Source organism: Streptomyces sp. NPDC005202, from assembly GCF_040608235.1.
GTDB lineage: Bacteria > Actinomycetota > Actinomycetes > Streptomycetales > Streptomycetaceae > Streptomyces.
In genome coordinates, this window is the sequence record NZ_JBEXHW010000004.1 from 318621 (window position 1) to 373656 (window position 55036).

General features: G+C 71.3%; 51 protein-coding genes and 11 pseudogenes (1 of these 62 running past the window's edge). 32 read left to right on the plus strand and 30 right to left on the minus strand.

All coding sequences use genetic code 11. The annotated features are described in order from the left end of the window. A pseudogene (locus tag ABZV31_RS10540) lies at positions 1-658 on the plus strand (hypothetical protein); the annotation flags it as partial. A 52-nt stretch (positions 659-710) separates the two neighbouring features. On the opposite strand, the gene ABZV31_RS10545 reads toward ABZV31_RS10540, so the two are convergent. Further along, positions 711-1499, minus strand: coding sequence for a hypothetical protein (locus ABZV31_RS10545; protein WP_355890864.1), 789 nt, complete (start codon positions 1497-1499; stop codon positions 711-713). Positions 1500-1790: 291 nt separating this feature from the next. Between ABZV31_RS10545 and purN the strand changes: the two genes are divergently transcribed. Together purN and purH are read left to right on the plus strand one after the other, a co-directional pair. After that, positions 1791-2420, plus strand: a complete 630-nt coding sequence (gene purN, locus ABZV31_RS10550; RefSeq protein WP_355890867.1) for a phosphoribosylglycinamide formyltransferase — start codon at positions 1791-1793, stop codon at positions 2418-2420. Continuing rightward, complete coding sequence (purH, locus tag ABZV31_RS10555) at positions 2417-4003, plus strand: bifunctional phosphoribosylaminoimidazolecarboxamide formyltransferase/IMP cyclohydrolase (protein WP_355890870.1); 1587 nt, start codon at positions 2417-2419, stop codon at positions 4001-4003. Before purN ends, purH begins: the two co-directional genes overlap by 4 nt. Before the next feature lie 79 nt (positions 4004-4082). Here the strand turns inward: purH and ABZV31_RS10560 are convergent, their stop codons facing one another. The 4 genes and pseudogenes from ABZV31_RS10560 to ABZV31_RS10575 form a co-directional block, all read right to left on the minus strand. Next, the gene (locus tag ABZV31_RS10560) at positions 4083-4592 is read right to left on the minus strand and encodes a hypothetical protein (protein ID WP_355890873.1); all 510 of its coding nucleotides are present in this window, start codon (positions 4590-4592) and stop codon (positions 4083-4085) included. Positions 4593-4704: 112 nt separating this feature from the next. Beyond that, positions 4705-5312: pseudogene (locus ABZV31_RS10565) on the minus strand (protein kinase); the annotation flags it as partial. Positions 5313-5365: 53 nt separating this feature from the next. Beyond that, positions 5366-5470 (minus strand): annotated as a pseudogene (locus tag ABZV31_RS10570) (FHA domain-containing protein); the annotation flags it as partial. Positions 5471-5584: 114 nt separating this feature from the next. Then, the gene (locus ABZV31_RS10575) at positions 5585-6148 is read right to left on the minus strand and encodes a proline-rich domain-containing protein (RefSeq protein ID WP_355890876.1); all 564 of its coding nucleotides are present in this window, start codon (positions 6146-6148) and stop codon (positions 5585-5587) included. Between the two features lie 264 nt (positions 6149-6412). Between ABZV31_RS10575 and ABZV31_RS10580 the strand changes: the two genes are divergently transcribed. From ABZV31_RS10580 to ABZV31_RS10605, 6 genes and pseudogenes are all read left to right on the plus strand, one after another. Further along, positions 6413-7267 (plus strand): bifunctional methylenetetrahydrofolate dehydrogenase/methenyltetrahydrofolate cyclohydrolase, encoded by an 855-nt coding sequence (locus tag ABZV31_RS10580; protein ID WP_355890878.1) that lies wholly within the window; start codon positions 6413-6415, stop codon positions 7265-7267. Further along, complete coding sequence (locus tag ABZV31_RS10585) at positions 7257-7751, plus strand: DUF3017 domain-containing protein (RefSeq protein WP_355890880.1); 495 nt, start codon at positions 7257-7259, stop codon at positions 7749-7751. Before ABZV31_RS10580 ends, ABZV31_RS10585 begins: the two co-directional genes overlap by 11 nt. Positions 7752-7763: 12 nt before the next feature. After that, positions 7764-8123, plus strand: a pseudogene (locus ABZV31_RS10590) (helix-turn-helix domain-containing protein); the annotation flags it as partial. A 369-nt stretch (positions 8124-8492) separates the two neighbouring features. Continuing rightward, complete coding sequence (locus tag ABZV31_RS10595) at positions 8493-9785, plus strand: DUF2690 domain-containing protein (RefSeq protein ID WP_355890883.1); 1293 nt, start codon at positions 8493-8495, stop codon at positions 9783-9785. Between the two features lie 404 nt (positions 9786-10189). Next, positions 10190-11179 (plus strand): malate dehydrogenase, encoded by a 990-nt coding sequence (locus tag ABZV31_RS10600; protein WP_355890886.1) that lies wholly within the window; start codon positions 10190-10192, stop codon positions 11177-11179. Between the two features lie 69 nt (positions 11180-11248). Then, entirely contained in the window at positions 11249-11614 is a 366-nt protein-coding gene (locus tag ABZV31_RS10605; protein WP_355890888.1) for a hypothetical protein, read from the plus strand. Between the two features lie 79 nt (positions 11615-11693). Here ABZV31_RS10605 and ABZV31_RS10610 read toward each other — a convergent pair whose 3' ends face one another. Continuing rightward, complete coding sequence (locus ABZV31_RS10610; protein ID WP_355890891.1) at positions 11694-12605, minus strand: GNAT family N-acetyltransferase; 912 nt, start codon at positions 12603-12605, stop codon at positions 11694-11696. Positions 12606-12868: 263 nt separating this feature from the next. Here ABZV31_RS10610 and ABZV31_RS10615 point away from each other — a divergent pair, with 263 nt between their 5' ends. The 3 genes from ABZV31_RS10615 to ABZV31_RS10625 are packed head-to-tail and all read left to right on the plus strand — an operon-like array spanning position 12869 to position 15870. Beyond that, positions 12869-14584, plus strand: a complete 1716-nt coding sequence (locus ABZV31_RS10615) for a hypothetical protein (protein ID WP_355890894.1) — start codon at positions 12869-12871, stop codon at positions 14582-14584. Further along, complete coding sequence (locus ABZV31_RS10620; protein ID WP_355890897.1) at positions 14568-14924, plus strand: hypothetical protein; 357 nt, start codon at positions 14568-14570, stop codon at positions 14922-14924. Before ABZV31_RS10615 ends, ABZV31_RS10620 begins: the two co-directional genes overlap by 17 nt. Positions 14925-14937: 13 nt before the next feature. Then, a complete protein-coding gene (locus ABZV31_RS10625) occupies positions 14938-15870 on the plus strand; it encodes a hypothetical protein (protein ID WP_355890900.1) in 933 nt (310 codons plus the stop codon). Between the two features lies 1 nt (position 15871). Here ABZV31_RS10625 and ABZV31_RS10630 read toward each other — a convergent pair whose 3' ends face one another. Further along, positions 15872-16621, minus strand: a complete 750-nt coding sequence (locus ABZV31_RS10630; RefSeq protein WP_355890902.1) for a hypothetical protein — start codon at positions 16619-16621, stop codon at positions 15872-15874. A gap of 195 nt (positions 16622-16816) precedes the next feature. On the opposite strand from ABZV31_RS10630, the gene ABZV31_RS10635 reads away from it, so the two are divergent. The 5 genes from ABZV31_RS10635 to ABZV31_RS10655 all read left to right on the plus strand — a co-directional run bounded on the left by ABZV31_RS10635 (position 16817) and on the right by ABZV31_RS10655 (position 24048). Continuing rightward, the gene (locus ABZV31_RS10635; RefSeq protein WP_355890905.1) at positions 16817-18343 is read left to right on the plus strand and encodes an aldehyde dehydrogenase family protein; all 1527 of its coding nucleotides are present in this window, start codon (positions 16817-16819) and stop codon (positions 18341-18343) included. A gap of 150 nt (positions 18344-18493) precedes the next feature. Then, on the plus strand, positions 18494-20023 hold the full coding sequence (locus ABZV31_RS10640) for a GMC oxidoreductase (protein WP_355890908.1): 1530 nt from the start codon (positions 18494-18496) through the stop codon (positions 20021-20023). Next, a complete protein-coding gene (locus ABZV31_RS10645) occupies positions 20023-21111 on the plus strand; it encodes a glycine betaine/L-proline ABC transporter ATP-binding protein (RefSeq protein ID WP_355890911.1) in 1089 nt (362 codons plus the stop codon). The genes ABZV31_RS10640 and ABZV31_RS10645 overlap by 1 nt, the downstream gene beginning before the upstream one ends. Beyond that, complete coding sequence (locus tag ABZV31_RS10650) at positions 21111-23093, plus strand: ABC transporter permease subunit (RefSeq protein ID WP_355890914.1); 1983 nt, start codon at positions 21111-21113, stop codon at positions 23091-23093. Before ABZV31_RS10645 ends, ABZV31_RS10650 begins: the two co-directional genes overlap by 1 nt. 1 nt (position 23094) lies before the next feature. Then, a complete protein-coding gene (locus ABZV31_RS10655; protein WP_355890917.1) occupies positions 23095-24048 on the plus strand; it encodes an ABC transporter substrate-binding protein in 954 nt (317 codons plus the stop codon). A gap of 3 nt (positions 24049-24051) precedes the next feature. On the opposite strand, the pseudogene ABZV31_RS10660 reads toward ABZV31_RS10655, so the two are convergent. Then, positions 24052-24417 (minus strand): annotated as a pseudogene (locus ABZV31_RS10660) (isocitrate lyase/phosphoenolpyruvate mutase family protein); the annotation flags it as partial. 23 nt (positions 24418-24440) lie between these two features. Here ABZV31_RS10660 and ABZV31_RS10665 point away from each other — a divergent pair. Continuing rightward, positions 24441-24689 (plus strand): annotated as a pseudogene (locus tag ABZV31_RS10665) (PLP-dependent aminotransferase family protein); the annotation flags it as partial. 9 nt (positions 24690-24698) lie between these two features. Here the strand turns inward: ABZV31_RS10665 and ABZV31_RS10670 are convergent. The 4 genes from ABZV31_RS10670 to ABZV31_RS10685 form a co-directional block, all read right to left on the minus strand. Further along, positions 24699-25043 carry a hypothetical protein gene (locus tag ABZV31_RS10670; RefSeq protein WP_355890920.1) on the minus strand — a complete coding sequence of 115 codons (345 nt, stop codon included), beginning with the start codon at positions 25041-25043 and terminating at the stop codon, positions 24699-24701. Positions 25044-25429: 386 nt separating this feature from the next. Further along, positions 25430-25798, minus strand: a complete 369-nt coding sequence (locus tag ABZV31_RS10675) for a hypothetical protein (protein WP_355890923.1) — start codon at positions 25796-25798, stop codon at positions 25430-25432. Next, positions 25795-26103, minus strand: coding sequence for a hypothetical protein (locus ABZV31_RS10680; protein ID WP_355890926.1), 309 nt, complete (start codon positions 26101-26103; stop codon positions 25795-25797). The genes ABZV31_RS10675 and ABZV31_RS10680 overlap by 4 nt, the downstream gene beginning before the upstream one ends. 138 nt (positions 26104-26241) lie before the next feature. Continuing rightward, on the minus strand, positions 26242-27438 hold the full coding sequence (locus ABZV31_RS10685; protein ID WP_355890929.1) for a helix-turn-helix transcriptional regulator: 1197 nt from the start codon (positions 27436-27438) through the stop codon (positions 26242-26244). A gap of 106 nt (positions 27439-27544) precedes the next feature. On the opposite strand from ABZV31_RS10685, the pseudogene ABZV31_RS10690 reads away from it, so the two are divergent. After that, positions 27545-27754, plus strand: a pseudogene (locus tag ABZV31_RS10690) (hypothetical protein); the annotation flags it as partial. A 129-nt stretch (positions 27755-27883) separates the two neighbouring features. Here the strand turns inward: ABZV31_RS10690 and ABZV31_RS10695 are convergent. Together ABZV31_RS10695 and ABZV31_RS10700 are read right to left on the minus strand one after the other, a co-directional pair. Continuing rightward, the gene (locus tag ABZV31_RS10695) at positions 27884-28024 is read right to left on the minus strand and encodes a hypothetical protein (protein ID WP_355890932.1); all 141 of its coding nucleotides are present in this window, start codon (positions 28022-28024) and stop codon (positions 27884-27886) included. Positions 28025-28135: 111 nt separating this feature from the next. Then, positions 28136-28960 carry a hypothetical protein gene (locus ABZV31_RS10700; RefSeq protein WP_355891218.1) on the minus strand — a complete coding sequence of 275 codons (825 nt, stop codon included), beginning with the start codon at positions 28958-28960 and terminating at the stop codon, positions 28136-28138. A gap of 132 nt (positions 28961-29092) precedes the next feature. Here ABZV31_RS10700 and ABZV31_RS10705 point away from each other — a divergent pair. Both ABZV31_RS10705 and ABZV31_RS10710 read left to right on the plus strand, forming a co-directional pair. Then, positions 29093-29460: pseudogene (locus ABZV31_RS10705) on the plus strand (hypothetical protein). Positions 29461-29475: 15 nt separating this feature from the next. Beyond that, the gene (locus ABZV31_RS10710; RefSeq protein WP_355890935.1) at positions 29476-30660 is read left to right on the plus strand and encodes a glutathionylspermidine synthase family protein; all 1185 of its coding nucleotides are present in this window, start codon (positions 29476-29478) and stop codon (positions 30658-30660) included. 38 nt (positions 30661-30698) lie between these two features. Here the strand turns inward: ABZV31_RS10710 and rocD are convergent, their stop codons facing one another. Beyond that, complete coding sequence (rocD, locus tag ABZV31_RS10715) at positions 30699-31904, minus strand: ornithine--oxo-acid transaminase (RefSeq protein ID WP_355890938.1); 1206 nt, start codon at positions 31902-31904, stop codon at positions 30699-30701. A 211-nt stretch (positions 31905-32115) separates the two neighbouring features. On the opposite strand from rocD, the gene ABZV31_RS10720 reads away from it, so the two are divergent. Beyond that, positions 32116-33570 carry a glycine hydroxymethyltransferase gene (locus ABZV31_RS10720; protein ID WP_355890941.1) on the plus strand — a complete coding sequence of 485 codons (1455 nt, stop codon included), beginning with the start codon at positions 32116-32118 and terminating at the stop codon, positions 33568-33570. 18 nt (positions 33571-33588) lie between these two features. Here the strand turns inward: ABZV31_RS10720 and ABZV31_RS10725 are convergent, their stop codons facing one another. From ABZV31_RS10725 to ABZV31_RS10740, 4 genes and pseudogenes are all read right to left on the minus strand, one after another. Then, positions 33589-34275: a hypothetical protein gene (locus ABZV31_RS10725; protein WP_355890944.1), complete on the minus strand. Its 687-nt coding sequence runs from the start codon at positions 34273-34275 to the stop codon at positions 33589-33591. A 19-nt stretch (positions 34276-34294) separates the two neighbouring features. After that, positions 34295-34990: a hypothetical protein gene (locus ABZV31_RS10730; RefSeq protein WP_355890947.1), complete on the minus strand. Its 696-nt coding sequence runs from the start codon at positions 34988-34990 to the stop codon at positions 34295-34297. Positions 34991-35147: 157 nt separating this feature from the next. Then, positions 35148-35978 (minus strand): hypothetical protein, encoded by an 831-nt coding sequence (locus tag ABZV31_RS10735; RefSeq protein WP_355891220.1) that lies wholly within the window; start codon positions 35976-35978, stop codon positions 35148-35150. A gap of 139 nt (positions 35979-36117) precedes the next feature. Beyond that, a pseudogene (locus ABZV31_RS10740) lies at positions 36118-36722 on the minus strand (RNA polymerase sigma factor). A gap of 89 nt (positions 36723-36811) precedes the next feature. On the opposite strand from ABZV31_RS10740, the gene trpS reads away from it, so the two are divergent. Both trpS and ABZV31_RS10750 read left to right on the plus strand, forming a co-directional pair. Continuing rightward, positions 36812-37825 carry a tryptophan--tRNA ligase gene (gene trpS / locus ABZV31_RS10745; RefSeq protein WP_355890950.1) on the plus strand — a complete coding sequence of 338 codons (1014 nt, stop codon included), beginning with the start codon at positions 36812-36814 and terminating at the stop codon, positions 37823-37825. Positions 37826-37977: 152 nt separating this feature from the next. Continuing rightward, positions 37978-38559, plus strand: a complete 582-nt coding sequence (locus tag ABZV31_RS10750) for a 2'-5' RNA ligase family protein (RefSeq protein ID WP_355890953.1) — start codon at positions 37978-37980, stop codon at positions 38557-38559. Between the two features lie 3 nt (positions 38560-38562). Here the strand turns inward: ABZV31_RS10750 and ABZV31_RS10755 are convergent, their stop codons facing one another. Beyond that, the gene (locus ABZV31_RS10755; protein WP_355890956.1) at positions 38563-39318 is read right to left on the minus strand and encodes a decaprenylphospho-beta-D-erythro-pentofuranosid-2-ulose 2-reductase; all 756 of its coding nucleotides are present in this window, start codon (positions 39316-39318) and stop codon (positions 38563-38565) included. Between the two features lie 84 nt (positions 39319-39402). Here ABZV31_RS10755 and ABZV31_RS10760 point away from each other — a divergent pair, with 84 nt between their 5' ends. Further along, a complete protein-coding gene (locus tag ABZV31_RS10760; protein WP_355890959.1) occupies positions 39403-40320 on the plus strand; it encodes a YihY/virulence factor BrkB family protein in 918 nt (305 codons plus the stop codon). On the opposite strand, the gene ABZV31_RS10765 is transcribed toward ABZV31_RS10760, so the two are convergent. Next, positions 40268-41551: a D-alanyl-D-alanine carboxypeptidase gene (locus tag ABZV31_RS10765; RefSeq protein WP_355890962.1), complete on the minus strand. Its 1284-nt coding sequence runs from the start codon at positions 41549-41551 to the stop codon at positions 40268-40270. The genes ABZV31_RS10760 and ABZV31_RS10765 overlap by 53 nt on opposite strands. A gap of 91 nt (positions 41552-41642) precedes the next feature. Between ABZV31_RS10765 and ABZV31_RS10770 the strand changes: the two genes are divergently transcribed. The 4 genes and pseudogenes from ABZV31_RS10770 to ABZV31_RS10785 form a co-directional block, all read left to right on the plus strand. After that, positions 41643-41882 carry a hypothetical protein gene (locus ABZV31_RS10770; RefSeq protein WP_355890965.1) on the plus strand — a complete coding sequence of 80 codons (240 nt, stop codon included), beginning with the start codon at positions 41643-41645 and terminating at the stop codon, positions 41880-41882. A gap of 45 nt (positions 41883-41927) precedes the next feature. Continuing rightward, positions 41928-43391 (plus strand): metallophosphoesterase, encoded by a 1464-nt coding sequence (locus tag ABZV31_RS10775; RefSeq protein WP_355890968.1) that lies wholly within the window; start codon positions 41928-41930, stop codon positions 43389-43391. Between the two features lie 286 nt (positions 43392-43677). After that, positions 43678-45219, plus strand: a complete 1542-nt coding sequence (locus ABZV31_RS10780) for an ABC transporter substrate-binding protein (protein WP_355890971.1) — start codon at positions 43678-43680, stop codon at positions 45217-45219. A gap of 52 nt (positions 45220-45271) precedes the next feature. After that, positions 45272-45445 (plus strand): annotated as a pseudogene (locus ABZV31_RS10785) (MMPL family transporter); the annotation flags it as partial. Here ABZV31_RS10785 and ABZV31_RS10790 read toward each other — a convergent pair. From ABZV31_RS10790 to ABZV31_RS10805, 4 genes and pseudogenes are all read right to left on the minus strand, one after another. After that, positions 45440-45734: pseudogene (locus ABZV31_RS10790) on the minus strand (DCC1-like thiol-disulfide oxidoreductase family protein); the annotation flags it as partial. The pseudogenes ABZV31_RS10785 and ABZV31_RS10790 overlap by 6 nt on opposite strands. A 41-nt stretch (positions 45735-45775) precedes the next feature. After that, positions 45776-46189, minus strand: coding sequence for a VOC family protein (locus tag ABZV31_RS10795; RefSeq protein ID WP_355890974.1), 414 nt, complete (start codon positions 46187-46189; stop codon positions 45776-45778). 86 nt (positions 46190-46275) lie between these two features. Further along, positions 46276-46485: a hypothetical protein gene (locus ABZV31_RS10800; RefSeq protein WP_355890977.1), complete on the minus strand. Its 210-nt coding sequence runs from the start codon at positions 46483-46485 to the stop codon at positions 46276-46278. After that, complete coding sequence (locus ABZV31_RS10805) at positions 46461-46658, minus strand: hypothetical protein (RefSeq protein ID WP_355890980.1); 198 nt, start codon at positions 46656-46658, stop codon at positions 46461-46463. Before ABZV31_RS10805 ends, ABZV31_RS10800 begins: the two co-directional genes overlap by 25 nt. Before the next feature lie 123 nt (positions 46659-46781). Between ABZV31_RS10805 and ABZV31_RS10810 the strand changes: the two genes are divergently transcribed. Both ABZV31_RS10810 and ABZV31_RS10815 read left to right on the plus strand, forming a co-directional pair. Beyond that, positions 46782-47174, plus strand: coding sequence for a hypothetical protein (locus ABZV31_RS10810; RefSeq protein ID WP_355890983.1), 393 nt, complete (start codon positions 46782-46784; stop codon positions 47172-47174). After that, positions 47171-49636 carry a DUF4132 domain-containing protein gene (locus ABZV31_RS10815; protein WP_355890986.1) on the plus strand — a complete coding sequence of 822 codons (2466 nt, stop codon included), beginning with the start codon at positions 47171-47173 and terminating at the stop codon, positions 49634-49636. Before ABZV31_RS10810 ends, ABZV31_RS10815 begins: the two co-directional genes overlap by 4 nt. Before the next feature lie 68 nt (positions 49637-49704). Here ABZV31_RS10815 and ABZV31_RS10820 read toward each other — a convergent pair whose 3' ends face one another. The 5 genes from ABZV31_RS10820 to ABZV31_RS10840 form a co-directional block, all read right to left on the minus strand. Then, complete coding sequence (locus ABZV31_RS10820) at positions 49705-50466, minus strand: succinate dehydrogenase iron-sulfur subunit (RefSeq protein ID WP_355890989.1); 762 nt, start codon at positions 50464-50466, stop codon at positions 49705-49707. Continuing rightward, positions 50466-52220 carry a succinate dehydrogenase flavoprotein subunit gene (sdhA, locus tag ABZV31_RS10825; protein ID WP_355890992.1) on the minus strand — a complete coding sequence of 585 codons (1755 nt, stop codon included), beginning with the start codon at positions 52218-52220 and terminating at the stop codon, positions 50466-50468. Before sdhA ends, ABZV31_RS10820 begins: the two co-directional genes overlap by 1 nt. Positions 52221-52243: 23 nt before the next feature. Continuing rightward, positions 52244-52726, minus strand: coding sequence for a succinate dehydrogenase hydrophobic membrane anchor subunit (locus tag ABZV31_RS10830; RefSeq protein ID WP_355890995.1), 483 nt, complete (start codon positions 52724-52726; stop codon positions 52244-52246). 5 nt (positions 52727-52731) lie between these two features. Beyond that, positions 52732-53112: a succinate dehydrogenase, cytochrome b556 subunit gene (gene sdhC, locus ABZV31_RS10835; protein WP_355890996.1), complete on the minus strand. Its 381-nt coding sequence runs from the start codon at positions 53110-53112 to the stop codon at positions 52732-52734. Positions 53113-53260: 148 nt separating this feature from the next. Further along, positions 53261-53833 carry a 2-oxo-4-hydroxy-4-carboxy-5-ureidoimidazoline decarboxylase gene (locus tag ABZV31_RS10840; protein WP_355891223.1) on the minus strand — a complete coding sequence of 191 codons (573 nt, stop codon included), beginning with the start codon at positions 53831-53833 and terminating at the stop codon, positions 53261-53263. Positions 53834-54084: 251 nt separating this feature from the next. Here ABZV31_RS10840 and ABZV31_RS10845 point away from each other — a divergent pair, with 251 nt between their 5' ends. Next, positions 54085-55036, plus strand: partial view of a glycoside hydrolase family 20 protein gene (locus ABZV31_RS10845; protein WP_355891226.1) — the 5' portion only. It continues 653 nt past the right edge of the window; 952 of the gene's 1605 nt are visible here — the first part of the coding sequence; the start codon lies at positions 54085-54087; its stop codon lies beyond the right edge, outside the window.

Below are 55036 nucleotides of genomic sequence, written 5' to 3' on the forward strand. Positions count from 1 at the left end.
CCGGAAACCGGAGCGGCGGTTCGGGAAGCCGGGGGAGGTCTCGGGGGCGCAGCCGCGGGTCGGGAAGTTGGGGGAGGGCGGGAAACCGGAGCGGCGGTTCGGGAAGCCGGGGGAGGTCTCGGGGGCGCAGCCGCGGGTCGGCGAGGGCCGGAAACCGGAGCGGCGGGTCGGGAAGCCGGGGAAGGGCCCGGGGGCGCAGCCGCGGATCGGACAACCGCGGGAAGGCGGGGCGGAGGCGGCCGAGCGGCCGGACGCCGACGGGCGTGGACGCCGGCTCCCGGTGCGGTCGGTGCGGGGCTGGTTCACCCGGACGAAGGCACCGGCCCCGCAGCCCTCGGAGACCGATGCCGTATACGTCCCCTACGACCCTGACCCCGCCCTCGAGCCGTACGACCTCCTGCCCGCCGATTCCCCGCCGGCCCCCGAACCATCCCTCTGGAACGGTGACGCCGCACGCGAGGCCCGCTGGGCGGCGCTGATGGCGGTGGCGGTGGATCCCGCGGAGCCGACGGGTTCCGCGGAGTCGAGGGAACTCGAGAAGCCGAGGGAACTCGAGAAGCCGCCGAATTCCACGGAGCCGACGGAACCGAAGGGGCCGACGGAACCCCCTGAAACGCCGGACACCCCGGAGCGCTCTGACCCCCCGGACACCCCCTGACGGACCCCCGGCACATCGGCTGGGACCGGGAGGAGGACCGGGAAGCCGCCCCTCAGCCGTTGACCCCCAGCACCCCCCGCAGCTCCTTCGGCAGATGCTGGTCGCAGGCCTGCTTCGCCTCGTTGGTGAGGGCGTCGTTGGTGCAGGAGTAGTAGTCGCTGTAGACCAGCTGCGCGGTGAAGGTCGCGGCGACCAGGGCGAGGGCCAGGCTCGCGGTGACGAGGCCGCTGACCGCCGCCGTCGTCTGGGGCCGGCTGTCGGGGGCCGGGGTGTTGGGGTCGGGGGTGCGCGGCTTGGTGCGCAGGGAGCTGATGCCCCAGTACAGGGACAGCGCGCCCAGCAGCAGTGCCACGTACGGCCAGCTGAACAGCGCGAAGAAGAAGGCCCACATGCCGCACAGCAGGGCGTACCGCGCGCGGCGCTGGGCGGGGTCCGTGGGGTCCCAGCGCGGGCCCGCTCCGGGACCGCCGCCGCCCGGCCCCTCGGGGCCGCCGCCGGGCACCTGGGGCCGCTCGCCGAAGCCGCCGGGGGAGCGGCCGGGCTGACGGTCGCTCCACTGGCTGCCCCAGGGGGAGCGGCCGCCGCCGTCATCGGGCGTGTCGTCGGAGGAGTCCCCGCCGGACGGGTGCCGCGGCCGCCACGGGCTGTCGGGCGTGCCCTCCGGCGGCGGCGCGAAGGGGTTGTCGTCCGGGGCCGCGCCACCCTGCTTGTCGCCGTTCTTCCCGCCCGAGGGAGCGTCGGGCGGCGAGGCGGGGCGCTCCCGCAGCAGCACGACGCCGCGCTCCCCTCCCTGGGACGACTGCGGGGGGAGTGTGAGGAGTCGCAGGCTGCGGTCCGGCATCAAGTGAGCGTCTTCCCCTTGGTGAGTCACGACTGATCTGGAGCGTCCCGAAAGCGCTCGAAGGCCCAGGGACTCGGGTCCGCCATCCCGTGAACGCACGGTGCACGGAGCGCGTTCCCGTACCAGCTCCCCTCAGACGCTACCTTCCGGCCACGCCCCCGTCCCATGGGGGCCGTCCGGAGTGCCGGTATCGTTGCTGACGGTCGACCGCTTCGTAGGCTTCCCCGTATCCGCGGGCGCGAAGCATTCGTACGACCGCACAAACAGCTTCCCCCGAGAAAGGGCCCCACCGTGGCCGCCAAGCCCGTGGCCAAGCGCCTCGTCGTGCTGGTCTCCGGATCCGGCACCAATCTGCAGGCGCTCCTCGACGCGATCGCCGAGCACGGCCCCGAGGTCTACGGCGCCGAGATCGTCGCCGTAGGCGCCGACCGCGACGGCATCGAGGGGCTCGCGCGCGCGGAGCGCGCCGGGGTGCCGACCTTCGTGCGGAAGGTCAAGGACTACGGGACACGACAGGAGTGGGACGCGGCGCTCGCCGAGGCCGTCGCCGCCCGTGAGCCCGACCTCGTCGTGTCCGCCGGATTCATGAAGATCGTGGGGAAGGAGTTCCTCGCGCGGTTCGGCGGGCGGTTCATCAACACCCACCCCGCCCTGTTGCCCAGTTTTCCGGGAGCCCACGGCGTACGTGACGCGCTTGCGTACGGCGCCAAGGTCACCGGCTGCACCGTCCACTTCGTCGACGACGGCGTCGACACCGGGCCGATCATCGCTCAGGGCGTGGTGGAGGTCCGGGACGAGGACGACGAGAGCGCGCTGCACGAGCGCATCAAGGAAGTCGAGCGAAGGCTGCTCGTCGAGGTCGTGGGGCGGCTCGCCCGCAACGGCTATCGCATCGAGGGACGAAAGGTAGTTATCCAGTGACCGCCGAGAGCAACAAGCGGCCCATCCGGCGCGCGCTCGTCAGCGTCTACGACAAGACCGGGCTGGAGGAGCTCGCGCGCGGGCTGCACGAGGCCGGCGTCGAACTCGTCTCCACCGGCTCCACCGCCGCGCGGATCGCCGCGGCCGGCGTGCCCGTCACCAAGGTCGAGGACCTCACCGGTTTCCCCGAGTGCCTGGACGGCCGCGTCAAGACCCTGCACCCGAAGGTCCACGCCGGCATCCTCGCCGACCTGCGCCTGGAGGACCACCAGCGGCAGCTGCAGGAGCTGGGCGTCGAGCCGTTCGACCTCGTCGTCGTCAACCTCTACCCGTTCCGTGAGACCGTCGCCTCCGGCGCCACGCCCGACGAGTGCGTCGAGCAGATCGACATCGGCGGTCCCTCGATGGTCCGCGCCGCCGCCAAGAACCACCCCTCCGTGGCGGTCGTCACCAGCCCCGCCCGCTACGCCGACGTCCTGGCCGCGGTGAAGGACGGCGGCTTCGACCTCGCCACCCGCAAGCGGCTCGCCGCCGAGGCCTTCCAGCACACGGCCGCCTACGACGTCGCCGTCGCCTCCTGGTTCGCCTCGTCCTACGCGCCGGTCGACGACTCGCAGTTCCCCGACTTCCTCGGCGCCACCTGGGAGCGCGCGCACACCCTGCGCTACGGCGAGAACCCGCACCAGCCCGCCGCCCTCTACACCTCGACAGCATCCATCAGCGGCTCCGCCGCGGGCGGCGGCCTGGCGGAGGCCGAGCAGCTGCACGGCAAGGAGATGTCGTACAACAACTACACGGACACGGACGCCGCCCGCCGTGCCGCGTACGACCACGACGAGCCGTGCGTCGCGATCATCAAGCACGCCAACCCGTGCGGCATCGCGATCGGCGCCGACGTCGCCGAGGCGCACCGCAAGGCACACGCCTGCGACCCGCTGTCCGCGTTCGGCGGTGTGATCGCCGTGAACCGGCCGGTCAGCAAGGAGATGGCCGAGCAGGTCGCGGAGATCTTCACCGAGGTCATCGTCGCGCCCGACTACGAGGAGGGGGCCCTGGAGGCCCTCACCAAGAAGAAGAACATCCGGGTGCTGCGCTGCCCCGCGGGCCCGTCCAACCCGGTCGAGGTCAAGGCCATCGACGGCGGCGCGCTGCTCCAGGTCACCGACCGGCTGCAGGCCGACGGCGACGACCCCGCCAACTGGACCCTCGCGGCGGGCGAGGCGCTCGGCCCGGAGGACCTCCAGCAGCTCGCCTTCGCCTGGAAGGCCTGCCGCGCCGTGAAGTCCAACGCGATCCTGCTCGCCAAGGACGGCGCCTCCGTCGGTGTCGGCATGGGGCAGGTCAACCGGGTGGACTCCTGCAAGCTCGCCGTGGAACGGGCGGGCGAGGAGCGGGCGCGCGGTTCGTACGCCGCCTCGGACGCCTTCTTCCCCTTCCCCGACGGCCCGGAGATTCTGATCGCCGCGGGCGTGAAGGCCATCGTCCAGCCGGGCGGTTCGATCCGTGACGAGCTGGTCGTCGAGGCCGCGAAGAAGGCGGGCGTCACGATGTACTTCACCGGGACCCGCCACTTCTTCCACTGACGCCGAGCCGGTACGCGTGACGGCGGTGGTCCCCGGCCCTCCCCCGAGAGGGGCCGGGGACCACCGCCGGTGCGTCACGTCAGCACGGACGGACGTAATAGACGGACGTAATAGATCGGGTCCCACGTGGCGCGGCGTAGGCCGTGGACGTCCAGCGCACGCGGCCGTCCTTGTTGTAGAAGCGGGCGACCGTGCCGGGCATCTGGTTGTTGACGAAGTCGCCGTCGCCGTACCAGTTCGAGACGGACCAGAGCTGGCACTTGTAGTACTTGAAGACGGTGCCGCGGACGTTCATGCACAGCCAGCCGTAGTCGCAGGCGAGCGCGGCGGCCTTGGCCTGGTTCGCCTTGCTCGCGGGGTACACGGTGACGTCGAGGCCGTCGTAGTGGACCTTGTTGGCGGAGACCTGCCGGCCGCCGGGCTGGGCGGCGAGCACGGCGTCGATGCGCTGCTGCACATCGGACGCTGCGGCGGTGGACCGGGTGTGGACGACGCGGTTGCCCGTCTCGGCCGCGGCGGCCGAGACGGTGGAACCGGCGAGCAGGGCGGTGGCCGCGACGAGCAGCGCGGCGGGCTTCTTCACGTTCACTGACGTTCCCCCATGTGCCGTGAGCACGGATGTGGTCGTACCGCCGAAGCGGAGTGGTCCCACCGTGCCAAGGGCGCGCGGCTGCCGGTGCCTCGGAAGTCTCAGGGTCACTTCTTCCCGGGCGGGTGTACTCCTTGAGGTGGTGGGCGACGCGGGCGCAGTAGTCGCGGTACTCGGGGGAACTCCGCCCGCGTCGTTCACCTTGCTGTACGACGTGCGGTAGGCGGCGGCGATCAGCACCCGTTTGTCGCCGGGCAGGCCGGGCTCGAGCCGCGGCTCGATGAAGCACAGGTAGCGGGCCATGGCCGGGATCGACACGGCGGGGGAGAGGGGAGGCCTGGGGATCGTCTTCGCGGGCTGTCCGTCGGACCGCATCCACCAGCGCAGCACGCGCGGGGTCCACCGGGCGATGCCGTACTCGTCCTTGGCAGGGTCGGACAGGTCGGGGTCGAAGTCGCTCTCCGCCTTGAGCATCGCCGCGATCAGCGCCGGGGTGACGTCCGGCTGCGCGCAGTCGTGCGCCGAGTTCACGATCAGAGGCCGGTAGACGGCCGGGACGCCCTTGTCGGTGCGGAGTTCGCCGGCGCCGTAGGTGGCGGGCGCGACCTTCGTGGTCCGGTCCGGGGTGCCCTTGGCGTCGGGTCCCGGGCCGGCCCAGGTGCTGATGCCGTGGCCGAGGGCGGCCAGGGCGGCGGTGGCGACCGCCGCGCCGAGCACGGTCCCGGCCCGGCGTCCGCGCGGGCGCACGGCCCGCCCAAGCCGCGGGCTGCCCGCGCGGACCGCCCGAAGGCGAGCCGTTCGCCGGGCGCGAGCCGGACCTGGGTGCCGTGTCGCTCGTCCTCCGTGGTCGGTGGAGGTACCACGATGATGCTGTACATGGTGCGTCTCCCCGTGCCTGACGGCTGCGGACCCAGACTAGGGCGACGCACCAGGGCCGTGTCCCCCCTTGTGCGGGGTGAGACACGGCCCTTGGAGTGAATGGCGTGAAGTGTTCAGTAGCGGGGGCGGTTGAACCACGCCGCGCCCTTGGAGCCGCCGACGAAGCAGGCGATCAGGATGGCGAGCACCGTGTGGACCAGGCCCACGATGATGAACGGGTACAGGCCGAGGATCGCGGTGATGATGCCGTAGACCATGGTCGTGACACGGACGCCGTTGCGGCCGGTGTTGAACTTCACCGCGAGCACCGCCGCGAACACGCCCCAGGCCAGCGCGAACAGCACCAGCGCCCACAGCATTCCGGTCGAGTAGTCGGCGAGCCGCTGGAAGGCTGCGTCGTCCTTGAGGGTGTTGTCCTTCTTCGCGGCGTTCACGGTGGCGGCGCTGAAGGCGAACAGGGCCACGCCGAGGACCTGCAGGCCGACGATCACCCACAGCATCACCCGGGCCGCGCTGACGTTGCCCGGCATCGTTTCCGGCACGGGGGCGCCGTACTGCTGGACGGGCGGGGCCTGCGGGTAGCCGTAGCCGGGGGCCTGGCCCTGCGGGTAGCCGTAGCCGGGCTGCTGCGGCGCCTGCGGGGCGCCGTAGGGGTTGTTCGGGTCGCCGTAACTCATGGCGGTCTTTCCTCCGTCGATCGAGTGCGGGGACGACGCGCGGCACCGCACGGAGGAGAGTTCTACAGGATGCGGTCCGTCCCCCCGATGAGCTGCCCGCGGCACTGTGCTGTTCATCGTTCTTGACTGATGTCTTACTTGTCCAGCCGCTTATCGCATGTGTTGTGCAAGTGCAACATCACTGATCACGGGCGCGGACGAGGGGGGACGGCCGCGGGCCACCCGGATTGGAACCGGGAGCCCGTCATCCGCGAGGATGGGACCATGACCGCCCAGATTCTCGATGGCAAGGCCACCGCAGCCGCGATCAAGTCCGATCTGACCGCCCGCGTGGCGGCGCTGAAGGAGAAGGGCGTCACGCCCGGCCTCGGCACGATCCTGGTCGGGGACGACCCCGGCAGCCGGAAGTACGTCGCCGGCAAGCACCGCGACTGCGCCGAGGTGGGCATCGCGTCCATTCGGCGCGAGCTGCCGGCCACCGCGACGCAGGAGGAGATCGAGGCGGTCGTCCGGGAGCTGAACGAGGATGCGGCCTGCACCGGTTACATCGTCCAACTGCCGCTGCCCAAGGGCATCGACGAGAACCGCATCCTCGAGCTGATGGACCCGGACAAGGACGCCGACGGCCTGCACCCGATGAACCTCGGCCGCCTCGTCCTGAACGAGCCGGCCCCCCTGCCCTGCACCCCCAACGGCGTGCTCACGCTGCTGCGCCGCTACGGCGTGGAGATCAAGGGCGCCGAGGTCGTGGTCGTCGGCCGGGGCGTGACCATCGGCCGTCCGATGCCGCTGCTGCTGACCCGGCGCAGTGAGAACGCCACGGTCACCCAGTGCCACACCGGTACCCGCGACCTGTCCGCCCACCTCAGGCGCGCCGACATCATCGTCGCCGCGGCTGGCTCCCCGCACCTGATCCGGGCCGAGGACGTCAAGCCGGGCGCGGCCGTCCTCGACGTCGGCGTCTCCCGCAACGCCGAGGGCAGGATCGTGGGCGACGTCCACCCGAACGTCGCCGAGGTCGCCGGCTGGCTCTCCCCCAACCCCGGCGGTGTCGGCCCGATGACCCGGGCCCAGCTGCTGGTCAACGTGGTCGAGGCGGCGGAGCGCAGTGTCGGCTGAGGCGGAGGGCAACCGGCGGGGCACCGGGGCCGGGGAGCCGGAGATCGAGGTGCGCGACCCGGTCAGCGCGCCGGACGCCGAGGGCAGGCCGCGGCGGATCACGCGCCGTTTTCCGCTGTTCACCAGGGACACGGCGCGCCCCGAGGGCGGCGGCCGGGCCGCTCCCGGCGACGCCCCGGCTCCCGCGCGGCAGTGGCCGATGCTCGCGGTGCTGGCCGTGGTCGGGCTCGGGCTGCTGCTGACCGCGTTCGACGCGTTCCGGATCGGGACGATACTGATCGGCGTCGCGCTGCTCGGCGGCGCCGTGCTGCGCTGGCTCCTGCCCGGCGTCGGCATGCTCGCCGTCCGCTCCCGCTTCACGGACATCGTCACCTACGGCGTTCTGGGCTGTGTCATCGTCCTGCTGGCGCTGATGGCCCAACCGAAGCCCTGGCTCGAAATACCGTTCCTGGACGACGCCCTGCACTTCACGATCCGCAGTTAGGGGCGTTCGTATGGCGCGCGCACCGCGTACAGCAAGTCCTCCTGGCAGCGCTACCTCAACGCCACCCAGCCCCCGCCCCGGCAGGCCGTCGCCGCGCTGTGCCGGGTCGCGGGCCTGGCCGGCGCGGACGCCGAACGCCGAACGCCACACCGTGCGCTGGGAGATGGCCGTCCAGGACTGGCCCCGCCCCGTGACGGTGCCCGCGAGACCCGCCGGGGCCGAGGAGTACGAGGACGACCCCACCGTCCCGTGGTGGGACCGGCCGGAGGAGGAACCGCGGCACGGACCGCCGGACGCGTCCTGCTGTACGCCGTCCTGATCCTTGTGGCCCTGCTCCTCACCGCAGTCGTCGGCGCCGTTGCCCTTGGGTGACCCGAACACTCCTGTGGCACCCGAGGTCACGGGTGTGCCTCCGTTGTGTCGATGTGTTGACAAGTTCAGGGATGGGCGGCCAAGTCGCCCGACAACAGGGCTAGCGTGGCAATCGGGACGACCCGGGCGTCCCGATCGTCGTCCAGGGGTTCCTCACAGCGGAGAGGGATGCCGGTGGGACACTGGACCGCGGACCGGCGGGTGCGCAACGGCGCGCGCCCCGGCCCGAATGCTCCCGTGCGCCCCCACCCCGGGAACTGAGATCCTGACTGGGCGCATCCCTGTGGGTAGCCAGAACGGGGACTCGGCAGAGGGCACCACGCGCGGGGGCAACAGCCAGCACGTACCGGGGGGAAGAGGGGGGAAGCAATGCCTCGTTGGAAGGCCTTGCCCGACGAACTGGATCCGCAGGTCAGGGAGTTCGCGAGCCAGCTGCGGCGGCTCGTGGACCGCAGCGGCCTGAGCATCGCCGCGCTCGCCGACCGCACGGGCTACAGCAAGACGTCCTGGGAGCGTTACCTCAACGGCCGGCTCCTCGCACCCAAGGGCGCGATCGTCGCCCTTGCCGAGGTCACCGGCACCAATCCCGTCCACCTCACCACGATGTGGGAGCTCGCCGAGCGGGCCTGGAGCCGGGCGGAGATGCGCCACGACAGGACCATGGAGGCCATCCGGATAGCCCAGGCGCGCGCCGCGCTCGGGGAGTTCGGGGCGGCCGCGCCGTCCGTCGACGCCAAGGGCGGCCAGGCGGTCCGCAAGGGCGGCAGCGCCACGGCGACCCCCGGGAGCGCGGGCCCCGCGGGCGTGGCCCCGACGGTGCCGCCACAGCCGACGGCGTCCGACGCCGACGTGCGCGAGGGCGCCTCGCGGACCGCTTCGTCCGCCTCGGGTTCCTCGACTGCCTCGGGTTCCTCGACTGCCTCGGGTTCTTCGTCCGGCGCGGGTTCTTCGACCGGCGCGGGTTCTTCGACCGGCTCGGGTTCCTCGACGTCGACGGGCGGCAACTCGTGGGGGATGGCCGGGTACCGGGGGCCCTCGCAGACCGGCGGCCGCGCCGCCGGGGCCACGGCGTCTCCGTCCGACGGCTCCGCCCGGACACCGGGCACCCCGAGTCCGTACGGCGAACCCCCGCAGGCTCCGCGTCCCGCCGGCTCCGGCGGTGGCGGGGCGCGCAGGCGGCAGCTGACGATGTTCCTCGCAGGCGGGGTCGGCGTGCTGGTCGTGATCGGGGCCGTCTTCTTCTTCACCGACGGCAGCGGGGGCAAGAAGGCCGAGGGCGCGACCAAGTCGCCCTCCCCCTCCGCCAGCACCAACCCCGACCTGCCGGCCGGCGTGAAGTGCAGCGGGGCCGGCTGCACCGGCAAGGACGCCGAGAGCATGGGGTGCAGCGGCGACCTGGTGACCACGGCCCAGAGCGCCACCGTCGGCACGACCGTCGTCGAGGTCCGCTACAGCAGGAGCTGCGGCGCCGCCTGGGGCCGCATCACCCGGGCCGCCCAGGGCGACGGGGTTCAGATCACGGTCGGCGCGCACAAGGAGACCGGCACGATCACGACGACCGGCGACACGATCGCGTACACCCCGATGGTCGCCGTGAAGGACGCGGCGCAGGCGAAGGCGTGCGTGACGCTGGCGTCGGGGCAGAAGGGGTGCACGAAGTAGCCGGGGCCGACACGGGAGCCGTGGCGCACGGCTCCCGAAAGAAGTGGCGTGAAACAGGCATGGCGTACGCCAAACGGGGCAAGCGGACGTTACCCCCACGGGATTCCGGTACTCCGGCAACCCCCATACGGCGGCCGCCTTCGTCCCCCCTCTCCCGGACGGGCGGCCGCCTCTTGCGTCGGCCGGGCCCAGCGGCAGCGACTTGTGGGACGGGCCACACGGGCCCGGCCGTCCGGGATCCCGGAGGCGCGATAGCCTGACCGCTGGATCTCTCTTGACGCCAAGAGATCGATCATCCGTACCCGTGATCGATCATCGCGGCGCCGCCGGTCACGAGCCGGCGGCGTGGATCCCGCACCCCGGGGCAGGGACGCCCCACCGCCAGCTGTCATACGGAGAACGCCATGACCCGCACTCCCGTGAACGTCACCGTCACCGGCGCGGCCGGCCAGATCGGTTACGCCCTGCTCTTCCGCATCGCCTCCGGCCAGCTGCTCGGCGCGGACGTGCCGGTCAAGCTGCGTCTGCTGGAGATCACCCAGGCGCTGAAGGCCGCCGAGGGCACGGCCATGGAGCTGGACGACTGCGCGTTCCCGCTCCTGCAGGGCATCGACATCACGGACGACCCGAACGTCGCCTTCGACGGCGCCAACGTCGCCCTCCTCGTGGGCGCCCGCCCGCGCACCAAGGGCATGGAGCGCGGTGACCTCCTCGAGGCCAACGGCGGCATCTTCAAGCCGCAGGGCAAGGCCATCAACGACCACGCCGCGGACGACATCAAGGTCCTCGTCGTCGGCAACCCGGCCAACACCAACGCGCTCATCGCGCAGGCCGCCGCCCCGGACGTCCCGGCGGAGCGCTTCACCGCGATGACCCGTCTGGACCACAACCGCGCGCTGACCCAGCTGTCGAAGAAGACGGGCACCCCGGTCTCCGAGATCAAGCGCCTGACGATCTGGGGCAACCACTCCGCGACCCAGTACCCGGACATCTTCCACGCCACCGTCGCCGGCAAGAACGCCGCCGAGGTCGTGAACGACGAGAAGTGGCTCGCCGAGGACTTCATCCCGACCGTCGCCAAGCGCGGCGCCGCCATCATCGAGGCCCGCGGCGCCTCGTCGGCCGCCTCCGCCGCCAACGCCGCCATCGACCACGTGTACACCTGGGTCAACGGCACCGCCGAGGGCGACTGGACGTCCATGGGCATCCCGTCGGACGGCTCCTACGGCGTCCCCGAGGGCCTGATCTCCTCCTTCCCGGTCACCTGCAAGGACGGCAAGTACGAGATCGTCCAGGGCCTGGACATCAACGACTTCTCCCGCGCCCGCATCGACGCCTCCGTCAAGGAGCTCGAGGAGGAGCGCGAGGCGGTCCGCGGCCTCGGCCTCATCTGAGCCCGGCTCTTCACGGCTCTGTCACGACCCCGCACAGGCCCCGTTCCGGTTCCTTCCGGAACGGGGCCTGTGGCCGTTTTCGCCACCCCGGACGACGGCCGCCGGCTGCAGATCTTCACGGTCACGGAGGACACCCCGGCCGCGTCCCCGGAACTCGCCGAGAACGACCCCGGCTACGGCTTCGCCCAGCAGCACGGCTACCGCCCCCTGCACCGCGCCGCGGCCCCCCTCTGGTCCGAACTCACCTACCGCTACGACGACCGGGACAAGGGCCCCCGCCGGGTGATCGACCACCGCTTCGAGGCGGCCGACGGCACGCTCTACGCGATCCGCGTCAGCGGCCCCGAGAACCTGGACCCGGAGCTGCTGCGCGCCCCGCTCACCGCCGCGCTGGACTCCTTCTGCCCGTCGGCCGGGAAGTGCGCCGGCCAGTGATCGGGCCGTTGCCACCCCTGCTCCAACCCCGGCGCACGCCTGGCTGCGCGGGTGCGTCCGGGGCCTGATGGCGCAGGGGTCAGCCGCCGGCGGAAGGGGTGGTCAGCCGTTTCTCGAACCAGTGGCCGGCGTAGACGTGGTCGGCGTAGGCCGGGATCTCCGTGTACCCGCACGCCCGGTACATCGCCTGCGCCTCCGTGAGCACGGCGTGCGTGTCGAGGCGTACGACGCCGAGCCCCCGCGCGACGGCCTCCCGCTCCAGCGCGCCGAGCAGCCGCCGGGCGAGCCCGAGCCGCCGGGCGTCCGGGTGCACCCACACGTGCCGGATCTCGCCCACGCCGGGCTCCAGCCGCCGCAGCGCCCCGCAGCCCACCGGCCGCCCCTCCTCGTACGCGACGAAGAACGCCCCGGCGTCCCCGGACACCTGCTCCGGCCGTACCAGATCGGACGGGTCGAACCCCTCGGGGAAGCGCGCGTCGAGGTCGGCCGCGTAGGCGTCCAGGCAGGCGCGGGCGTCCGGTGAGGCGCCGTCGACGAGTTCGACGGTGATGCCGGCCAGCCGCAGCAGGCGCTGCGCGGTGGCCAACGCCGCGGTCAGCTGCTCGCGCTGGTCCGCGCTCAGCCCGTCGAGGAGCCCGGCCACCAGCGTGTCAGCACGCCGGTTCTGCTCCTTCACCTCGACGCGGCCGGCCGGCGTCACCTCGACCGTCCGCAGCCGGTTGTCGTCCGGGTGGACGCTCACCCGGACCATCCCCTGAGCCTGAAGCGCCTTCACCATCCGGCTCAGATACCCGGCGTCCAGGCCGAGCCGGCCGCGCAGCTCGCGCAGGGACACCCCGTGTGGGCTCCGGAAGACCTCGAACAGCAGCCGGGCCTCGCCGAGCGGCCGGTCCTGGCCGAGGTAGTGGTCGTCGAGCGCGCCGATCCGGCGCGTGAAGTAGCGGTTGAACCGGCGGAAGGCCGCCACGTGCTCCGGCGAGACTGGCTCCATATTTCTTTGACGGTAGTCAAAGGATCCGGGCGAGTCCATACGTGTGCGCGGCGGGCCCCGCCTTCTGCCCCGCCGGCGGCTTCACTCTTACGGGGGTGTCCTTGCGCAATCCGTTCCGTGGCCGCACGGGCCCCTATAAGCTGATGGTTTCTCAGCCCGCTTAATTCTGGGACGAGTTGTCCCATCGGGGGAGTCGCGTGAGTACTGCTTACGTGCCACAGCAACCAGACCAACCAGACCAACCACAACCGACGCCGACGGCCGTGCCGCCGCCGCCGGCGCGGCCCACCCCGCTGCACGCCAGCGAAGCCAGCCGGCTGCTGTGCGCCGGCACCTACCTGGACCCCGCCTTCCGGGAACGGGTCATCGATGAGCTGTATCTCAACGAGCAGCGGATCGTGGCGCCCTCCCTCGGCTTCGACGTGGCCCGGGTCCTCGCGCACGCCCTGCGCGCCCGCCGGATCGAGGTGGGCTGGGCCGCGGCGATCGTGGGGCTGTGGGTGGTCGGGCTGCCGCTGACCGGCGGCGTGCTGGCCACCTACCTGCTGCCCAGCCTGCTGCTGGCGGTGGGTGTCTCCGTCCGCGGCGACGACAACCGTGCGCCCTTCGGCCGGAAGGCCGTGGCGGTCGCCGTCCGCTGGCTGGGCCGCATCGTCTTCGCGCTCTTTCTCGTGGCCACGGTGGTCGCCGCGTTCTCCGGCTCCGACGAGCCCTCGTACGACCCCTACGGCGGCGGGCCGGGCTTGAAGGACTTCCTCCTGGAGCTGCTGCCCGGGCTGTCCCGGATGGTCGGCGGAGACGGCACGGTCAGTCCGCTGCAGGCGTGGCTCGCGCTCGTCCTGTTCTTGGCCGTCGCCCTGTGCGCGGGCGCCCAGCGCAGCCAGTTCGCCCGGGCCCTGGGCGGCGAGCTGTCCCCGGAGCGCTTCCCCGACGCCGCCTCGGACCCGGCGGAGCGGGCACAGGGGGAGCGGTTCCACCGGATGAAGGAGCGCATCCGGCTGGAGCAGCACGCCCCGCTGATCATGTACCACGAGGCCCGTCCGTTCTGCGGGGCCGGTTCCGCCTACGACACCTGGGTGCTCGCCGTCGAGATGCGGCCCGCCGACGAGTCCAAGGGGCCCCGCCCGCTCAGCAACCGCACGATGCTGGACGCCGTGCGCCCGCTCCTCGAAGGGCTGCGGCTGCCGCCGGAGTACGCCGGTCACGCGGTGCGTGACCGGTTGCGCTGGCTGGAGATCGACGAGTGCGTGTTCCTGCCCGCCGAGGGCCTGAGCCGGCGCTCGGACGCCCCCTACAGCCGGGAGGCCTTCGAGGAGCACCGGGACCGCGCGGTGGAGGAGGGCGCCGAGAAGCGGCGCCACTTCCTGCGCGTGCGCGTCGGCGGCTGGGAGGAGGAGCTGGTCGTCACCGTCTTCGTGCGGATCCACACCCAGGGCCGCATGCTGATGCTGGAGATCGCCCCGCACGTGCTGATGCCGATCCGTGAGGACTTCAAGGACGCCGACCGCGCCGCCCACCAGTTCCGCAACAACAGCCTTCTCGGCAAGGCCACCTGGGCCGCCGGCCAGGTGCCCGCCTCCGCGATCCGCTCCCTGGTCACTCTGTGCCAGGCCGCGGCCTCCGGCTGGCAGCTGCTCACCGGCGGCTACGGCAACGCGCTGCCGGACGGCCCGGCACTGTCGGTGCGCGAGCTGGGCGCGGCCCGGTCCCGGTCGCTCTTCCAGCAGATGGACGTCGACCGCTACCTCAGGAGCGTCCAGGACCGCATCGCGCACGGCGTCCGCATCGCGCTGGCCGAACACGGCTACCAGACCGGCGAGTTCGTGCAGAAGGTCGTCAACATCAGCAACGGCGGCGTGCACATCGACTCCGTGGCACACAGCACGTTCGCCGTCGGATCGCACGCCCGTGCCTCCTCCGCAAAGACCGGCGGCCCCGCGCCGCAGAAGGGATCCGGCCCCGATGACCACGGCGGATGAACCCAGCGTCAGCATCGGTGACGTCTCGCACAGCACCTTCGCCATCGGCAGCCACGCGCACGCCGAGAGCCACCACGGCACCGGCCCGGGCCGCGACCAGGCCGCCGAGGAACTGCTGAAGGCCATACGCGAACTGCGCGCCGACCTCGCACGCGTCCAGGCGAGCGACCGGACCCGTGCGCTGGACGAGACCCTGGCCGATACCGAGGACGAGATCACCCGCACTGGAACCACCGGCGAGAGCAGGCGGCAGCGCCTGCGGGAGCTGCTCACCGACGCCCAGACGGTGCTGACCCTGTTCACCTCGGCCGGCACGGTGGCCGGCCTGCTGGGGATGTGAGGGGGAGAGCGCCGTGGGCAACGGGGGTGGGCAGTACTGGAACGAGGAGACTCAGCGCTGGGAGGACGGCCCGGAGAGCGCGGCACCCGTGACCCCTCCGCCGCCGCCCCGCCCGGGCCACGCACCGCATCCGCCGCCGGGCCGCATCTGGGACCCGGACGCGTCCCCGACGGTGCCGTCGACGGACGGGGCCGGTGGCGCCTGGCCCCCGGCGGCCCCGCCGTCCGGGCCGCTCACGGTCGGCGGCCACAGCCGCCGGGTGGTGGGGTCCGTGATCGGCGGGGCCGCGGCGGTCGGGGTCGCGGTGAGCCTGGTGGTGACCCTCGGATTCGGTGTCGGGCAGGACGACCACAAGGGCGCCGCCCCCGCGAGCAGCACGCCCGCGACCGCCGAGTCGTCACCCACGACGTACGCCTCCGAGGAATCCACCACCGACACGCCGTCCCCGTCCGCCGAGCCCCCGGCCGGTTACACGACGTACGACGATCCGCAGGGCTTCCGGATCGCCGTGCCCGACGGCTGGCAGCGCTCGGCGGTGAGCTCCCAGTACGGCATGGACATCGTCAACTACCGCGACTCCGCGGGCGATCGGCGGCTCCAGGTGTACGAGGTGGCGGAGGCCTCCCCGGACGAGTCGTTCGGGCTGTACCTGTCCTCGGCGGTCCCGAAGCCCCCCGGCTTCCGGAAGCTCTCCCTGGCGAACCTGGACACCGCCGACTTCACCGGCTCCCGGCTGGAGTACGTCGCCGACTCCCTCAAGGGCGAGCCCGACATCGGCACGTGGCACGTCGTGGACGAACGCTTCCAGGCCGCCGACGGCAAGCTCTACGCGATCGCCTCCTACGGCCCCGACGCCGACGGCAGCGCCGACGAACGGGAGGTGCTCGACACGGCGTTGGCGTGGTTCTGCCCGCCCTACACCGCCTGCGCCGCGCCGACCGGCTGACCTACTGGTTCAGCAGCTGCTCCAGCTTGCCGATGTCCACCGACTCGCCCGGCGAGGGCGTCTTCGTCGGCACCGGCTTGTCGTAGTCCGTGTAGGTCACAATCCGGTCGGTCCCGCCGCCCTTCTCGGTCGTCGCGTACAGGCGGTGCGGGGAGCTCGACGTGACGTAGAGGGTGGTCCGTGTGCCGTCGTCCCTCTGGCCCGTCAGCGGGATCACCTTCGTGCCGTCGAGGGTCGTCTCGGCGCCCTTGGTCAGGTCGCCACCTCCGTCGGGCTGCTGCTGGTAGGTGGTCATCTCGCAGAGGCCGGACACGTCCTCGAGCAGCTTGTCGTTGGTGGTGCCGTGGATGTAGCGGTTCTTGTAGAGCTCGGCGGCCGCGTCGCCCTGGCCGCCGGGCAGCTGGGCCTTCCAGAAGGCCGCGTCCGGCTTCATCCACACCTGGTCGACCCGCTTGACGATCTCCACGGTGCCGCCGTTCGAGGCCATGCGCAGGGTCCCGGCGCAGTTGCCGTCCCGGTCCAGGGACAGGTCCATCGACGTGGGCTTCTTCGCGTCGGTGGCGACGCCCGCGCTGTGGTCCGCGAACTTCAGGTGCATCGAGGTGGCGTGCCGGAGGTTGTCGTCCGCCTGATCGGCCAGCTGCTTCGCGGTGAGGTTGCCGTCGTCGTCCGCCGCGGCCGACGGGGCCAGGGCACGGGAGAGGAAGAGAGCCGCGCCGGCCGCCGTGCACAGCAGCGCTCTGCTGATCATGGCGTCACCTCCGTGGTGCGCATCACGTTCAGCATACTTTTCGCCCTATTTGCCCGCATGTTGCGGTGATACAGCGCACTTTCGGCCGTGGATTGCGCATGCGACGAGAGGGGAGGGGGCAGGCGCTCGCGGTCCCCCAGGGTCACACCCGTGTGACACAGGGGTACTGAACAGGAACGGAAGGCAATACCGATCATGGCGGACAGTACGGAACTTCGGGCGCGCAACACCATTCACGCGGGAGGGGAGTGGCTGGAAGCGGTCTCCGGGGCCACGCGCGAGATCCTCGACCCTGCGGACGCGACGCCGTTCGCCGTGGTCGCGGAGGGTGACGAGAAGGACGCGGACCTGGCGGTGGAGGCCGCCCGGCGTGCCTTCGACGGAGGGGAGGGGGCCTGGCCGCGCACGCCCGTCGCCGAGCGTGCCGCCCTGCTGCGCCGGGTCGCCGACCTCCTGGTGCGCGACCGCGAACGGCTCGGCCTGCTGGAGAGCCGCGACGCCGGCAAGACCGTCGAGGAGGGCCGCGTCGACGTCGACTGTGTCGCCGACGCCTTCCGCTACTTCGCCGACCTGGTGGCGGCCGAGGCCCCCGGCCGGGTGGTGGACGCGGGCTCGCCCGACATCCACAGCGTCGTCGTGTACGAGCCCGTCGGCGTCTGCGCGCTGATCACGCCCTGGAACTACCCGCTGCTCCAGGCCAGTTGGAAGATCGCCCCGGCTCTCGCGGCCGGCAACACCTTCGTGATCAAGCCGAGCGAGATCACTCCGCTGACCACGGTCGCGCTGATCGAGCTGCTCGTTGAAGCAGGTCTCCCCGCCGGAGTCGCCAACATCGTCACCGGGCCCGGTCACACGGTCGGCGCCAGGCTCGCCGAGCACCCCGACGTCGACCTCGTCTCCTTCACCGGCGGCCTGGCCAGCGGCACGAAGGTGGCCCGGGCCGCCGCCCCGACCGTCAAGAAGGTCGCCCTGGAACTCGGCGGCAAGAACCCCAACGTCGTCTTCGCCGACGCCTGCGCGACCGAGGAGGGCTTCGACACCGCAGTCGACCAGGCCCTCAACGCGGCCTTCATCCACAGCGGCCAGGTCTGCTCGGCGGGCGCGCGGCTCATCATCGAGGACTCGGTCCGGGACCGCTTCGTCGCCGAACTCGCCCGCCGCGCCGAGAGGATCCGCCTGGGCCGCGGCACCGAGGCCGGCGTCGAGTGCGGCCCGCTCGTCTCCGAGCAGCAGCGCGCCAGGGTCGAGGCGTACGTCGCCTCCGCGCTGGCGGAGGGAGCGGTACTGTGCACCGGCGGCAAGCGGCCCGAGCCGTCGCCGGAGCGGCCCGCCACCGGCTACTTCTACGAACCGACCGTCCTCGACCAGTGCCACCGCCACATGAAGGTCGTCCGCGAGGAGGTCTTCGGCCCCGTCCTGACCGTCGAGACCTTCCGCACCGAGGCCGAGGCGGTAGCGCTCGCCAACGACACCGAGTACGGCCTCGCGGGCGCCGTCTGGACGGCCGACGCCGGACGTGCCCGCAGGGTCGCGGGCCTTCTGCGCCACGGCACCGTCTGGATCAACGACTTCCACCCCTACCTCCCGCAGGCGGAGTGGGGCGGCTTCGGCAAGAGCGGTGTCGGTCGCGAACTCGGCCCCGCCGGGCTCGCCGAGTACCGCGAGACCAAGCACGTCTACCAGAACCTCGCGCCCAAGCCGGTGCGCTGGTTCGCGGGCTGAACCGCACCCCCTCGACCCGGCTGGACCGCACCCTCTCGACCCGACCGTCCCCCACCTCTCCGACCCCGAAGGCCCCCGAAGGCCCCCGAAGGCCCCCGAAGACCTCCGAAGACCCCCGAACTCCTGATCCCACACTGGAGTACCACCCCCATGTCCGATCACACCCACGAGTACGACTACGTCGTCATCGGCGGCGGAACCGCAGGCTCCGTCATCGCCTCCCGCCTGACCGAGAACCCGGACATCACCGTCGCCGTCATCGAGGGCGGCCCCAGCGACGTCGGCCGTGACGATGTCCTGACCCTGCGCCGCTGGATGGGCCTGCTCGGCGGCGAGCTGGACTACGACTACCCGACCACCGAGCAGCCGCGCGGCAACTCGCACATCCGGCACAGCCGCGCCCGCGTCCTCGGCGGCTGCTCCTCCCACAACACCCTCATCGCCTTCAAGCCGCTGCCGTCCGACTGGGACGAGTGGGAGGCGGCCGGCGCCAAGGGCTGGGGCGCGGTCCCGATGGAGGCGTACTTCGCCCGCCTGCTGAACAACATCGTCCCGGTCGACGAGAAGGACCGGAACGCCATCGCCCGCGACTTCGTCGACGCCGCCCAGCAGGCGCTCGGCGTGCCGCGCATCGAGGGCTTCAACAAGAAGCCGTTCACCGAGGGCGTCGGCTTCTTCGACCTCGCCTACCACCCGGAGAACAACAAGCGGTCGTCGGCGTCGGTGGCGTACCTGCACCCGGTGATGGACAAGCGCGCCAACCTCCGCATCTTCCTCGAGACCTGGGCGTACAAGCTGGAGCTGAAGGGCACCCGCGCCGAGGGCGTGCACGTGCGCACCAAGGACGGCGAGGAACTCCTCGTCCGCGCCCGCCGCGAGGTTCTGCTGTGCGCCGGCGCCGTCGACTCGCCCCGCCTGCTGCTGCACTCCGGCATCGGCCCGAAGGCGGACCTGGAGAAGCTCGGCATACCCGTCGCGCACGACCTGCCGGGCGTCGGCGAGAACCTGCTCGACCACCCCGAGTCGGTGATCGTGTGGGAGACCCACGGCCCGATCCCGGAGAACTCCGCGATGGACTCCGACGCGGGCCTCTTCGTGCGCCGCGACCCCCACCACGCGGGCCCGGACCTGATGTTCCACTTCTACCAGATCCCGTTCACGGACAATCCGGAGCGTCTCGGCTACGAGCGGCCGGAGTTCGGCGTCTCGATGACCCCGAACATCCCCAAGCCGAAGAGCCGCGGCCGGCTGTACCTCACCAGCCCCGACTCGTCCGTCAAGCCCGCGCTCGACTTCCGCTACTTCACCGACGAGGACGACTACGACGGCCGTACCCTCGTCGACGGCATCCGCATCGCCCGCGAGATCGCGAAGACCGAGCCGCTGGCCGGCTGGCTGAAGCGGGAGGTGTGCCCCGGCCCCGACATCACGGGCGACGAGGAGCTCAGCGAGTACGCCCGCAAGGTCGCGCACACCGTGTACCACCCGGCGGGCACCTGCAGGATGGGCGCCGCCGACGATGAACTGGCTGTCGTCGACCCCGAGTTGCGCGTCCGCGGCCTGGACGGCCTCCGCATCGCCGATGCCTCCGTCTTCCCGACCATGCCCGCCGTGAACCCGATGATCGGGGTGCTCATGGTCGGGGAGAAGGCCGCCGACCTGATCGGAGGTGAGGCCTGATGGCACTCACAGTCCCCACCCGCAAACCGCCCACCGACGACTCCGCCGGCGCCCCCGTCTTCTCGGTGAACGGCCTGTGGAAAGTCTTCGGCCCGAAGGCCGACCGCGTCCCGGCCGACCCCGAACTGACCGCGCTTGCGCCCGCCGACCTGCGCGCCCGCACCGGCTGCACGGCCGCCGTCCGGGACGTGAGCTTCGACGTGCGCAAGGGCGAGGTCTTCGTCGTCATGGGCCTGTCCGGCTCCGGCAAGTCCACGCTGGTGCGCTGTCTGACCCGGCTGATCGAGCCCACCGCGGGCGCCATCGCCATCGACGGCGAGGACGTCCGCGCCATGGACAAGGCCCGGCTGCGCGCCCTGCGCCGGCACCGCGCCGCCATGGTCTTCCAGCACTTCGGCCTGCTGCCGCACCGCACGGTCCTCGACAACGTGGCGTACGGCCTGGAGATCCAGGGTGTCGGCAAGGCCGAACGCCGCGAGAGGGCCGCCGGGATCGTGGCGAAGGTCGGCCTGGAGGGCATGGAACAGCGCCGCCCGGGCCAACTGTCCGGCGGCCAGCGGCAGCGCGTCGGTCTGGCCCGCGCCCTTGCCGTCGACCCGCAAGTCCTCCTCTTCGACGAGCCGTTCAGCGCGCTCGACCCCCTGATCCGGCGGGACATGCAGGAGGAGGTGATCCGGCTGCACCGCGAGGAGGGCCGCACGATGGTCTTCATCACCCACGACCTGAGCGAGGCCCTCAAACTCGGTGACCGCATCGCGCTGATGCGCGCCGGCCGCATCGTCCAGCTCGGCACCCCCGAGGAGATCGTCGGCTCCCCGGCCGACGACTACGTCCGCGAGTTCGTCCGCGACGTACCGCGCGAGCAGGTCCTGACGGTCCGCACCGCGATGCGCCCCGCCTCGGCGGGCGAGACGGCCGACGGCCCCGCGGTCGCCCCGGACGCCACCGTGTCGGAGGCGATCGAGGCGGTGGCCCGGACCGGTTCCCCGGCGCGGGTGATGGAGAAAGGACGCTGCCTGGGAGTCGTCGATCACGAGCGACTGCTCGGGGTCGTGGCCGGAACGGAGCAGCGCAAGGAGGCGGTCTGATGGCGACGATCATCGCATCCGCCCCCCGTCTCGCCCTCCCCGGCGTCCTCAAACACCGCGCCGTCCGCAAGCTGCTGCTGCTCGCGGTCGTCGCGGCGGTCCTGGTCCCTGTCCTCAACGCCCGCTGGGCGAGCGGCAGCTGGCCCCACGAACTGACCGTCGACGTGTCCCAGCCGCTCACCAGGGCGAGCAACTGGATCATCGACAACCGGGACAGCCACCCGCTGTTCCTGTACTTCTTCGGCTACATCAGCAACGCGGTCGTCCTGTCCGTACGCGCCGTCTACCTCACCCTGCTCGCCGCGGGCTGGGCCGGCGTCACCGCCCTCGGCGCACTCGTCGCCTGGCGCGTCGCCGGCGTCCGCCTCGCCCTCGGCACGGCCGCCGCGTTCCTCGCCTGCGGCCTGCTCGGCATGTGGGTGCCGACCATCCAGACGCTCGCCCTGATGGTGGTCGCGGTCCTCGCCTCCGTCGTCGTCGGCGCGCTGCTCGGGCTCGCCGCCGGCCTGTCCGACCGCATGGACCGCGCCCTGCGCCCGGTCCTGGACACCATGCAGGTGCTCCCGGCGTTCGCGTACCTGCTCCCCGCGGTCCTGGTCTTCGGCATCGGCGTCCCCGCCGCCGTCCTCGCCACGGTCGTCTACGCCGCCCCGCCCATGGCCCGCCTCACCGCCCTGGGCCTGCGCGGCGCCGACAAGGAGGTACTGGAGGCGATCGACTCCCTGGGCGCCACCGCACGCCAGCGCCTGCTGACCGCCCGCGTCCCGCTCGCCCGCAAGGAGCTCCTCCTCGGCGTCAACCAGACGATCATGATGGGGCTGTCCATGGCGGTCATCGCCTCCGTGATCGGCGCCGGCGGCCTGGGCGACCGCGTCTACCAGGCGCTGGCATCGGTCGACGTGGGCGCGGCGCTGGCGGCCGGCATCCCGATCGTGCTGCTGGCCGTCGTACTGGACCGGGTGACCGGAGCGGCGGGAGGGGGGCACCTCCCTGCTCGAGCGAAGCCGAGAGCTTGGAGGAGGCTCGGGCAGGAGCAGCGCAGCGCCCGCCTCTGGGCCTACGCGGCCGTCGCCACCGTCGCCGTCGCCGTGGCCGCGCGCCTCGCGGGCCGCCTCGACTGGCCCCCGGCCTGGACGGTCGGCATCGCCGAGCCGGTCAACCGCGCCGTCGACTGGATGACCGCCCACCTGTACTCGGGCGTCCCGTACATCGGCGGCACGGCGGACTGGGCCGGTCACTTCACGACCTGGATCCTGGACCCGATCCGGTCCGGCCTGCAGTGGCTGCCCTGGTGGTCCGTGCTGCTGATCGTCGCCGCCCTGGCCTGGCTGATCGGGACCTGGCGCACCGCGCTGACCGCCGTCCTCGCGATGGCCGCGATCGGTGTGCTCGGCGTGTGGAAGCCGTCCCTGGACACGCTGTCCCAGGTCCTGGCCGCAGTCGCCGTCACTCTCGTCGTCGGCTTCGCCACCGGCATCGCGGCCGCCCGCAGCGACCGCTTCGAACGGCTGCTGCGCCCGGTCCTGGACGTCTTCCAGACGATGCCGCAGTTCGTGTACCTGATCCCGGTCGTCGCGCTGTTCGGTGTGGGCCGCGCCCCCGCCGTCGCCGCGGCCATCGTGTACGCGCTGCCGGCGGTCGTCCGGATCACCGCCCAAGGCCTGCGCCAGGTCGACCCGGCGGCGATGGAGTCGGCCCGCTCGCTCGGCGCGACCAGCGGGCAGCAACTGCGCCAGGTGCAGCTCCCGCTCGCCCGCCCGGCGTTGCTGCTGGCGGTCAACCAGGGCGTGGTCCTCGTCCTCGCCGTCGTCATCATCGGCGGCCTGGTCGGCGGCGGTGCGCTCGGCTACGACGTCGTCTTCGGTCTCGCCCAGGGCGATCTGGCGACCGGCCTGGTGGCCGGGATCGCGATCGTCTGCCTCGGCCTGATGCTCGACCGGGTGACGCAGCCGACCGAACCACGCGCGCAGAAGGGAGCATGACATGGCCCGCCGTACGACCCTCACGGCCGCCGTGGCCGTCCTGGCGCTGACCACCGGCTGCGGCGCCGCCGACATGACCAGACAGGCCTCGCCCTTCGCCAACGCGCGGGGCTCGAAGACCGTGACCCTGTCCGTGCAGTCCTGGGTGGGCGCACAGTCCAACGTGGCCGTCGCCCAGTACCTGCTGGAGCACAAGCTCGGCTACCGCGTCGACACCGTCCAGGTCGACGAGGTCCCGGCCTGGGACGCGCTGAGCCAGGGCCGGGTGGACGCGATCCTGGAGGACTGGGGCCACCCCGACCAGGAGAAGCGGTACGTCCAGGACAAGAAGACGATCGCGCGCGGCGGCGACCTCGGGGTGACCGGGCACATCGGCTGGTACGTCCCCACGTACCTGGCCAAGCAGCACCCCGACATCACGAACTGGAAGAACCTCAACAAGTACGCCTCGCTGTTCCGCACCGCGGAGAGCGGCGGCAAGGGCCAGCTGATGGACGGCTCCCCCTCCTATGTCACCAACGACAAGGCGCTGGTGAAGAACCTGAAGCTGAACTACCAGGTCGTCTTCGCCGGTTCCGAGGCGGCGCAGATCACGCAGATGAGGCAGTTCGCCAAGGAGAAGAAGCCCTTCCTGACGTACTGGTACTCGCCGCAGTGGCTGTTCAAGAAGGTGCCGATGACGGAGGTGAAGCTGCCGCCGTACAAGGAGGGCTGCGACGCGGACGCGGCGAAGGTGGCCTGCGCCTACCCGCACACGCCGCTGCAGAAGTACCTCAACGCGGACTTCTCCCGGCAGGGCGGCAGGGCGGCCGCCTTCCTGAAGAAGTTCAAGTGGACGACCGAGGCCCAGAACGAGGTCTCCCTGATGATCGCCGACCAGAAGCTCACTCCGGCCGAGGCGGCGAAGAAGTGGGTGGACAGCCACGAGTCCACATGGAGGGCGTGGCTGTCCTGACCGTCAGTCCGGGAGGCCGGCCGCGATCTCCCGCAGCGCCGCCGTCGCCCGGCGGTGCAGGCCCGGCCCGAAGGTGATTCGGGTGGCCCCCAGCTCGCCCAGTTCGGATGGGCGAGGGGCCCTCGCCGTCCAGCCGCGCGAACACGTTGAGCGGCCCCTGGATCCCGGACCGCAGCAGCGGCAGTACGTCCGCCGGGGCGCCGCCGATCGGATACATGCAGTCGGCGCACGCGGCGACGTAAGCGCGGCTCGCTCGATGGCCCGTTCCGGATCAGCGACGCCCCGGATGAAGGTGTCGATGCGGGCGTTGACGAACAGCTGGTCCGCCGCTGCGGACCGCACGTCGGTGAGCCAGTGGGCGTGCTCGTGCGCGTCCTTGAGGACACACCGCCCGCGCCCCCGACGTCCGCGCCACCGGCATCGCCGCCGGCCTGCACGCGGTGCTGCGCCTGCCGCCCGGCACCGAGCACACCGTGGTCCAGGCGGCGGCGTGGCAGGGGCTCGCCGTCCACGGCCTGTCCCGCTACCGCCACGAACAGGCGGTCGCCGAGCCGGTGGACGCGCTGGTCGTGGGGTACGGCACACCGCCGGACCACGCGTGGGCGGGGGCGCTGGACGCGTTGTGCCGGGTGCTGCCGTGACGGGCGTCCTTACGTGTCCGGTCCCAGAGCGGCCAGGTCGAAGGCGTTGCCGATCGCGCTGTACCCGTCGGCGGTGAGGTTGACGTGGTCACCGGAGTCGAAGTCCAGGGGAGCCGCGTCTGCGTCGAGCCTCAGTGCTTGCGGTTCCGTGGTACTGGCCGGGTCCGGGACGGCGACGATCGATTCCGCGTCTGCGTAGGTGACGGTGGATGTGGTGAAGTCAGGTTCGGTGATCCAGGTGTTGGTGTCGATGCGGTTTTGGTCGACGGTCGCGGTGCAGGGGCTGTGTCGGGAGCGCCCGGGTGAGCTGGCATACCGTTCGAAAGTCGAGACCTTCGAGAGGCCATAGTCCATACGTCTTGACGGTACGGCTCACGGCGGGGTGCTGACCGGTGCGACCTCGACGCCATGGCATTGTCCTTTCCCGCTGGTCGTTGCTTGAGCGAGGGACACAGTGCTGCGTCGGCGCTTGAGTCGCGACCTCGTGAAAATCGGATACCTCACCCCATGGCCATGGCCCAGGCTGCGGACAGCAATCGGGCGGAGGAGGTCGCCAGACGTTGCGGATGTGCGCGAACGCCTGGAGCGCTTGGAACAGGCGAGTCGGCGTCGCGGGAGCCAAGCGCCCCAAGGACACGCGGTGAGAATCCCCGGAGGGCTGCAGATCTCCGGGGACTCCCATGCGCGGCCCGGCTGGATGTGACGGGTGCCGCCCGGAACGGGAGACCGCGATGTGGGGGTCAGCGGCGGGCGACGGGATGCGGGCTGTCCCGTTCGTCTCGCTCGTCCTCCAGTTCCCCCACGGCGTCGAGGTCGTCGCAGGCGGGTGCGGGCAGGCGTGCGCCCCGGCTCACTGCGACGCGGTGCATGTTGCCGAGAGCCTCGGTCAACTGCACCGCCAGCAGATGCAGTTCGCCAGGGGACCACTGGCGTCCAGCCAGGACGCGCTGCGCCTCTTGGAGGAGTTCACCGGCCAGACAAAGCTGGGCGGACTCCACGTTGTCGGCCACGCGGGACAGGTACCCGGCCCCGTCACTCGCGAGATAGCACGGCTTCCCCTCCGGGCCCGCCCACGGCAGTAGGCGCAAACGGCCCGTCCCGCCCGTCATGCGGTGACCTCCACCTCGGGGATCGGCACCTGGCCGATGTCGATGCCGTGCACAGCCAACCACAGCGAGCGCCGGCGAGCTTGCTGCCTCTGGGCCTTCCGCCGCTCGTGCGCGACCAGGTATGGGCGGACCAGTCCGATCTCCTCACCGCGCAGTACCTGGGCACCAGGTACGCGAGGCGGACATGCGGTCGTCAGTTCCGCGCCGAGTGCGGCAGAGCGGCGATCTGGTCTGCGATGGCGCCCAGGCGCGGGCCAGAGCAGCCGCAGCAGCGGCTCGAAGATGTGGACGATACGGTGCGGCATGTCGACGCTCCTTGTCAGCGTTGGCCACGCCCCCGGACCGTTCGCCCGGTCGCGGGGGTCCTGACTGTGCGTCAGTATGCCGACGGATGATGCACGGCAATTGCACCTAATGGTGCAACTCCTCCTGCTGGGAATCTGCTAGATCCCGACCCACTCCGCGTACTGCGCCAGCGAGCCGTTGCGCGTCCGCTCCTGCCGCTTGAGGGCCAGTACGGTCTCCCGAACGGTCGGGTGGTATCGGGTCTGCTGCGGGGCGATGCGCCGGGCCTGGTGCAGGCAGTCCAGCGCCTGCTCCGGGTGGCCTGCCCAGACGTGGGCCCGGCCGAGGTCCATCCAGTGGTGCCCGGCCCGCGAGCGGGTCCAGCCGCGCGGAATGCGTACATCCTCAGCGAGTTCGATCGCGCGCCCGAAGTCGTCCATCTCCGAGGCGATGGCGACAGCGTGGACACCAACATTCACCGGCCCCCAGGTGACGCCGAAGTCGGGCAACTCGCCTGTGGTCCGGGCGAGAGCTCGGGCCTCGGCCAGACGGGCGTCGGCGTGGTCCCGGTCCTTCATCCGGCCCGCGATCGTTGCGGCGCGCAGATGCAGCATGCCCCGCATGGCCTCAATACCTGCCGGGCGGCGCGATTCCAGGCCGTCGAGGTCCCGCAGGGCCCGATCGACTACCCGCAGACCGACGTCGTACCGGCCGGACGACAACGTGGTCTGCGCACGAAGAAAAGCATGCATGGCGGCCAGCCCCGGCTCATCAGCGCGCGGAGCAGTCCACGCCAGCCGGTCCAGCGCGACGGTCGCGAGATCGAGGAAGCCGAGCTTCCACGCCACAGTGAAGACACACCGGAACGTCTCCGCCAGGCACTCGTAGGCCAGCCGCTGCTCCTGACCAGTATGGGTGTGAACGGCCTGCACCGACTCATCGATCAGCCCCGGCAGGTCGCGCACCATGTCCGTGTACTGCGCCTGACGCCGCTTCTCCAGAGCCCGCTGAACATCCGTCCAGATCAACGCGGTCGGACGCGGAGCCATCTCCCAGTCCAGAGCGATGTCCCAGTTCTCCAGCCCCTCACGGATCGGCTGGATCAGCGCATCCATCCGGTCCCGACGCAACTCCTCGGCATACGGCTGCCCCAGCAACTCAGACGTGGAGACGCCCAGGGCGCGGGCACAGGCAGCGACAAGAGCGGGGGACGCGGGCTTCTGTCCGCACTCGACCTTCGACAACAGCGACTTCGACACATGCGCCCGCATCGCCAGCCCCTGCTGTGTCAGACCACGCTGCTTCCGGATCCGGGCGATCCGAGCGCCGGTGTGCTCCTCGATGCTCTGGGACACGGCGAACTCCGTTCTGCGGCAACACTCAGACGGTACCCCCGCCACACCGCACCCGATCAGCCAAACGCTGGGCCGGGACGCAGACTCGGCGGTGGATCCCACGAGTTTCGACAGCGAGATCTATGAGCGTCGCAACGAGTTGGGCGGACGACCAACCGGCTCGAGATCTTCCGGGCCGTTGCCACTCGCTTCGACAAGAGGGCCTATGTCCTCCAGGCGGCACCGTCACCACAGCCGCAACCGGCCATGGCTCCGCCCGTCATCACCCTGCACACCCGGAGTCGGCAGTGTTCATGCACCCACGAACCAGAGGTAGTAGTGAGGGTTTTTCAGCACCAGCTCACTCAACCGCTGTGCCTCGGCTACCCACCCGCCGTCACACTCCGAGGGAACCCGCGCCAATTCCTCAAGCAGGGAGCGGATCTGCCAGCCGTTGAAGATGGTGTCAGTGAATGGTGTCAGTGAAGGGGCAGACGTGGCCCAGCAGCGGAAACTCTGACCGTTCGATCCTGTCGTCCCACTCATAGCCGCAGCTGCCCCGGGCGATCACATCCCCGTTTTCAGCACGTACCTGCAGATCAATCACCTGGGCGACGCCACCTCCAGGCCGCCGACACGTCGCGTCGCTCCAAGATCCGCCGGACAGGCCCTGGGAGCTGGGCTTCGATTCAGGCATGACCTGCTGGCGACGCAACCCTCACCCCTCCTCGACCGGCGCCTCCCCGAACCGCGCCAGTGAGAGCGCCCCGGCCACCGCCACCGCGAAACCCAGGACCGCGAGCCAGGTCAGCCCCTCCCGGGTGCGGTCCCCGAGCCACACCACCCCCACCGCCGCGGGCCCTAGGGTCTCCCCGATCACCATTCCGGCGGTGGCGGTGGTCACCGAACCGCGTTGCAGGGCCGAGGTCAGCAGCAGGAAGGCGGCACCTCCACCGAGGAGGAGGGCATACGTCGCCGGATTGGTGAGCAGCGCCGACGGGGCGAGCGAGTCGATCAGCCGCACCGTCACCTCGACCACCCCGAACCCGAACCCGGCCCCCAGCCCGAGCAGCAGCGCCCGTCCGCGTCCCGCGAGCCGGCCGCCCACGGCCCCCAGCACCAGGACCGCCACCGCCGTCGCCAGCATCGACCACTTGAGCACCGCCGACCCGCCCCGGCTGCCCTCCGTCCCCGACGCCAGCCCCAGCATCGCCAGCCCGGCGCAGACGACGCCCACCGCGCCCCACTCCGTCCCGCTCAGCCGCACCCGCAGCAGCCGGGCCGCAGCCACCGCCGTCACCGCGAGGCTCGCGGCGAGGGCCGCGCCGACCGCGTAGATCGGAATCGACCGCAGGGCCGCGATCTGCAGCAGGAAGCCGAGGCCGTCGAGCGCGAGCCCCGCCAGGTACCGCCACTGCCGCAGCGCCCGCAGCAGCAGCGCCGCGTCTCCGCCCCCGCCCGTGCCGGCTGCGGTGCGCGCGGCGATCGCCTGGAGCACCGTCGCCGTACCGAAACAGACCGCCGCACCCAGCGCGCACACCATTCCAAAGAGCACGAAGCGACTCTAGGGGAGCGGGAGATGCACGGGCCGCCCGCACGGGCGCTCACACCGACCTCTAGGCTGGCCACCGGAAACCGGCCGACGGACAACAACGGACAACGGGGAGAGTCGGACATGGCGGACGCACGTCGGCAACTTCGCTCGGGCACGGTCGTACTCGGCGGCATGGGACTGCTCGCCGCGGCGCTCACCGCCTGCTCCTCCGACCCGGACAAGCGCTGCGTCGACCGCGACAGCTACACCGCGGCCCGGGGTTACAAGGTCGTCTCCGACAAGAACTGCAAGTCCACCAAGGCCTCCGCCGACGGCGCCTGGTACTACGGCGGCAAGAAGACAAGAAGAAGGGCAGCTGGGTCGACGGCGGCTCCTTCACCAAGCCCCGCAAGGGCTCGGGCGGCTCCGGCGGCTCGAGCGGCGGCCACGGCAGCGGTGGCGTCGACCGTGGCGGCTTCGGCGGCGGCAAGGGCGGCTCCGGCGGCTGACGGGGGACGGAAGAGATGGAACGCCGCAGGATCGAACCCCGCCCCGGATGGCAGCAGATCGTCGAGGCCCAGGGGCTCATCTACCCGCTCACCCGCTACCCCGACGACTCCCTGCGCCCCTACTGGGACGAGAGCGCGTACTACGCCTTCACCCTCGACGAGGTCGAGGCGCTGGAGGAGACCGTCGAGGACCTCCACCGCATGTGCCTCGCCGCGGCCGCGCACATCGTCGACGCGAACCGCTTCGCCGACCTCGGCATCACCGACCCGCGCGTCGCGCAGGCCGTCGCCGAGGCATGGCACCGGCGTGCCGAACTCCCGTCCGTCTACGGCCGGTTCGACCTCCGCTACGACGGCACCGGCCCGGCGAAGCTCCTGGAGTACAACGCCGACACCCCCACCTCCCTGGTCGAGGCCGCCTCACCGCAGTGGTTCTGGATGGAGGAACGCTTCCCCGGCGCCGACCAGTGGAACTCCCTCCACGAACGCCTCGTCGCCGCCTGGAAGAAGCAGTCCGCCCTCCTCCCGCCCGGCAGCCCCCTGTACTTCGCGCACTCCTCCGCCGACGAGCTCGGCGAGGACCTCATGACGGTCGCCTACCTGAAGGAGACCGCCGAGCAGGCCGGCCTCGACACCGACTGGATCTCCATGGAGGAGATCGGCTGGGACCCGCTGTCCGGACGGTTCGTCGACAACCAGCTCCGCTTCATCCGCAGCTGCTTCAAGCTCTACCCGTGGGAGTGGCTGACCACCGACCGCTTCGCCGGCCACGTCCTCGATACCCTCGACAACGGCGGTGGCACCGGCAGCACGCTGTGGATCGAGCCCGCCTGGAAGATGCTGCTCAGCAACAAGGCGCTGCTCGCCATCCTCTGGGAGCTGTATCCCGGGCACCCGAACCTGCTGCCCGCCCACCTCGACGGCCCCCGCGAACTGGCGACGACGACCGGTTACGTGGCCAAGCCGCTGCTCGGCCGGGAGGGAGCCGGGGTGACGGTCCACCAGCCGGGGGCGGACCCCGTCGTCCGCGACGAGCCGTGCTGCTACCAGGCGTTGGCACCCCTGCCCGCCTTCGACAGCAACCACGTCGTCCTCGGCGCCTGGGTCGTCGAGGACGAGTCCGCCGGGCTCGGCATCCGTGAGTCCTCGGGCCTGGTCACGGACGAGTACGCCCGTTTCCTGCCGCACGTGATCCTCTGAGCACCGCGAGTCGCAACCTGACGACCGGACGGGCCCGGCTAGACGTTCAGCACCGCCCGCAGCTGGTCCAGCCCCCAGTCCAGGTCCTCCTTGCCGATGACCAGCGGCGGGGCGATCCGGATCGTCGAACCGTGGGCGTCCTTCACCAGGACGCCCCGGTCCATCAGCTTCTCGGAGATCTCCCGGCCCGTCCCGAACGCCCGGCCGATGTCGACGCCCGCCCACAGGCCGCGCCCGCGCACCGCCGTCACCCGTCCGGTGCCGGCCAGCAGTCCCAGCTCCCGGTGCAGGTGCTCACCCAGCTCCGCGGCCCGCGCCTGGTACTCGCCCGAGCGCAGCATCGCGATCACCTCCAGCGCCACCGCACACGCCAGCGGATTCCCGCCGAACGTCGACCCGTGCTCGCCCGGCCGGAACACCCCGAGCACGTCCCGCGACGACACCACCGCCGACACGGGCACGATCCCGCCGCCGAGCGCCTTCCCGAGGACGTACACGTCCGGGACAACCCCCTCGTGCTCGCACGCGAAGGTCCGGCCCGTCCGCCCCAGCCCCGACTGGATCTCGTCGGCGACGAACAGCACATTCCGCTCCCGCGTCAGCTCCCGCACCGCCGCCAGATAGCCGGCCGGCGGCACCAGCACCCCCGCCTCGCCCTGGATCGGCTCCAGCAGCACGGCGACGGTGTTCTCCGTCATCGCCGACCGCATCGCCGTCAGATCCCCGTACGGCACGATCTCGAAGCCCGGCGTGTACGGCCCGAAGTCCGCCCGCGCCTCCGGGTCGGTGGAGAAGCTGATGATCGTCGTCGTCCGGCCGTGGAAGTTGTTCCCCGCGACGACGATCTTCGCCATCTCCGCGGGCACGCCCTTGACCCGGTAGCCCCACTTCCGTGCCGTCTTCACGGCGGTCTCCACCGCCTCCGCGCCCGTGTTCATCGGCAGCACCATCTCCATGCCGCACAACTCGGCCAGCCGCTCGCAGAACGCGCCGAACCGGTCGTGGTGGAAGGCGCGCGACGTCAGCGTCACCCGCTCCAGCTGCGCCCTGGCCGCCTCGACCAGCCGCCGGTTGCCGTGCCCGAAATTGAGCGCCGAGTAACCGGCCAGCAGATCGAGATACCGGCGCCCCTCGACGTCCGTCATCCAGGCGCCGTCCGCGGTGGCAATCACCACGGGCAGCGGGTGGTAGGTGTGCGCGCTGTGGGCGTCGGCAGTGGCGATGAGGTCTTCCGTAGTGGTCACGGCGGCTCCCGAAGGTGAGGATGCCCCCTTCCTATCCTCGCTCGCATGGTGGACGCGCGAACCCGGCCGTGCGGCGCGCCGGGTAGGCTGACCGACGGGCCGTGACTGGCGCGCTGGGATGGGACCGACCATCGGGGAGCGGCCCGAGCGGGAAGTGTGCCGTGCGCCTGGGCCGAACCGTGAACGCCGAACGCCACGTCCGGAGGTCCTGATGCCTGAGAACTCTGCGCCCCTCTCCACCGAGTCCACCGCCTTCCGCGCCGCCCTCGACGTGATCCGCGCGGTCGAGCCGCGGGTCGCCGACGCCATCGGCCAGGAGGTCGCCGACCAGCGCGAGATGCTCAAGCTGATCGCCTCCGAGAACTACGCCTCCCCGGCCACCCTCCTCGCGATGGGCAACTGGTTCAGCGACAAGTACGCCGAGGGCACCATCGGCCGCCGCTTCTACGCCGGCTGCCGCAACGTCGACACCGTCGAGTCGCTGGCCGCCGAGCACGCCAAGGAGCTCTTCGGCGCCCGCCACGCCTACGTCCAGCCGCACTCCGGCATCGACGCCAACCTCGTCGCCTTCTGGGCCGTCCTCGCCCAGCGCGTCGAGCTCCCCGCCCTGGAGAAGGCCGGCGTCCGCCAGGTCAACGACCTGTCCGAGGCCGACTGGGCCGAGCTGCGCCACGCCTTCGGCAACCAGCGCATGCTCGGCATGTCCCTGGACGCCGGCGGCCACCTCACCCACGGCTTCCGCCCGAACATCTCCGGCAAGATGTTCGACCAGCGCTCCTACGGCACCGACCCCGCCACCGGCCTCATCGACTACGAGGCCCTGCGCACCTCCGCCCGCGAGTTCAAGCCGCTGATCATCGTCGCCGGCTACTCCGCCTACCCCCGCCTGGTGAACTTCCGGATCATGCGCGAGATCGCCGACGAGGTCGGCGCCACGCTCATGGTCGACATGGCCCACTTCGCGGGCCTGGTCGCGGGCAAGGTCCTCACCGGCGACTTCGACCCGGTCCCGCACGCCCAGATCGTCACGACCACCACCCACAAGTCGCTGCGCGGCCCGCGCGGCGGCATGGTCCTGTGCGACGACTCCCTCAAGGACCAGGTCGACCGCGGCTGCCCGATGGTGCTGGGCGGCCCGCTCCCCCACGTCATGGCCGCCAAGGCCGTCGCCCTCGCCGAGGCCCGGCAGCCCTCCTTCCGGGACTACGCCCAGCGCATCGTCGACAACTCCCGCGCCCTCGCCGAGGGCCTGATGCGCCGTGGCGCCACCCTGGTGACGGGTGGCACGGACAACCACCTCAACCTGATCGACGTCGCCTCCTCCTACGGCCTCACCGGCCGCCAGGCCGAGGCCGCGCTGCTCGAGTCCGGCATCGTCACCAACCGCAACGCGATCCCGGCCGACCCCAACGGCGCCTGGTACACCTCCGGCATCCGCATCGGCACGCCCGCGCTGACGACCCGCGGCCTGGGCACCGCTGAGATGGACGAGGTCGCCGGCCTCATCGACCGTGTCCTGACGGCTGCCGAACCGGGCACGACCAGCAAGGGCACGCCCTCCAAGGCCCAGCACGTCCTCGACCCCAAGATCGCGGACGAGATCGCCCACCGGGCGACGGACCTGGTGGCGGGCTTCCCGCTGTACCCGGAGATCGACCTCGGCTGACACACCCCGCACCGGGGCTCACAAGTCGATCAGCTCCTGTCGTCGCTCCTCCCGCGGCGGTCCGGCCCCACGCCGGGCCGCCGCGCGGCGTATCAGCAGCGTGCCGCCGACCGCGACAGCGAGCCCCGCGGCCGCCCACCAGGCGCGATCCGCCGCCCCGGACCCGTCCCCGGAGGCCGTGTCGCCCGCCCCGCCCAGCAGCCCCGCCCGGTCCAGCTGCCCGAAGACCGAGCGCGGCGCCCGGTGCCACCGGATGTCGTCATCCTCCACATCCGGCGCCGGATCCGTGCGCACCCAGGGCGTGCCGTCCTCCGCCACGATCAGCTGGTCCTGCCGCTCGACGGCCATGTCCCCTCCCGGCGCCCGATGTGTCTGCGGCCAGCCCCCGACACCCGACAACCCCCACACCACGGTCACCCGCACTGCCGGATACCGTCCCTGCAACCAGGCCTCCGACACCGGCTCCGTCCCCGCATACGTCGGCTGCAGCAACTGCCAGAGCCGAGCGAAGCCGGGCTCCCCTGAGCACAGCGCGGACGTCCGCCCCGAGCCGCCCGCGACGACCAGCGCCACATTGGCAGGATCGGCGTGCGGTTCCCGGTCCGCGGCTGCTCCGGTCGCCGGTATGCCGCACAGGACCGCCGCCACGGACACCGGTAACACAGCGGCGAGCCGCGACGCCGTCCGTCTGCCTCGCAGTGCCATCCGTCCCCCTCCCCAGGTCTCACACGTCCCGCAGCTCTTGCCTCGGCCCCGGGTCCTGCCCCCGCCGCAGGCGCTCGAACGGCAGCCTCGAGGTGAACGGACCCGCCAGCACCGCCCCGGCCGCCGCGCCCGGTATCGCCCACCACCAGTCGGTGCCCCCGTCGCCTGTCCCCGGCGCGCCGGACGGTAGCGCCGCCCTCCCCGCGGCCGCATCCGGCGTCGCCGTCCCCCGGGCCGCGTCCGGCGTGGCCGCCCCGGCGTCCGCGCCCGGTGTGGCGGTGTCCGACTGCCAGGGTGCCGGGAAGATGCCGGTGTATCCCTGCCCCGAGGCCTTGCCCATCACGCCCAGCTTCTTGAGCAGGGCGCGCAGCCGGGAGGGCTGCTCGGCGCGGTGCCAGTAGCCGTTGGGGGAGTCGGGCACGTTCGCCGCCGTGTGGATCCAGACAGCGTCTCCGCTGGTCGCCGGGAAGACCCGGTCGAGCCGCCAGGGGGATATGTCGTGCGCCAGCCAGGTGACGTTGATCTGCCGGGCGTTGACCAGGTCGGCCTCGGGAGGCGTGTCCCGGCTGCCCGTGCCCGCCTGGCCGAGGAGCTGCTCCAGCTCGCTGTACTTCTCGTCGGAGAAGTACAGCGCGGTGGCCTCCCCGCTGCCCGGCGAGGTCACGAGCACGCTCGTCGGACCGCCCGCCGCCGCGGAGGACGCGCCCCACACCATCAAAGCGAGCGTAATGCCCCCATCAGCCCCGCCAGTTCACGAACCCTCCGCCTGCCCATCCGAACCCCCAACCGGCCGAACCCGTGCGGCCCGTGCGCGGGCCGCGTGTCACTTCTGGTACACCGCCCGGCCCGCCGGGGTTCCCACCCCGCCCGCACTAGTGCGAGGACTTCTCGGGCTCCTTGATCCCCGACCGGGCGATCTGCATAGCCCGGGCCTTCGACGCCACGCCTTCCAGCCGGAGCGTCACGTCGCCGCCGCGGACCGCGTGGGTCCACAGCAGCGTCGGACCGGCCGTCCGCTGCTCGCGCGTGAAGTGGTGCCCGTCCGCGTCCACCAGCCAGAAGGTCAGCAGGTGCGGGCGCGGGAACCACAGGGCGTGGTTCGACGCCTCGCCGGCCGCGGTCTTCGCGTCCAGCGGAACCCACTCAGGTGGCTCACGCACGGTCTTGACGAAGCTGACGTCCAGGCGCGCCGCGTACTCGTCGACCCGTATCGTCCGCCCGTGCTCGCGCCAGCACAGGGTCATCAGGAACCGCCCGCGCGGCTCGCCGGTCACCGTCACCGCGTCCGGCACGCCGAGCACGTCCGGCACCAGCGGCTCGAACCCCGCCCGTCGCGCGGCCTGCGCCAGCGACACCGACCGGCCGCAGTCGGGGACCTCGGCGCCCGGAGAGGGCACCGCCGACGGGTCGTAGCGCACCTCGACCCCGGCGAAGCCGAACCAGTCGAGGACCGCCGCCCGCACCGGGGGCGTGAGCGCGAGCACCGTCAGCAGACCGCACAGCGTCGCGGTCAGCGAACGCCACCGCATCCGCGTCCAGCGCCGCACCGCCTGCAGCCGCTCACCGGCGCCCGGCGGCCCGGCCACCGGGACGGGCACCTGCTCGGCGAGTATCTGCTCCAGCACCCGCTCGACCATCAACTCCGGCCCCGCCGCACCCGGCGCGTCCAGCGACCGCCCGAGCGCCCGCAGCTCCTCCGGCAGCCGGGAGGCACCCTCGCGCCCCCGCCCGCCGGCACGTCCCCGCGGACCCCGGTCGGCATCACGCCCGCGCGGACCTGGGCCGTCGGCGCCTCGATCACCGGCCTGCCGAGCGGATCCGGCACCCTCACCGTCGTACGACTCATTCACGCTCCTCACCCCCTTCCCCGGGCCGAAAATCGGGCAGCAGTCGGCCGAGCTTCCGCAGGGCGCGGCTGAGCCGGGACTTCACCGTTCCGCGAGGCCAGCCCAGGGCCTGGGCGGTCTCGGACTCGTCCATCTCCAGCAGATAGCGGTAGGTGACGACCAGGCGGTGCTCCTCGCTCAGCTGCTCCAGGGCGGCCAGCAGGGCCGCGCGGCGCTCGGTCGCCAGAGTCGCCACCGCCGGGTCCGCCGACTCCGGTATCAGCGGCTCGGCCTCCACCAGGGCCGCCTCCCGGCCGGCGAGCGTGCGCTGCCGCGCCGCCGTGCGCACTGTGTTCCTCGTCTCATTGGCGACGATCGCGAGCAGCCACGGCTTGAACGCCGCGCCGTTCTTGAAGCGCCCCAGTGAGCAGTAGGCCTTGACGAAGGCCTGCCCTGCACCACGTCCTCCGCGTCCGCACCCGCGCCGAGCGCGGCGGCCGCCCGCAGGGCGATGCCTGTATGGGCACGCACCAGCTCCGCGTATGCCTCCGGCTCTCCGGCGCGTACGCGTGCGATCACCGCGGCCTCATCGACGATGCGGCCCCCCTCCCGCGTCCTCACATCCTTGTTACACCACGGGAGACGCTTCGGTTCCCAGCTGTTTCCGACCAGTACCGGACCGGCGTCCCAGACCTGAGAGAATGGTGAGCATGGCTTCTGACCGACCCCGTGTGCTCTCCGGAATCCAGCCCACCGCAGGCTCGTTCCACCTCGGCAACTACCTCGGTGCCGTCCGCCAGTGGGTGGACCTGCAGGAGACCCACGACGCGTTCTACATGGTCGTCGACCTGCACGCGATCACCGTCCCGCAGGACCCGAAGGAGCTGCGCGCCAACACCCGGCTCGCCGTCGCGCAGCTGCTGGCCGCCGGGCTCGACCCGGAGCGCTGCACGCTCTTCGTCCAGAGCCACGTCCCCGAGCACGCCCAGCTCGCCTGGGTCATGAACTGCCTCACCGGCTTCGGCGAGGCGAGCCGCATGACCCAGTTCAAGGACAAGTCCGCCAAGCAGGGCGCCGACCGGGCGTCCGTCGGCCTGTTCACCTACCCGATCCTCCAGGTCGCCGACATCCTGCTCTACCAGGCCAACGAGGTGCCGGTCGGCGAGGACCAGCGGCAGCACATCGAGCTCACCCGCGACCTCGCCGAGCGCTTCAACGGCCGCTTCGGCCAGACCTTCACCGTTCCCAAGCCGTACATCCTCAAGGAGACGGCGAAGATCTACGACCTGCAGGACCCGACGATCAAGATGAGCAAGTCGGCCTCCACGCCGAAGGGCCTCATCAACCTCCTCGACGAGCCGAAGACCACCGCGAAGAAGGTCAAGAGCGCGGTCACCGACACCGACACCGTCATCCGCTTCGACCCGGAGGCCAAGCCGGGCGTCAGCAACCTCCTCACCATCTATTCGACCCTCACGGGGGCGGGTATCCCCGCACTGGAGGAGAAGTACGCCGGCAAGGGCTACGGTGCGCTCAAGACGGACCTCGCCGAGGTCATGGTCGAGTTCGTGACGCCGTTCCGGGAGCGGACCCAGCAGTACCTGGACGACCCGGAGACCCTCGACTCGGTCCTGGCCAAGGGCGCGGAGAAGGCGCGCACGGTCGCCGCGGAGACCCTCTCCCAGGCGTACGACAAGGTGGGCTTCCTGCCTGCCAAGCACTGAGGCGCACCACCGCACACACGTGGCACGGGGCAGAGCGCTGCACATCACTATGGCTGCGCCTGCCCACAACACAGCCGTGGTCGTACAGTCGATAGCCGGACGGCCGTGACGAAACGGCTGAGAACGAAACAGACACGACGACAGGAGACGACGTGGGGACCGTAACGATCGGCGTGTCGATCGCGGTCCCGGAGCCCTACGGCAGCCTGCTCCAGGAGCTGCGCGCGGGCTTCGGCGACGCCGCGGCTCACGGCATCCCCACGCACGTCACCCTGCTGCCGCCGACCGAGGTCGAGGACGCCGACCTGCCGGCCATCGAGGCGCATCTGACCGAGGTCGCCGCGGCCGGGCGCCCCTTCCCGATGCGGCTGTCCGGCACCGGCACCTTCCGGCCGCTGTCGCCGGTGGTGTACGTGCGGGTCGTCGAGGGTGCAGAGGCGTGCAGCTGGCTTCAGATGCAGGTTCGCGATGAGTCCGGGCCCGTGGCGCGTGAACTCCAGTTCCCCTACCACCCGCACGTCACGGTGGCGCACGGCATCGACGACGCGGCGATGGACCGCGCCTTCGAGGAACTCGCCGGTTACGAGGCCGAGTGGCCGTGCACCGGCTTCGCCCTCTACGAGCAGGGTCCCGACGGGGTGTGGCGCAAGCTGCGGGAGTTCGCCTTCAGCGGCCGTACGGTGGTGCCCCCGCAGGCGGCCCACGTGGACCGCGGCACGCTGCCGACGCGGTAGCGGCTACAGCGGCAGCCGCCGGTACACCGCCCGTGGCAGGTGCCGCAGCGCCGACATCACTACCCGGAGCGCACCGGGCACCCACACCGTCTCCGAGCGCCGCCGCAGCCCCAGTTCGACGGCCGTCGCGACCTCCTCCGGCGTCGTCGCGCACGGGGCCTGGTGAAGGCCTGCCGTCCTCCTCGACCGTACGAACCCGGGGCGTACGACCATCACGTGCACGCCGGTGCCGTGCAGCGCGTCGCCCAGGCCCTGCGCGAAGGTGTCCAGGCCGGCCTTGCTGGAGCCGTAGATGAAGTCCGCACGCCGGGCGCGTTCGCCGGCGACCGAGGAGAACACCACGAGGGAGCCGTGCCCCTGGGTCTGCAGCGCCCGGGCGGTCACCAGGCCCGCGGAGACCGCCCCGGTGTAGTTGGTCTGCGCGACACGCACCGCGTTCAACGGCTCCCGCTCGTCGTACGCCTGGTCGCCGAGGATCCCGAAGGCCAGCAGCACCATGTCGACGTCGCCCTCGGCGAAGACCTTGCCGAGCGCGGTCTCGTGGGACTCGGCGTCGAGCGCGTCGAAGGCGACGGTGCGCACGTCCGCCCCCAGGGTGCGCAGGTGCGCGGCGGCCTCCTCCAGGGCGGGCGACGGGCGGCCCGCCAGCCACACCGTGCGGGTGCGGCGCGCGATCAGGCGGCGCGCGGTGGCCAGCGCGATCTCGGACGTACCGCCGAGGACGAGCAGGGACTGGGGGAGACCGGAGGCATCCTTCACGGCAGACGACTGTATCGCCCACCTATGAGCGTTTGGTTCAGAAACGCGGTGTTGACGCGAGCGGTGAGCGGGCACAGTCCGATCATGGACTGGCTGAAGAACCTACCCGTCATCGGTCCGCTGGTGGCGCGCCTGATGGCCACGCACGCGTGGCGGTCGTACGAGCGTCTGGACCGGGTGAAATGGACGCGGCTGGCGGCGGCCATGACGTTCATCAGCTTCGTCGCCCTCTTCCCGCTGCTGACGGTGGCCGCCGCGATCGCCGCCGCCACGCTCAGCTCGAAACAGCAGCACCAGCTCCAGGACAAGATCGCCCAGCAGTTCCCCGGCGTCTCCGGCCAGCTCGACATCAACTCCCTGGTCCAGAACGCCGGCACCGTCGGCCTCATCGCGGGCGTCGCCCTGCTGTTCACCGGCATCGGCTGGGTCGGTCAGATGCGCGACTGTCTGCGCGCGGTGTGGGAGCTGCCCGATCCCGAGGAGAACCCGTTGCTGAGCAAGCTGAAGGACGCCGGTGTCCTCGTCGGCCTGGGCGGAGCCGTGCTCCTCACGCTCGCCGTCTCCACCGTCGCCTCCGCGGCCATCGGCTGGACCTCCCGGCAGATCGGACTCGACGAACACGGCTGGGGCAGCGTCCTGCTGCGGATCGTCGCGTTCGCCGTCGCCGTACTCGCCGACTTCCTGGTGTTGTTGTACGTCCTCACCCTGCTGCCCGGCGTCGAGCCGCCGCGCCGCCGCCTGGTCGTCGCCGCGCTGATCGGCGCCGTCGGCTTCGAACTGCTCAAGCTGCTGATCAGCGGCTACATCCAGGGCGTGGCGGCGAAGAGCATGTACGGTGCGTTCGGTGTCCCCGTCGCCCTGCTGCTGTGGATCAACTTCACCGCCAAGCTGGTGCTTTACTGCGCCGCGTGGACGGCGACGCAGAGCAAGGACGTCGAACTCGCCGAGCTCAGGGACGAGTCCGGCGGCGCATCAGATCCGGCAGCGGCCAGCGGCGGTTGACCAGGAACGCACCGGCCGCGAGCAGCGCCAGCACCCCGCCGGTGACCGCGAGCGCAATCCCGGCGCCGCTGGAGCCGTCCCCGGCGGAGGCGCTCGCCACGGGCTTCGACGAGGAACCGCCGCCCTCTCTGCCGCCCGCCTGTCCGGACGAGGGTGTGGTGCTTGGCTGTGCGCTCGCCTGGACGGCGGTCTTCGGCGGCACCAGTTCGCCCACCGGCTGCACCTTGCCGTCCGCCTGGAAGCCCCAGTCGAAGAGCTTGGCGGTCTCCTTGTAGACCTCGTTGTGCTCCTTCTTCTCCGGGTGCATCACGGTGACGAGCAGTACCTTGCCGCCCCGTTCCGCGACGCCGGTGAAGGTGGCGCCCGCGTTGGTGGTGTTGCCGTTCTTCACGCCCGCGATGCCCCGGTACACCGAGACGTCGGTGTCGCCGGTCAGCAGCCGGTTGGTGTTCTGGATCTCGAAGGACTTACGGACCGATTTGCCCTTCTTGCTCTTGTTTGTCACCCCCGGGAACGACGCCCGCACGGTCGAGCAGTACTCGCGGAAGTCCTTCTTCTGCAGCCCGGAGCGGGCGAACAGCGTCAGGTCGTACGCCGACGAGACCTGGCCCTTCGCGTCGTAGCCGTCCGGGGTCACCACGTGCGTGTCGAGGGCCTGGAGTTCCTGGGCGTGCGCGTTCATGTCCTTCACGGTCTGCTCGACGCCGCCGTTCATCGCGGACAGCACGTGCACGGCGTCGTTGCCGGAGCGCAGGAAGACGCCCAGCCACAGGTCGTGGACCGTGTAGGTCTCGTTCTCCTTTATCCCGACCAGGCTGGAACCGGCGCCCATCCCGGCCAGGTCGGAGACGGCGACCTTGTGCGTCTGTGTCTTGGGGAACTTCGGCAGCACCGTGTCGGCGAACAACATCTTCAGCGTGCTGGCCGGGGGCAGCCGCCAGTGCGCGTTGTGCGCGGCGAGCACCTGGCCGGACTCGGCGTCGGCCACGATCCAGGAGCGCGCGGTGAGGTCCTTCGGCAGCACGGGCACACCGGTGCCGAGGTTGACCTGCGTGCCGGCCTGGCCGAGGCGGGCGCCGCCCACGGCCGACATGTGCGCCGGGGGAGTGGCCGACGGACTCGTCGACGGGCTCGGGGCCGCAAGGGCGGCGGGCGCGGTCAATGAAAGGGACAACAAGGTGGCGGAGGTGACCAGTAGGGATCGCATGGCGGTCTTCTGTGGTGCGGGCACGATCAAGAACGTACATGCCGCGGACACCGAAGTCCCGCCTCCCGCCCCACCCCGGCCACTGAGCCGGACGCCCGGCAGCGATACTGAACGTATGAAGCTCAGCCGCCCCGTCTCCTGGTTCCTGCTCGCCTTCGGGGTGTGGAGCTGGGTCATCTGGGTCACTTTCGTCAAGAATCTCGTCAAGGACAGCAGCGGGCTCGCGTTCGACCACGGGCACCCGACGGCGTACTTCTGGGTGCACCTGACGCTCGCCGTCGTTTCCTTCGTATTGGGGACGGTCATCGGGGTCATCGGGTTGCGTGGACTGCGCGCACTGCGCCGGACGTCATAGCGTTCCGGACACACCGACCGGGACCGACGGAGGGGACACGGCGGCATGGTGGTCGTCTTCGTGCTCGTGGCGCTGCTCGTGGTGGGCGCCGTGGTGGCGGGCAACTGGTACATGTGGCGCCGACTGTTCCGCGACACCACGCGCGGCCCGGGCACGGCGCGGCGCGCGGGCGCGGCGGTGATCGCCGGCGGCTGGGCGCTGGCCATCGCGGCCCTCGTCGCCGAACGCACCGGCGCGCCCTTCTGGCTCCAGCGCACCCTGGCCTGGCCGGGCTACCTGTGGCTGGCGCTGTCGATCTACCTGCTGCTCGGTGTGGTGGCGGGTGAGGTCGTACGGCCGCTGCTGCGGCAGCTCGTCGAGCGGCGCGCCAAGCGAACGCTGCCGGAACTCGCCGCCGTGACCGCACCGCAGGCGGATCCTGCACCGGCGACGGCGACGGCGACGGTGACGGCGACGGTGACGGCGACGGCGACGGCGCCCGCGACCGCGACCAAGGACTGGGGACCGGCGCGCACGCCCGCCCCCGACCCGGCCTCCGACCGCCAGCCGGCGCCCGACTCCGAGTCGGCCGTGGTCCGTCAGCCGGCCCTCGACCCCGCCCCGGCCCTCGGCCGCCCGTCGGTGCCCGGCTCCGAGCGGGCGTCCGCTCCGTCACCGCCGCCGCTCGCCACGCCCACGCCCACTCCCACCCGCCGCCTCTTCGTCTCCCGCGTCGTCGCCGGCGTCGCCGCCGCGGCCGCCGTCGGGACCGTCAGCTACGGCACGTACGGCGTGCTGCGCGGGCCGAGGGTGAAGCGGGTCACCGTCCCGCTCGCCAAACTCCCGCGCTCCGCGCACGGCTTCCGGATCGCGGTCGTCAGCGACATCCACCTGGGCCCGATCCTCGGCCGTGGCTTCGCCCAGAAGGTCGTCGACACGATCAACACGACCCAGCCCGACCTCATCGCGGTCGTCGGCGACCTGGTGGACGGCAGCGTGAAGGACCTGGGTCCGGCCGCGGCCCCGCTGGCGCAGCTGAGGGTCCGCCACGGCGGCTACTTCGTCACCGGCAACCACGAGTACTTCTCCGGCGCCGAGCAGTGGGTCGAGGAGGTACGGCGGCTCGGCCTGCACCCCCTGGAGAACGCCCGCACCGAGCTGCCGTACTTCGACCTGGCCGGGGTGAACGACCTCCAGGGCGAGAGCGAGGGCCAGGGCCCGGACTTCAGCAAGGCGCTCGGCGACCGGGACACGGCACGCGCGTGCGTGCTCCTGGCCCACCAGCCGGTCCAGATCCACGAGGCCGTCCGCCACGGCGTCGACCTCCAGCTCTCCGGCCACACCCACGGGGGCCAGCTCTGGCCCGGCAACTTCGTCGCGGCGGCCGCCAACCCGACCGTCGCGGGCCTGGAGCGCTACGGCGACACCCAGTTGTACGTCAGCCGGGGTGCAGGCGCCTGGGGACCGCCGACACGCGTGGGCGCGCCGTCCGACATCACGGTGGTGGAACTGGCGTCGCGGCAGGCGTGAGCCGGCCCAGCCGTGTGGTGAAGGCGTCGTCGTGGAGGTCGTCCCCGTGCCCGGTGGCGACCGGTGGGTCGGGCCGTGGGTCGGGCCGTGGGCCGGGCCGTGAATTGGCTGAGAATCGGCTGTGAAACGAATGGGAAACATTTCTCCGCAAGTTCTTTTTCTTCTCTCCGGAATCCTCTTCCCCCAGTTGAAACACCTGTGATTAGGTGTGCGCGCCACTAGGGGAGTGGCTTGTGCGCAGGGGCCCGCGCAGGGTCCGGGGAGGGCACCGATGCGATCGGTTCGCATGCGGATTCTCACGTTGCTGCTGGTCCTGGCGACCGTGGGCGTGGGCGGCTGGCAGTTGCTGCGGTCACAGGAGAACAACGGCAGGACGATCACGGTCGGCACGACGGACGCCGTTACGTCACTCGACCCGGCGGGCGCCTACGACGCCGGTTCCTGGGCCCTGTTCGGCAACGTGTTCCAGTCACTTCTGACCTTCGAGCCGGGCGGGGCCTCGCCCGTGCCGGACGCAGCCAAGAGCTGCGGTTTCGTGGGCAGCGGACTGCGCACCTACCGCTGTGAGCTGCGCGACGGCCTCACCTTCCCGAGCGGCCGCACGATGACCGCCGAGGATGTGAAGTACTCCTTCGACCGGGTGAAGAAGATCAACTCCGAGGTCGGCCCGGCGTCCCTGCTCTCCACGCTCGGCTCGGTGGACGGCGCCGGCATGACCGTCACCTTCCACCTGTCGTCGCCGGACGCCACCTTCCCGTTCAAGGTGGCCACCGGGGCCGGTTCCATCGTCGACCACACCCGCTACCCGGAGGACGCCCTGCGCACCGGCACCCAGGTCGACGGCACCGGACCGTACGACCTGACGGCGTATACGAAGGACAAGACCGCGGTGCTGGCGCCCAACGGCACGTACAAGGGCGCCATCGGCGGCACCGGCCGGCCGGTCGAGCTGCGCTACTACGCCGACGCCGACGCCCTCGACAAGGCCTGGAAGGCCGAACAGGTCGCGGTCGCCACCCGCACGCTGCCGCCGAAGGTCCTCTCCGGACTCAACCCGAGCGACCCCGGCCGGCGCGTCTTTGAGTCCGACAGCTCCGAGACCCGCAACCTCTACCTCAACACCCGCGCCTCCTCGCCGCTGCACGACGTCCGCGTCCGCCGCGCCCTGGCCTGGCTGATCAACCGCGAACGGCTGGCCTCCACGGTGTACGACGGGACCGTCGAGCCGCTGTACTCGCTGATCCCGGCCGGCATCACGGGCCACACGACGTCGTTCTTCGACGCCTACCCGGCACAGGACGCCAAGCGGGCACGGGCGCTGCTGACCGAGGCCGGCGTGTCGGTCCCGGTGCGCTTCACCTACGGCTACGGCAAGGGGCGCGGCGCCGGAGCCGAGGAGGCCGCGGAGGTCAAGCGGCAGCTGGAGGCGAGCGGTCTGTTCCAGGTGGACGTCAAGGGCTACGAGTGGACCGGCTTCCAGAAGCGGTGGGCGAAGGGCAAGCTCGACGCGTACGCGGTCGGCTGGGTCGCCGACTACCCGGACCCGGACACCTTCGGCGCCCCGCTCGTCGGCACCGGCAGCACCATGAACACCGGCTACCGCAACAAGGTCGTCGACCACCTCATCCTGGACAGCCGGCAGTACGCCGACCGCAGCCGGGTCGCGCAGGACTTCCACACCCTGCAGACGGAAGTGGCGAACGACGCGCCGCTGATTCCGCTGTGGCAGCGCAAGGAGTACGTCGTCAGCAGCGAGGCCATCGGCGGCGGCCAGTACCTGACGGACGGCACGGGCATCTTCCGGCTGTGGACACTCGGCTGGATCTGACGGGCCCGCGCCTGGGCAACCGACGGTCAGGGCAGGGAATGACGGCCGAAACTTCCTGCCGGTCATCATGTTGTCCCTGCTCTTCGGACTGTCGATGGACTACCAGGTGTTCCTGGTCAGCCGCATGCACGAGGAGTGGGTGCACACGCGGGACAACGCCCGCGCGGTGCGCGTGGGCCTCGCCGAGACCAGCCGGGTCATCAACTCCGCGGTCCTGATCATGGTCGCGCAGGGCCCAGCGGACGACGACCCAGGCGGCGGCACCTCGGTGGATCTGCCCGGCGTCCCCGACGACCGTGACCTCGTCCAGGGAGGCCCGGTGGTCGAGGCCCGGGAAGCGCCGCCGTGCCGCCTCCGAACCGGCCGGCACCAGCTCCAGCCGGCACGAGCTGCGGTTGCTTCACCAGCCAGTCGCGCAGGAAGGTGCACAGGGAGCACTCGCCGGCGTACAGGATGGTCAGCCCGCGGACCGGGACGCGCACGGCGCCCCGGCCCCGGTCGGCGACGGCCGCCACCGCGCTCACGCCCCGGCCGAGGGAGCGACCCGGTCCTGCGGTCAGGGGCGGCGCCCCAGCTGGGGCCGCTTGCTGTAGTCGGTGAACCCGATGACGTTCCCCCAGGGATCGGCGATCTCGACCGTCCAGCCCGTCGCCACCGGGGACGGCTCGTCGAGCAGGGGAATCCCTGCAGCCGTCAGCGCTCGCGCCGCCACCCGGGCGTCCGGCACCTCCAGCCACACGCGCGGCGTCGACGGCCACGGCGGCGGCCAGTGGCCGAACGCCTCCTCCGCGCGCAGCAGAATCCCCGGCGTCTCGCCCCCGACCTTCAGCAGAGCGATCCCCGCCTCGTCGAGCCGGAACCCCACCGCGAACCCTGCCCGCTCGTAGAACGTCACGGCCTCGCCGAGATCCCCGACGGGCAGCAGCACGTTGTCGAACCCGAGCAGCTCGTACGACTCGTCATCTGACATGTCATCAGATTAGGTACGCCCTGACGCAGGCCAAGTGGGCTGACCGTGAGGTCACCCACCCGGGCGAGGTGATGAGACGGGCCGGCTCAGAGAGGGGCCGACTCCGTCCGGCCGGTGAAGCGACCCCCCGCCTGGGCGGCGAGCCAGTGGATGCGGGCCAGGTCCTGCTCGCCCCGTACGTGGACGTGCACGGTGTGATCCGCGGACGGCTCGTCCTGGTAGATGTCCCGGGAGTGCACGGACAGCGTGAGGTACGCGTACTTCTGCGTGATCAGTCCGAGCCCGGCCCCGGGCACTGCGGGGGGCGCTGGGCGACCAGGACGCCGCGGCCGTGCGGGGATCGGATGACGGCCTCGAAGTCGACCTCTGCGCAATCGAGGTCCGCGATGCCCAGCAGGGTGTGCACGGCGCGCAGCGCCTCGGCCAGGTCGGGCGTGGTGAGGACGGCGGCCGCCGTCGAGTTGCTCATGCCCGCACCCCAGGGCGGTCCAGGCGCGCACGGCTCTTCGATTTCCGTCTCGCGCGCACGGTGCCGCCGCGACCTCCGCCCGCTCGGGCCTCGTTGTCAGTGCTGTCTCGTACCGTCGTCGGCATGGCAATCGTGACGTTCGTCGACGAGACGACATCGGGGGACCGGGGCGCGGGCTGGGGGCTCGAGATCGCCGAGGAACGGATCAGCGTGCGCGAGTTGATCCGGCGCCGGGTGTTCCAGGAGGTCGCCGAGTACAACGCGCGCACGCCGCAGGTGTTCCAGGGGCTCGTGCAGCCGCAGGACGCCGAGCGCGTGCTGAACGGGTACGCGCTGCGCACGCCCCGCCGCATCGACCCCGAGGCGCAGACCGAGCTGGCACTGCGCGCCTTCGCCGGCAACGGCTTCCTGGTGCTGGTGGGGGACCGTCAGGTCACTGACCTGGACGAGGAGATCGAGCTGATGCTGGGCACCGAGGTGACGTTCCTCAAGCTCGTGCCGCTGGTGGGGGGATGACGGTGGTACGGATCCAGCTGACCAAGGAGCTCATCCGGCAGCGCGCCGCCGACGGTGACGTGCAGGCGCTCGCCGTCGACCTGCTGAAGACCGCGTCCGTGGACAACGGCAACTGGGCCGGGTTCTGGGAGCAGGTGCTGGACGAACTGCGCGCGCTGCCGTCGCAGACCCGCGCGGCGCTCGCCGACGCCCTGGTGGCGCAGCACCACTCCGAGGAGGCCGGCCCGGTCGCCCGAAGCAACAGCCTGATCCTGCTCGGTGTGATCTCCCGCGGCCTGCCCGGCGACCGGCTGTCCGTGGACCGGCTGCGGAAGCTCGACGAACTCGGCCGCCGGCACTCCCTGTGGTACGGCGAGCGCCACGAGGTCCTCGCCGAGGCCGAGCTCGCCGCCGGCGGCCCCCTCGCACCCGCCGTCGTCGCCGTGTTCCGCCGCACAGCTCTGGACGCCTACCGCTCCGAGACGCTCACCGCACTGGCGAAGAAGCTCACCGACCCGGTCCTCAACGTCGGCGAGGAGTGGGCCGAGCAGGCCATGCGGGACGCCACCGGCCCCGACTGGCAGGCACTCCTCCTTCACGCCACGACCGCCACGGCCGCCAAACCCACCGCCAAGTGGGACAAGCAGGCCGGCGCCCTGATCGACGCCCTCGGCGCCGACCGCGTCCGTACGACCGTGCTGCCCTGGCTGGCCCTCGTCGGCCGCCGCACCTTCGAGCTGGACCGCCGGGAGTACGAAGCCGACGTCAACAGCACCTACGACCCGTACAACGCCAACGCCCTGCGCGGCCTGGCCTGGCTGCTCTCCCTGCTGCCGCCGCATCCGGACACCGTCCGCGCCCTCGGCGCCCTCGTCGGGACCTCCCTGAAGAAGGTCGCCGGCCTCGGCCCGCGCAACCCGAAGGTCGCCAACGCCGGTGTCGTCGCGCTGTCCCGTATGGAGGGTGAACCCGCTCTGGCCGAACTCGCCCGCCTGGCCACCCGGGTGACCTACAAGAGCACCGCCAAGCTCATCGACACCGCGCTGGAGACACGGGCCACCGCGCTGGGCCTGAGCCGCGAGGAGATCGAGGAACTGGCCGTGCCCGCCTACGGCTTGACGGACGTCGGCCGCGCCGAGCACCGGCTGGGCGAGGTCACGGCCGTACTGGAGATCCACGGCTCCAAGGCGGCCCTCGGCTGGCGCAACGCCGCCGGCAAGGCCGTCAAGAGCGTGCCGGCCGCCGTGAAACGCGAGCACGCCGAGGAGCTCAGGGAGCTGAAGGCCGCGGTCAAGGACATCGACAAGATGCTCACGGCCCAGAGTGAGCGCCTGGACCGCCAGTTCCTGGCCCGCCGCACCTGGCCGTACGCCGCCTGGCGCGAGCGCTACCTCGACCACCCCCTCGTCGGCACCCTGGCCCGCCGCCTGCTGTGGACGGTCGACGGGACGACCGTCGGACACGCCGACGGCGAACTGCGCACCCTCACCGACGACCCGGTACATGACGGCACCGAGGTCCGCCTCTGGCACCCCGTCGACCACGAGCCCGCCGAAGTGGTCGCCTGGCGGGACTGGCTGGAGCGGCACAGGATCACCCAGCCGTTCAAGCAGGCCCACCGCGAGGTGTACCTGCTGACGGACGCCGAGCGCGCGACGGGCACCTACTCCAACCGGTTCGCCGCCCACATCCTGCGCCAGCACCAGTTCCACTCGCTGGCCGCGATCCGCGGCTGGCGCAACAAGCTGCGCCTGATGGTCGACGACGAGGCCCCGCCCGCCGTGCGCGAGCTGCCGCAGTGGGGCCTGCGCGCCGAGTACTGGATCCACGGGGAGGGAGAGGGCTACGGCGAGGACACCACCGACTCCGGCAGCTATCTGCGCCTGCGCACCGACCAGGTCCGCTTCTACCCGATCGGCGCCCCGGACAACTGGGCCCACTGCTGCGGCGGCGAGTACCGCATGCGGCTGCGCGACGGTGCCGACCCGGCCGAGGCGCTGCCCCTGACCGAGATCCCGCCGCTCGTGCTGTCCGAAGTCCTGCGCGACGTCGACCTGTTCGTCGGCGTCGCAAGCGTCGGCAACGACCCGACCTGGCAGGACGGCGGCCCCGAGGGCCGCTTCCGGGACTACTGGACGTCGTACGGCTTCGGCGAGCTGAGCCAGAGCGCCGAGACGCGCCGCGCGCTGCTGGAGCGCCTGATACCCCGGCTGGCCATCGCCGACCGCTGCACGCTCGAGGGCCGCTTCCTGCACGTGAAGGGCGAACGCCACACGTACAAGATCCACCTTGGCTCGGGCAACATCCTGATGACGCCGAACGACCAGTACCTGTGCATCGTCCCGAAGTCGAATCCCGCCGCCCCGCAGGCCGGTTACCTCCCCTTCGAGGGCGACCGCGTGCTGGCGGTGATCCTCAGCAAGGCGATGATGCTGGCCGACGACACGAAGATCACGGATCCGACGATCCTGAGCCAGCTGTAGACGCAGGTGGGCCCCGCCTCCGGTACGAGAACCGGAGGCGGGGCCCAGCCGCCGTAGAACCTCGGAGCTCAGAGGCGGCGCGTGATCAGCGCCCGCTTCACCTCCGCGATCGCCTTCGTCACCTCGATGCCGCGGGGGCACGCGTCGGTGCAGTTGAAGATGGTGCGGCAGCGCCAGACGCCGTCCTTGTCGTTGAGGATCTCCAGGCGCTGTTCGCCCGCCTCGTCACGCGAGTCGAAGATGAAGCGGTGCGCGTTGACGATGGCCGCCGGGCCGAAGTACTGGCCGTCGTTCCAGAACACCGGGCACGAGGAGGTGCAGGCCGCGCAGAGGATGCACTTCGTCGTGTCGTCGAAGCGCTCGCGGTCCTCCGGCGACTGCAGCCGCTCCCGCGTGGGCTCGTTCGTGTCCTTCGTGACGAGGAAGGGCATGACGTCCCGGTACGCCTGGAAGAACGGCTCCATGTCCACGACCAGGTCCTTCAGGACCGTGAGGCCCTTTATGGGCTCGACCGTGATCGGCTTCTCGGGGTTGATGTCCTTGATCAGCGTCTTGCAGGCCAGACGGTTCTTGCCATTGATCCGCATGGCGTCCGAGCCGCAGATGCCGTGGGCGCAGGAGCGGCGGAACGTCAGCGTGCCGTCCAGTTCCCACTTGATCTTGTGCAGGCCGTCGAGAACACGCTCCTTCGGGTCGATCTCCAGCTGGAAGTCTTCCCAGGTCGCCTCCGCCGAGACCTCCGGGTTGAAGCGGCGGACCCGGAAGGTGACGGTGATGTACGGGGAGGCCGCGGACTCCGCCTCGACCTTGTCCAGAACAGGGGTAGCCATCAGTACTTACGCTCCATCGGCTGGTAGCGGGTCTGGACGACCGGCTTGTAGTCGAGACGGACGGTTTCGGACCCGTCGGCGCCGACCTCGCGGTACGCCATGGTGTGGCGCATGAAGTTGACGTCGTCACGGTTCGGGTAGTCCTCGCGGTAGTGACCGCCGCGGGACTCCTTGCGGGCCAGGGCGGAGACCGCCATGACCTCGGCCAGGTCCAGCAGGTTGCCCAGCTCGATGGCCTCCAGCAGGTCCGTGTTGAACCGCTTGCCCTTGTCCTGGATCGCCACGTTCTTGTAGCGCTCCTTGAGTTCGGCGATCTTCTCGACCGCCGTCTTGATCGTCTGCTCGGTGCGGAACACCATGACGTTGGCGTCCATGGTCTCCTGAAGCTCGCGGCGGACGGTCGCCACGCGCTCGGTGCCCGTGGAGGTCCGCAGCCGCTCGATCTGCTCGACCACGAAGGACTCCGGGTCCTCCGGCAGCTCCACGAAGTCGGCCTTCTGCGCGTACTCCGCGGCCGCGATGCCGGCCCGCTTGCCGAACACGTTGATGTCCAGCAGGGAGTTCGTGCCGAGGCGGTTGGCGCCGTGCACCGACACGCAGGCGACCTCGCCGGCCGCGTACAGGCCGGGGACGACCGTGGTGTTGTCCGCGAGCACCTCGCCCTGGACGTTGGTCGGGATGCCGCCCATCGCGTAGTGCGCGGTCGGCTGGATCGGGATCGGGTCGGTGTACGGCTCGATGCCCAGGTACGTCCGCGCGAACTCGGTGATGTCCGGCAGCTTGGCGTCCAGCTGCTCCGGCGGCAGGTGGGTGAGGTCCAGGTAGACGTGGTCGCCCTCGGGACCGCAGCCGCGGCCCTCGCGGATCTCCGTGTAGATGGAGCGGGAGACGACGTCGCGGGAGGCGAGGTCCTTCATGACCGGCGCGTACTTCTCCATGAAGCGCTCGCCGTCCTTGTTGCGGAGGATGCCGCCCTCACCGCGCGCACCCTCGGTCAGGAGGATGCCCATGCGCCAGATGCCGGTCGGGTGGAACTGGAAGAACTCCATGTCCTCCAGCGGGATGCCCCGGCGGTAGACGGCGGCCTGGCCGTCACCGGTCAGCGTGTGCGCGTTCGACGTCACCTTGAAGAACTTGCCGCAGCCGCCGGAGGCGTAGATCACGGACTTCGCCTGGAAGATGTGGATCTCGCCGGTCGCCAGCTCGTAGGCCACGACGCCGGCCGAGCGCTTGACGCCGTCGACCTCGGTGATCAGCTGGTCGAGGACGTAGAACTCGTTGAAGAACTCCACGCCCTCCTTGACGCAGTTCTGGTACAGCGTCTGGAGGATCATGTGGCCGGTGCGGTCGGCCGCGTAGCAGGAGCGGCGGACCGGGGCCTCGCCGTGGTTGCGGCTGTGACCGCCGAAGCGGCGCTGGTCGATGGTGCCGTTCGGGGTGCGGTTGAACGGCAGGCCCATCTTCTCCAGGTCGAGGACGGAGTCGATGGCCTCCTTCGCCAGGATCTCGGCGGCGTCCTGGTCGACCAGGTAGTCACCGCCCTTGACCGTGTCGAAGGTGTGCCACTCCCAGTTGTCCTCCTCGACGTTGGCGAGGGCCGCGGCCATGCCGCCCTGGGCGGCACCGGTGTGGGAGCGGGTCGGGTAGAGCTTGGTCAGGACCGCGGTGCGGCTGCGCTTGGTCGCCTCGATGGCGGCACGCATACCGGCGCCACCGGCGCCGACGATGACGGTGTCGTACTTGTGGATCTTCATCAGGATTACCTCGGTCCCGGGGCCTAGCGGATGTTCGGGTCGAAGGTGAAGATCACCAGCGTGCCCAGCAGGATGGTGAACACCGTGGCGGTGTAGAGCAGCGCCTTCAGCCACAGGCGGGTGTTCGCGCGCTCCGCGTAGTCGTTGATGACCGTGCGCAGGCCGTTGGCGCCGTGCAGCATCGCGAGCCACAGCATGGCGAGGTCCCAGACCTGCCACCACGGGGAGGCCCAGCGGCCCGCCACGAAGGCGAAGCCGATCCTGGAGACGCCGCCGTCCAGGACGAGCTGGATCAGCAGGTGGCCGAGGACCAGGACGACCAGCACCACGCCGGACAGGCGCATGAACAGCCAGCCGTACATCTCGAAGTTGCCCCGCGTGGACTTCGGGGTCTTCTTGGTCCGCTGGCGCGGGGCCTCGATGAGCGGCGCCGGGTTGTCGACGTTGTAGACGGAGCCGCCCTCGACCGGGCCGACACCGGAAGCGGTGGTCTCAGTGGTGGACATACGCGTCAGCTCCCGAACACAACACGAGCGGCGTGGCCGAGGACGGGGTAGATGGCCCCGAGCATCAGCACGACCCACACGACGACGACGGACCAGAGCATCTGCTTCTGGTAGCGGGCGCCCTTCCACCAGAAGTCGACGGCGATGATGCGCAGGCCGTTGAGCGCGTGGAAGAGGATGGCGGCGACCAGGCCGTACTCCAGCACGGCGACGATCGGCGCCTTGTACGTGGCTACGACCTTGTCGTAGTCCTCGGGGGAGACACGGACGAGAGCGGTGTCCAGCACGTGTACGAACAGGAAGAAGAAGATGAGGACGCCGGTGACTCGGTGAGCCACCCAGGACCACATTCCTTCCCGTCCGCGGTACAGCGTTCCAGCCGGCACGGAAGAACCCTCCGGGAGCGGGGACTAGGGCCGCGCCGGCTTCACTGTCGGTCGGGCCCGGCCGGGTACGGTCCACCGGCCCCCAGCATCGTAGCGACGTGCTGTCGGAACGCTTACACGGGGCCTACCGATGTGATCAAACTGGCAATCAAAGGGGCACGGACGGGCTACTGACGGGCGGCTTCTGGGGCGGGGGCGCGCCATGTACGCCGGGTGCAGGTGCGTCGTGGCTGCTCGCGCCCCGCGGCGGAGCCACCATGTGATGCGGCCCCGCGCCTCTGGCCAGTCGGATCAGGCGCCCTCTGGCCAGGCGCCGTAGTTCTTCTGCCGCCACCAGCCGTTCCTCTTCCGGATCGTTTGCCAATCGTGACCGGATGGCTGCCAGGAGCCGGTCGAGGGCCTCGTCGGGCGGGACGTCGTCCAGGCAGATGACGAACGCATGTCCGAATTTCGCCTCGTAGGCGGCATGGGCTGCGCTCAGTGCCGTGGAGGCGGCGACGTACGTGTCGTCGGGCAGGGTCAGCAGCGACTCTCCCGCCAGCGCCTCCGTCAGGTCCCCCGGGCGGAGGTCGTACGCCGCCTCGTCCGCCGCGGCCAGCAGGGCGGCCAGGTCCGGGTAGGGGCGGTGGTCGGCGACCCGCCGGGCCCAGCGCAGGCTGCGCAGGCAGGTCAGGAGGGTGTGGTGGGCCTCGTCGGCGGAGGCGGTGTTGAAGTGCTCCAGATTCTGCGCGGGCAGCGTGGGTCCTCGCGGTGGGATTCGGCGACATCCCTGTGGACGTCGCGTGTTTGTCGGCAGGGGATGTTGTGAGAGATGCGCGCCACGTTATCGGGAGTGGTCACCAGTCTGTACGGCGGATGCCCGGATTTCACTCGGACGGGAGAGTTTGAGAACGGCTCGTGGACACCTCCCGTGCCGGAAGGCTTTAGGTTGGGGGAGTGAGTCAGCAAAGGCGCCGGGCGTCGGCGAGCAGGGTGCGGCAGAGGCGGGCACTGGCTGTCGGTGCGTTCGCCGCGACGGTCGGGCTAGGCGTGGGCCTCGGACTGTGGGCCGCCTCCGGGGACGACAGCAGCCCGGCGGGCGCCGCACAGCGCTCCACGGCCGCCAGGTCCGCCGCCTCGGCCACGCCGAGCCCGAGTCCCACCCGCAGCTACGCCCTGTCCCGGCCGCCCCGCACGATCCCCGCCGTACGTTCCCACACCGCGGCCCGCGGGCCCGGCTGGCGCCCTGCGCACGGCGAGCGCGTCGTGGTCAGCGACGCGGACCTCGCGGACGAGGGGCGCCTGATCGCCGGCGAGCTGGGCCTGACGTACGCGGGCGAACGCAACGACGTGCGCGCCGGGGACGTACGGCTGGCGCTGAGCGGCGGCGAGGGCGGGAACCCGGAGTCGTACACCATGACCGTGCGCGGCGGCCGCGTGACCATCAGCGGGCCGGCCGACGCGGGCGTCTTCTACGGCACCCGCACGCTCAAGCAGGAGGTGCACGGCGGCGGTACGGCCCCGGAGGGCGTCGTGCGCGACGAGCCGGCCAAGCCGAGGCGCGGCTTCATGCTGGACATCGCGCGCAAGCCGTACACGGCGGCCTGGATCGAGGACCGCATCAAGGAGCTCGGCGACCTGAAGTTCAACGAGCTGGGCCTGCACTTCTCCGACGACCAGGGCTTCCGCATCCAGTCCGACACGCACCCGGAGATCGTCTCCAAAGACCATCTGACGAAGGCGCAGGTCAAGCAGATGGTCGACCTGGCCACGAGCCGGCACATCACGGTCGTGCCGGAGATCGACTCGCCCGGCCACCTGGGCGCGGTGATCGCCGCCCACCCCGACCTGCAGCTGCGCAACGCACAGGGCGTGGCGACGCGCGGGGCGATCGACATCTCCAAGGACCAGTCCGCCGCGATCGTCGACGACCTCCTCGACGAGT

Excerpts from the sequence above, each read along its gene's own strand:
- ABZV31_RS10545 (WP_355890864.1), bottom strand. The coding sequence starts at position 1,499 with ATGCCGGACCGCAGCCTGCGACTCCTCACACTCCCCCCGCAGTCGTCC.
- ABZV31_RS10575 (WP_355890876.1), bottom strand. The coding sequence starts at position 6,148 with ATGAGTTACGGCGACCCGAACAACCCCTACGGCGCCCCGCAGGCGCCG.
- ABZV31_RS10580 (WP_355890878.1), top strand. The coding sequence starts at position 6,413 with ATGACCGCCCAGATTCTCGATGGCAAGGCCACCGCAGCCGCGATCAAG.
- ABZV31_RS10595 (WP_355890883.1), top strand. The coding sequence starts at position 8,493 with ATGCCTCGTTGGAAGGCCTTGCCCGACGAACTGGATCCGCAGGTCAGG.
- ABZV31_RS10600 (WP_355890886.1), top strand. The coding sequence starts at position 10,190 with ATGACCCGCACTCCCGTGAACGTCACCGTCACCGGCGCGGCCGGCCAG.
- ABZV31_RS10610 (WP_355890891.1), bottom strand. The coding sequence starts at position 12,605 with ATGGAGCCAGTCTCGCCGGAGCACGTGGCGGCCTTCCGCCGGTTCAAC.
- ABZV31_RS10620 (WP_355890897.1), top strand. The coding sequence starts at position 14,568 with ATGACCACGGCGGATGAACCCAGCGTCAGCATCGGTGACGTCTCGCAC.
- ABZV31_RS10630 (WP_355890902.1), bottom strand. The coding sequence starts at position 16,621 with ATGATCAGCAGAGCGCTGCTGTGCACGGCGGCCGGCGCGGCTCTCTTC.
- ABZV31_RS10635 (WP_355890905.1), top strand. The coding sequence starts at position 16,817 with ATGGCGGACAGTACGGAACTTCGGGCGCGCAACACCATTCACGCGGGA.
- ABZV31_RS10640 (WP_355890908.1), top strand. The coding sequence starts at position 18,494 with ATGTCCGATCACACCCACGAGTACGACTACGTCGTCATCGGCGGCGGA.
- ABZV31_RS10645 (WP_355890911.1), top strand. The coding sequence starts at position 20,023 with ATGGCACTCACAGTCCCCACCCGCAAACCGCCCACCGACGACTCCGCC.
- ABZV31_RS10650 (WP_355890914.1), top strand. The coding sequence starts at position 21,111 with ATGGCGACGATCATCGCATCCGCCCCCCGTCTCGCCCTCCCCGGCGTC.
- ABZV31_RS10655 (WP_355890917.1), top strand. The coding sequence starts at position 23,095 with ATGGCCCGCCGTACGACCCTCACGGCCGCCGTGGCCGTCCTGGCGCTG.
- ABZV31_RS10670 (WP_355890920.1), bottom strand. The coding sequence starts at position 25,043 with ATGGACTATGGCCTCTCGAAGGTCTCGACTTTCGAACGGTATGCCAGC.
- ABZV31_RS10675 (WP_355890923.1), bottom strand. The coding sequence starts at position 25,798 with ATGACGGGCGGGACGGGCCGTTTGCGCCTACTGCCGTGGGCGGGCCCG.
- ABZV31_RS10680 (WP_355890926.1), bottom strand. The coding sequence starts at position 26,103 with ATGCCGCACCGTATCGTCCACATCTTCGAGCCGCTGCTGCGGCTGCTC.
- ABZV31_RS10700 (WP_355891218.1), bottom strand. The coding sequence starts at position 28,960 with ATGGTGTGCGCGCTGGGTGCGGCGGTCTGTTTCGGTACGGCGACGGTG.
- ABZV31_RS10710 (WP_355890935.1), top strand. The coding sequence starts at position 29,476 with ATGGAACGCCGCAGGATCGAACCCCGCCCCGGATGGCAGCAGATCGTC.
- ABZV31_RS10720 (WP_355890941.1), top strand. The coding sequence starts at position 32,116 with ATGCCTGAGAACTCTGCGCCCCTCTCCACCGAGTCCACCGCCTTCCGC.
- ABZV31_RS10725 (WP_355890944.1), bottom strand. The coding sequence starts at position 34,275 with ATGGCACTGCGAGGCAGACGGACGGCGTCGCGGCTCGCCGCTGTGTTA.
- ABZV31_RS10730 (WP_355890947.1), bottom strand. The coding sequence starts at position 34,990 with ATGGTGTGGGGCGCGTCCTCCGCGGCGGCGGGCGGTCCGACGAGCGTG.
- trpS (WP_355890950.1), top strand. The coding sequence starts at position 36,812 with ATGGCTTCTGACCGACCCCGTGTGCTCTCCGGAATCCAGCCCACCGCA.
- ABZV31_RS10760 (WP_355890959.1), top strand. The coding sequence starts at position 39,403 with ATGGACTGGCTGAAGAACCTACCCGTCATCGGTCCGCTGGTGGCGCGC.
- ABZV31_RS10770 (WP_355890965.1), top strand. The coding sequence starts at position 41,643 with ATGAAGCTCAGCCGCCCCGTCTCCTGGTTCCTGCTCGCCTTCGGGGTG.
- ABZV31_RS10775 (WP_355890968.1), top strand. The coding sequence starts at position 41,928 with ATGGTGGTCGTCTTCGTGCTCGTGGCGCTGCTCGTGGTGGGCGCCGTG.
- ABZV31_RS10780 (WP_355890971.1), top strand. The coding sequence starts at position 43,678 with ATGCGGATTCTCACGTTGCTGCTGGTCCTGGCGACCGTGGGCGTGGGC.
- ABZV31_RS10795 (WP_355890974.1), bottom strand. The coding sequence starts at position 46,189 with ATGTCAGATGACGAGTCGTACGAGCTGCTCGGGTTCGACAACGTGCTG.
- ABZV31_RS10805 (WP_355890980.1), bottom strand. The coding sequence starts at position 46,658 with ATGAGCAACTCGACGGCGGCCGCCGTCCTCACCACGCCCGACCTGGCC.
- ABZV31_RS10810 (WP_355890983.1), top strand. The coding sequence starts at position 46,782 with ATGGCAATCGTGACGTTCGTCGACGAGACGACATCGGGGGACCGGGGC.
- ABZV31_RS10815 (WP_355890986.1), top strand. The coding sequence starts at position 47,171 with ATGACGGTGGTACGGATCCAGCTGACCAAGGAGCTCATCCGGCAGCGC.
- ABZV31_RS10820 (WP_355890989.1), bottom strand. The coding sequence starts at position 50,466 with ATGGCTACCCCTGTTCTGGACAAGGTCGAGGCGGAGTCCGCGGCCTCC.
- sdhA (WP_355890992.1), bottom strand. The coding sequence starts at position 52,220 with ATGAAGATCCACAAGTACGACACCGTCATCGTCGGCGCCGGTGGCGCC.
- ABZV31_RS10830 (WP_355890995.1), bottom strand. The coding sequence starts at position 52,726 with ATGTCCACCACTGAGACCACCGCTTCCGGTGTCGGCCCGGTCGAGGGC.